Genomic DNA, 57,671 nt, shown 5'->3' with positions numbered 1-57,671 from the left:
TTCGCGACGCACGAGGCGGGCCAGGAGGTGGCCGCGACCCGTGCGAGGCGCGGCGCGTACGAGGCGCCGGTGACCGCGCACACCTCGGCCACGTACCGCGCGTACCAGGCGGTCTCTGCCGCCGGGTCCGGGGCGGGCTCCTCGTCCTCGTCGAAGAGGATCGCGTACACCCTGCGCCAGCGCGTCCGGCCGCTCCAGGCGGTCCGCAGCCGGGCGAAGAGCGGCGCGGCGCCCCAGGCCCAGGGGCACAACGGGTCGGTGTACTCGGTGACTTCGACCTCCGGGGGCAGGGCTGCGCTCACACCCTGCTCCCCTCCGCGAGCAGCGGAACGGCGGGGACGGAGCCGGTACGGGCCGCCGGCGCCTCCCGCGCGAGCGAGGCGAGACTCACCTCGCCGAGGAGGTCGCGGGCCCGCTCCTCCAGCGTGCGCCACAGTCCGGGAAGGCCGGCGGCGGGGCCGGGGTAGGCGAGGTGACCGGGGGCGGCGCCGCGCACGGTGAGGACCTCGCCGTCCACGGCGCGCACCACGTCGAGGAGGCTGATCTCCTCGGCGGGCCTGCCGAGCCAGTAACCGCCCTCGCAGCCGCGCTGGCTGCGGACGAGCCCGGCCCGGCGCAACTCGCCGACGACCGACTTGAGGAAGCGGAACGGAATGCCTTGCGAGGAGGCCATCGCCTCGCAGGTCAGCGGGTGTTCGGGGTGGGAGGCGAGTTCGACGAGGGCTCGCGCGGCGTAGTCCGCCTTCGCGGAGATATGCATGACCCCATAATGCACGGCCGCGGTGCTCCCCGGTCCCTGCCGGACCCGCCACCGGGCCGCCGCGGCGATTGTTGCCGCAGGTGAACAGCATTGGACACCTCTTGACATCTTTTCTCGCGCGGCTCTAGCTTCCGGGCCATGAGCGAGCAGTCGACCAGCCCCGGCGAGACCGTTCCCGGCGAGACGCTTCCGGGCGGGACCACCCCGTGCGAGACGAGCAGTCCGGGCGGGGCGCTTCCGGGCGAGACGATCGCGGGCGAGGGCTTCCACCCGCACCTGCACGAGCAACCACCCGGCCCCGTCGCGCCCTTGCGCGCCCGCCTGCACCACATCCGTGCCGACGCGCTCGACGGCGACACCGCGCAGACCGGCGGGATGCGGCGGTTCGCCGCGGTGAGCGGCAGGACCGTCGGCTCCGAGAAGCTGTGGATGGGCCAGACCCACGTGGCCCCCTCCACCGCGAGTTCCGACCACCACCACGGCGCCTCGGAGACCGCGATCTACGTGGTGTCCGGGCACCCGGAGTTCGTGTTCGTCGACGACTCGGGCGAGACCCCCGATGAGGTGCGGCTGCGCACCTCGCCCGGCGACTACGTCTTCGTGCCGCCCTACGTGCCCCACCGCGAGGAGAACCCCGATCCCGAGGCGGAGGCCGTCGTCGTCATCGCGCGCAGTACGCAGGAGGCGGTCGTCGTCAACCTCCCCGGCCTGTACGCGCTTGCGGCGACGCCCGAGTGAGCCCGCCCGGCCCGCGCGCGGCCGCCCCCTACGCCGAACGACCGCGCGGCGCGCGGGCGCGGGCCGCAGGCGGCCGGGAGGCCGCGCCGGGCCGGGGCGCTCAAGCCGCCCCGCGCCGCGCCAACGCGCTCTCGCCGAGCTTCGCGAAGAGTTCGGCCGTGTCCGCGTAGACCTCCTCCGCGCCCGCCCCGACGAGGTCCGCGCGGCACACTCCCCCGCTCAGGACGCCGATCGGGTGGAGTCCCGCGGCCCGCGCGGCGCGCATGTCCCAGACCGAGTCGCCGACGAAGACGGACCCCTCCGGTTCCGCGTCGACCTGTGCGAGTGCGTGGAGCACGGGGTCGGGCGCGGGCTTCCCCTCGGCCACGTCGTCGGCGCTCGCGGTCGCGTCGATCGCGTCGTCGGCGTCGATCGCCGCGCGGAGGGCCGCGAGTTCGGGGCCGCCCGCCGAGGTCGCCAGGACGACGGGCCGGCCCTCGACGTGGAGTTCGCGCAGGAGGTCGGCGGCGCGGTCGAAGGGCGCGAGCCGGTCGTAGTACGTACCGTACAGCGCCTTGTGCCCGGCGCTGATGGCCGCGTCCTCGTCCCGGTCGCGGTCCTCGCCGAGCACGTGCGCGATGAGGTCGGTCGAGCCGAGCCCGATCGCGCCGAGGATCGTGGTGAACGGCACCCGGTGCCCGGCCTGCCGCAGCGCCTCCCACCAGCAGACGGTGTGGAGGTGGTTGGTGTCGACGAGGGTGCCGTCCACGTCGAAGACGGCTGCGCGCGTGCTCACGGGGACCTCCAGGGGGATCGAGGGACCGGGGCCCCTGTCAGTGACGCGTGGCGCTCGGCCGCCCGCGCGGCCCGCCCTCACGCCGCCACGCCCTGCCGAGGGCGGATGGCGGCCGCGCGGGGACCCGGGGCCGCGGGGGGCGGGGTACGCGGTCGCCACTGACCCGCCGCACGGCGCCGGGGACGGTGGCGGCGACGTGCAGGGGACGCACGAGCCCGGTGAGGTGGAAGACGCGCCGCGCCGCCGGGTACTCGGCCGCGACGCACAGCACGCCCCCCGGCACCGTACGGGTCGCCGTGCGGAGCAGGATGCGCAGCGCCTGCGGGGTCACCACCCGGGACCGCACCCTGACCACGACGATCCGGGCCGGGTGGCGCTCGACGGCCCTGCTCAGGGCCGCCTCGGCGGCCACCTCGTTGTCGAGGTCCACGAGCGTGTCGAAGGGCACGACGAGGAGGGCGGCAGGCGCGACGGGCAGTGGGGCGGACGTGGCGTGCGGTACGGCGGGCGTGTCGGTACGGCTCACGGAACCTCCTGACCTCACCTTCGAGTGTGCCCCGGGGCGCGGGGGACGTGCAAAGGGTGCGGTCCGTTCGCGGGCGGCCCCGCGATGGTTCCGCGAGCGCTCGCGGGAGAGGCCGGCGGCCGCCTCACCCCTGCTCCGCACCATCACCGTCACCCTCCGCGACGCCCCGCTCGCGCCGTGCCGCGTGCCGCGCCCAGGCGGGGAAGGCGAACCAGCACAGCGCGAACCACGCGGCGATCCCCGCGACGAGCCACAGCGCGGTGTCGTCCGGCGAGACGACGACCCGCAGGATGAGCAGCATCGACGAGGCCATCGTGGCGAGGAGCCCCACGAGCCCGACGAGCGTGAGCCGCCCCGCCCAGCGGACCGTCTCCGGCTTGAGGCGCTGCCCGGAGAGCAGGCGGTGGAAGGAGACCGGCGCGACGAGCGCCCCCGTGGTGGCGGCACCGAGCACGACGGTGACGACGTAGATCGTGCGGTCCGTGGCCGAGAGCGTGGTGAAGCGCTGCTGGAAGACGACGGTGAGGAGGAAGCCGAAGAGGATCTGCACGCCTGTCTGCGCGACGCGCAGCTCCTGGAGCAGGTCTGCCCACTTGCGGTCGGCCCGCTCCTCACGGGTCTCGCGACGCCCGGCGTCGCGCGGCCGCTCGGCGGGCGGCTCGGCGGGGTGGCAGGGGGTGGCGGGCGGCTCGGCGGGGTGGCAGGGGGTGGCGTCGGCGCCGCCGGGTGCGCGCGGCTCGTCGGGGCCGTCGGGTCCTGGTACGGGCGGGGTCATGGCGGTCGTCCTCTCCTCGGGCGGCTCCTCGGGGGCCCGCCCAGGTTCGGGGGCGGGCGGGGGCCGCGTGCGGTGGCGCGCCGGGACGGGCGTGCGGGAGAACAGGGACCGCCGTGTCCGCCGCTCGGCTCAGCGTCTGGTTCCCCCGGACGGACCCGGGGAACAGGTGGCACATGCCCGAGCGACCCGATCACCGGCAGGCCCCCGTACTCGACGCACTCGCCGCCTACCAGGCGCGCGGCGAGCTGTCCTTCACACCGCCGGGCCACAAGCAGGCCAGAGGCGCGGACCCCGAGGTGCGGCGGGTGCTCGGCGACGCCGCCTTCCACAGCGACCTGCTCGCCTCGGGCGGGCTCGACGAGCGGCGCACGCGGGGGCGGGTACTCGAACGGGCCGAGGAGCTGATGGCGGACGCGGTGCACGCCGCGCACACCTTCTTCTCGACGTGCGGGAGTTCCCTCTCGGTCAAGGCGGCGATCCTGTCCGTCGCGGGCCCGCACGAGAAGCTCCTCATCGGCCGCGACGCGCACAAGTCGGTGGTCTCCGGGCTCATCATCTCGGGGGTACGGCCCGTGTGGGTCGAGCCGGAGTGGGATCGTGCGCGCCACCTCGCGCACCCGCCCGCGCCCGCCGCGTACGAGGCCGCCTTCGCCGCGCACCCCGACGCGAAGGGCGCGCTCGTCACGAGCCCGACGCCGTACGGCACGACGGCGGACCTGCGGGCGCTCGCGGAGATCTGCCACGCGCGCGGCAGGCCACTCCTCGTGGACGAGGCGTGGGGCGCGCACCTGCCCTTCCACCCGGACCTGCCGACGTGGGCGATGGACGCGGGCGCGGACGTGTGCGTGACGAGCATCCACAAGATGGGCGGCGGCCTCGAACAGGGCTCGGTCTTCCACCTCGGCGGGGACCTGGTCGACCCTGCGGTGCTCGCCTCGCGCGCCGACCTGCTCGGGACGACGAGCCCGTCCGTCCTGCTGTACGCGGGCATGGACGGCTGGCGCCGCCACATGGTGCTGCGCGGGCGGGAGTTGCTGGGCGCGGCGCTCGGCAAGGCGGCGAAGGTACGGGCCGCGATCGAGGCGATCGACGGGCTCCACGTGCACGGGCGCGCCGATTTCTGCGGCCCCGGACTCGGCCACGACCTGGACCCGCTCCCCGTGGTCATCGACGTGTCGGGGCTCGGGACGAGCGGGTACCGCGCCGCCGACCGGCTGCGCGAACGGTACGGCATCGACGCGCACCTGGCCGATCACCGCCGGATCAGCACCCAGCTCACGCACGCCGACGACGAGTCCACGACCGCGCCACTGCTCGCCGCCCTGCGCGCCCTCGCCGCCGAGGCCCGGCAGCTCGGCGCCGGGCCCGAGGTCGCGGTCCCCGCTCCGGAACAACTCCGCCTGGAGCAGGTCATGTTGCCCAGGGACGCGTACTTCGGGCCGGTCGAGGACGTCCCCGTCGCGGAGGCGGCGGGCCGCGTGACCGCCGAAATGCTCACGCCCTACCCGCCGGGCATCCCCGCGGCGCTCCCCGGCGAACGCCTCACCGAAGCCCTCCTCCACTACCTCCGCACGGGCATCGCGGCCGGGATGAACCTCCCGGACGCGGTGGACACTTCGCTGGCGACGGTGCGGGTGGTGGCGCAGTAGGAGGACTCCGCACGGGTCTCCGGCCCGTCACGCCGTCCTCTTGCGGGCCCAACTCCAGGTTCCGCCCGCCCCACCAGCACCTCCGTGTGCGGTGACTCGGTGCGCACCCGGTCACAGGGGCGAGCACGCGAAAGGCGCGCAGGGAACGTGCGGAAAAGGCTGGCGCTCTCCTCCGTCAGTCGCCTACGCTCTCCCCGATGACTTCACACTTCTCTCTCCGAGGGGAGGCCCCACGCCCGCAAGGTGAGTGCTGATGCTCACTGACGAGGCGTTCGGGGACCACCACCCCCTGCACCGCCCGGCCGATGCCGGGCACTCTCCGGCCGACGGCCCTGACCCCGCCGACACCGGCCCCGACCCGGCCGATTCCGGGCCTCACTCACCACGGCTTCTCTTCTGGCGGCGTGTGCGCGCGTGTGCCGTGTCGCCCCGCGTGATCGAGACCGCGACGCGGCGGCGTGCCGCCGGGGACTGGGCGGGGGCCTGTGCCGCTGCCGATGTCGACGTCGCCTTCGCCCTCCGCGCCGTCCGGCACCGCTGGGGCGAGGCGCTCGCCTCCCGCCTCAGGGCCGATCTGCGGTCCCTGGCACCGGACTTGCTGCGCTGGCACTTTCCCCGTACGGGCCCCGACGGGCTCTTGCGCGCGGGCACGGCGGTGACCCTCGCGCGGTACGAGGCGGGGACCGGCAGGCCCGTGCACCTGCTCGCCGGTACGCCGCCCGCTTCGGCACGGGCCGGGCAGCGGCTCACGCTGTGGCTCGGCGACCGTCCGGGGCCCGACCGTCCTTCCCCCGACCGACGTTTCCGGCTCGACCTGCACCGGCACCTGTGGGACGCGGGGCGCAGCGGCGAACTGCGCGAGCGCGCCGGGGCGCCCCTCACCGGTCAACCACCTCCGTGGCACACCTTGTTGGGCTCGGGCTCGGGCTCGTACGCCTACGGGCGCTGGGGCGCGGAGGCGGCGCTGCTGCTGCGCGCCGAGGGACACGGGGGGACGGGGCACGTGCTCGTGCGGCTCGCCCGCGCGCGGCGGCTGCTTCTGCGCCTACGGGACGGGACCGTCACCGCCGCCGCCGAGGTGCGCGCCCGCTCCCGCCCGGGCGTCCCCGTACTGCCCGACGCGGCGGTACGGGTACCGCCCGACGTGGAGTTGCTGCGCGCCGGGCTCCTGACACCGGACGCGCTGCACCCGCTCGTCGCCGAGGCCCTCGCCCCGGGCTCGCCCCGCCACGTACCGCGAGAGCCCCGGGAGCCAGGGGTGTTGCGGATCGCCTGCCGGGGCGAGACGCATCGCCTCCAACGCTCGTGCGCAGGCGGGCCGTTCGTCGCGCTCGATCACTCGCGGGAGGAGCTGGCGCGCGAGGAACTGCTCACGATGCTCGGCGGCCCGCCACTGCCGTGCCTCGCCGCGCTCCGCGAGGCCCGGCGCTCGCTCGACGTCCACCCCGAGGTGCGCGCACTGCTGCGGTACGGGGACACGGCGGGCGCGACCGCGCTCGTCACCGACCGCGTCGGCCCGCAACACGAGTTGCCCGACGGGGAGTTGCGCACGGCGCTGGAGGAGGCGGGCCGCGAGCGGCTCCGCCACGCCCTGCATCGCGCGGGACTGACCCCCGCACAGCGCGTCCCGCTTCCCCCGGCCCCGCGCCGCCCGCGATCCACCCGCTGAGCGCCTCCACCGAACCGTTCACAAAACGGAACGCCGCACCACACCCCACGCCCCTCCTCCCACCCTCAGGTGATGCCTCATGCCCCGCACCGCTGCCCCCACCCACCCCCGGACGCCCGAAACATCCCCTTCGCCCACCCATGACCCCTCCCCCGCCGCGCTCGACACCGCGACCACGCTCCTCGGCCTCCTCGCCGACACCACCACCGAGCCCCGCCCGCACGACGACCTGGACGCCCTGGCCCTCGCCGTGGCCGCCGACCTCCCCGTCCTGCTGTGGGGCGAGCCCGGCATCGGCAAGACCGCCGCGCTCACCCAGCTGGCGGCGAGCCTCGACCTCCCGCTGACCACGGTCATCGCGAGCGTCCACGAGCCCTCCGACTTCTCGGGGCTGCCCGTCATCGGGCCCGAACCGGCGACCGAGGGCATCCCGATGGCGCCGCCGGACTGGGCGGTGCGGCTCGTGCGCGCGGGCCGCGGGCTGCTCTTCCTCGACGAGCTGTCCACCGCTCCCCCCGCCGTGCAGGCCGCGCTCCTGCGCCTCGTGCTGGAACGGCGCGTCGGCGCGCTGCGCCTGCCCCCGGCCGTCCGTATCGTGGCGGCCGCGAATCCGCCCGCTTCGGCCGCCGACGGCTGGGAGCTGAGCCCCCCGCTCGCCAACCGCTTCGTCCACCTGACGTGGCGCCACGACCCGGAGGTGGTGGTGCGGGGACTCGGCGGTACGTGGCCGGTGGCCGCGCTGCCGACGCTCGACGCCGGGCGCCTCACCGAGGCGGTCGCGTCCGCGCGGCGCGCCGTGTGCGGCTTCCTGACGGCCCGCCCCGCCCTCGTCCACCAGCTCCCTTCGACCGAGACGGTACGGGGCAACGCGTGGCCGTCGCCGCGCAGTTGGGACATGGCGCTGCGGCTCACCGCCTTCGCGTCGGCCGCGGGTGCCGGGCGTGAGGTCCTCGCGCTCCTGGTGCGCGGCACGGTCGGGGACGGTCCCGGGTACGAGTTCCTCGCCCACCTCGACAGGATGGACCTCCCCGATCCCGAGGACCTGCTCGCCGACCCGGCACACGCGGTGCTTCCTGAGCGCGGCGACCGCAGGCAGGCGACGCTGGACGGCGTGGTCGCCGCGGTCAGGGCCCGTCCGGACCGGGAGAGATGGGAAGCGGCCTGGGAACTCCTCGCCCACGCGGCCCGCACCGGCGCCCCGGATCTGCTCGTCGTCCCCGCGAGCGGCCTCGCGGCGCTGCGCCGCCCCGAGTGGCCGGCCCCACCGGCGATCGAGGGCCTGTCGGGCGTCGTGGCGCTCTCGCACCGCGTGGCACGGGCGGGCGCCGAAGCGGACGCGCGGACGCGGCGCCGGGCGGAGCGGGAACGGGCGGAGTCGTGGCGATGACACGGAAGGAAGTCCCCGCCGCCCCCGTACCCACCCCCGCCCCCGTGTCCCCCGCTGCCGTCACCCTCGACACCGACAAGCTCTACGCCGCCAGGCTGCTGGCCGTCCGCCACCGCCCCTACCTCGCGACCGCGCTGTTCGCCCTGTCCCCCGTCCCCTCGGTGCTCGTGCCGACGATGGCGGTGGACCCGTACTGGCGGCTGTACGTGAACGCCGTCTTCGTCGCGCGCACGCCGCTCGCCGAGCTGGCCGGGGTGTGGGTGCACGAGGTCGCGCACCTGCTGCGCGAGCACCACGAGCGCGGCGAGCGGTACGCGCAGCGGCACGGCGAGGACGGCCCGGCCGAGCGGCTGCGGATCAACATCGCGGCCGACTGCGAGATCAACGACGACGTCTACGGGGACGGGCTCACCGCGCCCCGTGACGCCGTGCGCCCCTCGCACCTCGCCCTGCCGGCGGGCAAGCTGATGGAGGACTACCTGCACAGGTTCCGTCTCGGCCCGCACACCACGCACCTCGCGTGGCTGGAGTGCGGGAGCGGGGCCGACGGGCTGCCACGCCGCTGGGACCTGGGCCCGCAGGGGGCGGACGCGCTGGGCCGCGGGGACAGGGACGCGGTGCGATTCCGCGTGGCCCGCGGGCTCACGGGAGCGCCGGGGAGCGCGCCCGCGGGCTGGCAGCGCTGGGCGGAGCGGGTCGTCCACCCGCCGCAGGCGTGGCAACGGCTGCTCGGCGCGGCCGTGCGCTCCGCGGCCACCGCGGCGGGACGGGGCACCGACCACCGCTACGGCCGCCCGCCCCGCAGGGCGGCCGCGCTCCCGGACGCGGTCCTGCCGAGCCTGCGCCGCACACCCCCGCGCGTCACGGTGGTGATCGACACCTCGGGCTCGGTGAGCGACGCCGAACTCGGCTCGGCGCTCCTCGAACTCGCCGCGATCTCACGAGCGTTGGGCGACCGCCGCGAGCTGGTCAAGGTCATCTCCTGCGACGCGGCCGCTTCCCGCGCCACCACACTGTGCGCGGCGGCCGACCTCCCCCTCACGGGCGGCGGCGGCACCGATCTGCGCACCGCCTTCCCGCGCGCCCTCGCCACCCGGCCCGACACCCTCGTCCTCCTCACCGACGGCCAGACCCCCTGGCCCAGCACCCGCCCGCCCTGCCGCACCGTCGTCGGCCTCTTCCCGCGCCGGCACGGAACCCGCTACGACGAGAGCAGGACCACCTACACCCCGGCCGGCCCCCCGCCCTGGGCCCGGGTGGTGGAGATCGGGTGAGGACTCACACCAGGTCCCGGCCCACCCGCTCGCTCCAGTTCCGTGAGAACACCCGTTCCCCGTCCTCGTAGGCGTCCAGCGTCGCGTGGACGTGGAAGGAGTCCGCGTCGCAGGTGAGCGTCGTCGTGGTCTCGGTACGGGTGTCCCAGGCGCCGCGCGAGAAGCGCATCGTCCAGGCGGAGCGGCCGCGCGGCGAGGTGAAGTCGTCGGCGGTCCAGTCGTAGCGCTCGACGGCGCGGCGGCCGACGTCCAGGTCGATGGCGGCGTAGTGCGTGGTGCCGCTGTCCTTCACGATGTCGAGCGCCGCGTGGTAGTCGACGAGGTCGCGCGAGACGCGCCAGGACTGCTCGGGCGGGACGCGCTGTTCCGTCGCGAGGGGCCTGGCCGCCTCGGGCGGGCCGAAGGCGAGCGCGTCGTCGGGGGCGTCGAGGGGGCGTACCGGGAGCGTCAGGGTGCTCGCGTGCGTCCGCACCGCGAGCATGACCGGCTCGGGCGGGGGCCAGGCGAGGGGCCAGTAGGAGGTGGAGAGGGACAGACGCAGGCGGTGCCCGGCGGGGAAGGCCTGCGCCGTTCCGTTGAGCTGGACCGTGGCGCGGTACGTACGGCCCGGTTCAAGGGGCTCGGGGGCGTCGCTCCCTTCGCGGCGCGTGAGGTTGAGGATTCCGTACGAGACCCGCGTCGACGCCCCACCCGGGGCGATGTCCGAGAGCCGCGCCGCGACCTGCGCGACGGGCCTGTCCACCGTGAACTCCAGCTCCACGGTCGGCGCTCCCAGGATCTCCAGGCGCTCCGCGAGGACACCGCTGTCGAAGACGAGCGAGCCGCCGTCCTCCTCGCGCTGGTCGTAGGGGAGGTCGGGGGGAGCGTTGTACGAGGCCCACTTGCCCGCGTACTGGCCGACCGAGAGCGGCGAGGAGACCGTGAGCCAGTCGCCCGGGGCCGTGTCGGCGGTCCCCGGCTCCGCTATGCGGTGTGCCGTCAACGGGTGGACGCGTGGCTCGACTCGGGGCGAGGGCAGGCACGGCTCACCGACCCAGCGGCCGGGGCGTTCCTCGTACGCCGTCGACGGCGGGGCGCTCTCCTGCATCCAGGACGTGAGCATGGGCCCGTCCATGACGCCGTTCTCCTCGCCCTTGAGCCAGTGGTCCCACCAGCGCACCACCTCCTGGAGGTAGCCGATCGCAGGGCCGGGCTCGCCGAGGTGCGGGAACTTGTGCGACCACGGGCCGATGAGGCCCTTGCGCGGCACGTCGAGGTGTTCGAGCAGCCGTGTCACGGCGTTCGAGTAGCCGTCCGCCCAGCCGCTCGAAGCGAGCACGGGCACCCGTACGGCACCGTAGTCCTCGCACACCGACGCGTGCCTCCAGTACGCGTCGCGACGCTGGTGACGCAGCCACTCGACGACCCACGGACCGCTCGCGGCGAGGCGCTCGTGCCACATGTCGCGCCACCGCTCCCCCACCACCGCCGGGTCGGGCGGGCACGTCGCGTAGGCGAACATCGTGCCCGCCTCGGCGAGGTTGTCCGAGAGCATCGCGCCGCCCATGTAGTGCATGTCGTCGTCGTAGCGGTCGTCGGTGAAGGAGGCCAGGACGACGGCGCGCAGGCTCGGCGGGCGGCGCGCGGCGGTCTGGAGCGCGGCGAAGGCGCCCCAGGAGATGCCCATCATGCCGGTGGCGCCGTCGCACCACGGCCGCGCGGCCAGCCAGGCGAGCACCTCCTCGGCGTCGCGCTGCTCCACCTCCAGGTATTCGTCGCGGAGCACGCCCTCGGATTCGCCCGTACCGCGCAGGTCGAGCCGCACGCAGGCGTAGCCGTGCCCGGCGAGGTAGGGGTGGTGCATCGAGTCGCGTACCGCACTCAAGTCCCTTTTGCGGTACGGGATCGCCTCAAGGACGGCGGGCACGGGCTCCGTGTCGGACGAGACGGGCCGCCAGATGTGCGCGGAGAGGCGGACACCGTCCCGCATCGGGATGAGGACGTGCTCCTCCTCCCGCACGGCGTGGGGGAGTTGGCTGACGTAACGCATAAGTCCTTCCCAGTACGAGGCCCTTCGCCCGCAGCACCGCGGGCGCGCCTCAGACGTCCTCGATCTCGAAGCGCAGCCCCCGCACCGCGCGGTCGTACTTGGCCTCCAGCTCCTTGTCGCTGTCTGCCCCGACATACAGGTGCGCGAGTTCGGCGGAGTAGCTGTCCTGCCCCGGCATCTCGGAGAGCCGTACGCCCTCGTCCGGCACGACGACGACCTTGACGCCCGGCACCTCGCGCTCGATCCCCGCGATCTCCGCCGCGCTCGGCACCCGGCGCACGATCCCGTCGCGGAAACGGCGGTAGTACCACTTCGCACCGTACTCGTACCGCCCGCGCCCCTGTCGCACGCGCGGGTCGCGGCCGAGCGCGAGGCTCAGCATGCGGTGGTGGTTGGGGACCCCGTCCACGTGCGCGAACATCTCGGCGTGCGACTGCGAGTGGCGCGGGTTGATCTCCAGGATCTTCACGTCGCCCGTCTCGGGGTCGTAGAAGAACTCGATGCTGAACGTCGCCGCGTCGAGCCCGGTCCGTTCCATGACGCGCCGCGAGATGTCCTCGACGCGCCGCAGCGTCTCCTCCGGCAGGTCCGCCGGGTACTGATGGCGCAGGAAGCAGGCACTGTTGGGGTACGTGTGCGAGTCGAGCACCCCGTAGACGACGACCTCGCCGTCGTGCACGTAGCCCTCGGCCGCGACCTGCACCCCCGTCAGCGCCTCCTCGGCGAGACACGCGGCCCCGCCCGCCTCCGCGATCTCGCGCGGCAGGTCGATGCCTTCCATGAGCCGCGTGAAGGGGCCGCCCACCCGCCCGATCCCGGCCCGTATCTCCGCCACGGCCTTGCGGAACCCCGCCTCGTCCTTCACGCCGAAGGCCAGTTCCGACGAGTACGACTTGACGGGTTTGAGCCACATCGGGAAGGAGACGCCCTCGGGCGGGCGGGGCTCCGCCTCGTCGAGATCGACGAGCCCGAACCCCGGCACGGCCTCCGGCGCGGCCTCGCGCTGGATGAGGCGGCTCCAGTACTTGTGCTCGCAGCGCACGATCGAATCGACGCTCGTCGCCCGCAGCCCGCGCTCGGCGCACAGCAGCGGTACGAGCGCGCTCACCGGGAAGTCCCAGTACCCCACGACCGCGTCCACGCTCCCGTCGAACGCGTCGAGCGCGGCCCGCGCCTCGTCCAGGAGCCCGTCGAAGTCGATGTCCCCCTCCTGGAGCCGGGCCACCGGCAGCAGGGGATGGAAGGTCAGCCCCTCCGCACCGGGGACCTCGCGGAGCGTGTCGAGATTGTCGTCGTCGAGCCCGACGACGAAGACATCGAGCTGCTCCTTTTCCCGCGTTTCGCTCATGAATTCTCCTGTATCGATCGATTGCCGGGGTTCGGCGCGCGTACCCGGCGCCCGGGGAGGCAAACGAGAGCGCGGCCGGTCGCCCGCGTCGCACGGGCAGGCGGTGAACTGCTCCCCGGCCCTCGCGGCGGTTACCATGACTCGCGCCGTTCGCGCAGGTGGCGGGGAGGTTCGTCAGTGGCAACGATCAGGGATGTGGCCCAGTACGCGGGGGTGGCACCGAGCACCGTCTCGTACGTCCTCAGCGGCTCGCGCTCCATCTCGGAGGAGACCAGGACCCGCGTGCGCGAGGCGATCGACGCGCTCGGCTACCACCCGCACGCCTCCGCCCGGACGTTGCGGGCCGGGCGGACGCGGGTCATCGCGCTCGCCGTGCCGCGGGCGGCGGGCCTCCAGCGCTCGGTCGACGGCCGTTTCGCGATCGACGTGAGCGACGCGGCCAACCTGCTCGGCTACGACCTGCTCCTGAGCACCTCGCAGGACAAGGCGGAGGGCGTGCGCAGGGTCGCGCTCAGCGGGCTCGCGGACGCCGCCGTACTCATGGCGGTCGACATGGACGACAGCCGCATCGACGTCGTCCGCGAACTCGGCTTCCCCGCCGCGCTCATCGGCCGCCCGGCCGACGAGGCCGCGCTGCCGTGGACGGACCTCGACTGGGAAGCCGCCGCCGCCCTCGCTGTCCGCTCCCTCGCCGCCGCCGGGCACCGCGCCCTCGTCTACCTCGGCCCCACCGGGAACGAGTACGCCGCGCGCCGCAGTTACGCCCTGCGCGGCAGGTCGGGCGCCCGGGCGGCGGCCGCCGAGGTACGCGTGCCGGTACGGTTCCTGGAGACCCCGAGCGGCATCTCGCCCGAGCGGCACACCCCGAACGAGGCCCCGCGCCTGGTCCACGCGCTCCGCGAGGCACTCGGCACGGGCCGGGACCGCGCCACCGCCCTGATCGTCCAGCACCCCTCCGCCGACCACGCCCTCAGCGCCCTCACGACCCTCGGCCTGCGCACCCCCGAGGACATCACCGTCCTCGTCCTCGGCTCCCTCCCCGACGACCCCACCGCCCGCCGCCTCCCCCGCGTCGACCTCCCCGTCCACACCCTCGCCACCGAGGTCATCCGCCTGGCCGCCCAGGCCACCACCCACCCCACCCCGCCCCCCGCCCCCCACCTCCTGATCCCCCCACAGCTGAGCGGCACGGAGGGGCTGGGAGGCGGAGGGGGAGAGTGAGGGGGCTACGGCCTGCGGGGCGACGGCGGACGGGCCGAGGTGGGGCGCGACGGGCTGAGGCGCGGAAGGGCGGGGCGAGGCGCGGCGAGCTGAGGCACGGCCGGGTGGACGGGGCGAGGCGCGGCAAGACGGGACGAGCTGAGGCGCGGGGGGACGCGGCGAGCTGAGGCCCGGCGGGACGGACCGGACGAGGCGCGGCAAACTGAGGCGCGGCCGCGTGGACGAGCCGAGGCGCGGCGGGGCGCGACGGACTGCGGCGCGGAAGGGCGCGACGGACTAAGGAAGGGCGGGTGGCGGCCGGCCGGGTGCGGTGGCGGCTGCCGAGCGGGGTGGGGCGGTGCGGCGCCGGGCGGCACTGGGTTGTTGACCGGACCAGCGGGGGACACGCCGGGAGTCTGCACATCCCCCGCACGGCCTGGTCGGTAGACGTTGCGCATCCGAACGATGAAGGAACGCAACCGAGTTGGACGCAGCATCTCGTGACATCCGGTTGATCACCTTGCCGCGCTGGGGGCGGGTGGCCGAGGGCGTAGGGGCGGTGCCCTGGCTGGTCCTTGATGAAAAGGCACAAGCAGTGGAGCCGATCCGGAGGTTTCTGATCGACTTCGCCGCTCGTGACAACCGGCCCGGCAGCGTCCGCAGCTACGCCTTCGACCTGCTGCGCTGGTGGCGACGGCTGCGGGTGGTCCAGGTCGAGTGGGATCGCGCAGCCTCGGCAGTGGTCCGCGACTTCGTGCTGTGGCTGCGCATCGCGACGAAGCCGCGGACGTCGGCGCGTACGCAGTCGAGTTCCTGGCCCACTGCGAACTCCGCAAGGCCGCCCTGGGGACCTGCGGCCGCGACTACGCGACCCCGTGCCAGCATGAAAACGCCTGTGTCAGATGTCCCCTGCTACTCGTGGACCCGGCCCAGATGCCACGCCTCCAGGAGATCCACGCCAACCTCGTCGACCGCCTCCAGGAGGCCAGGGACCAGGGCTGGCTTGGCGAGGTCGCCGCCATCGGGACCACCCGGGCCACCGCCCAGAAGCTGGAGGCCATGCGCGACCGTGCAGCGCAACCGTCTACCGTCCACCTCGGCATGCCCGGCTTCCGCCGCGATTCCGGGCGAAGCGGCACCGAGCTTGAAGGCGGAGGCCGGCTGGTCGTCGGCCGGTGAAATTCGGGCGGCTCATGCGGCGGGACTGGCAGGATGCCCGGATGGAGATCTTGGAAGAAATCGCGCCGTTGCTGAGTTCACTGGCCGCATCGAGTCATGTCTACGCCAAGTGGGGCGGGATATCTGACGCCGGCATCGCCGAGCAGGTCTTCGAGCTCGTTGCGGTCGCCCAGGGCGACTGGGCGCATCAGGCCGTCGCGGGAGCGGTAGGCCCCGCGTCGGTCCGCGAGATCGAGTCAGCGCTTGAGCCCGTCGATGAGGCCGGAGCAATCGAGCTGATGACCAACCTGTCGGCCTTCGATCTCGTCTCCTCGCGCCCTCTCCGGGATCCCGATCACGCCAGGCGGGCAGCCACGAGGGTGGCGAAACTGCTCGGGCGGGGCACGAACTGGGTCACGAACACAGAGGGCATGGTCAACGGTCGAGCGTGGACGCCCGTCACCCGGCACGGCATCGACATCGTCATTGCCGGAACCACTGCCGAGTTCTTCGTGATCCTGCTCGCCCTCGGCGACGACTAGGTTCGTTCCGGCAGGTCAAAGCGTCATAGGCTCCACAGCATGCACAGCACCCTGACGGAGCACGCCCGGTGCCTCTACGGAGACGAGTACCGACCGACGCCTGAGTGCGACCCTCGACCACCGGGAGCACTACTTCGTCGAGGAACTGACATTCGCTGACGCGGATTCGATCCCGCCATGCTCCGTGAGCGCAGCCCGCACGTGGTCGATGGCCGTCTCCCGGTCTGGGTGCACACCCTCTCCTATCGGTTGGTGCTACTGCAGCGACCTGATGAGCCATCGCTGATGCGCGAGGCTGCCGAGGACTTGTGGTTGCACGGACCAGACCGGGATGACATCGCAGCGGACCTGACGAAGCGGGCAGACACCCTGGAGGCCGACTGATTTCGGTTGGCCCTGAGCCTGGCGGCGGCTGGCTGGCTGACTGGCTGGCTGGCTGACTGGCTGGCTGGCTGGCTGGCTGGCTGGCTGGCTGGCTGGCTGGCTGCCGATGGCGGGGCATTGGGGGCGACGTGGGGGGGCTCAGGCGCGCGGCGGCAGTACCTCGATCACGGTGGCCGTTCCGGCAACAGGTCTGGCTTCGTGCATGGTGATCACATCGCCGCACTTCAAGTGCCTCCACTGCTCGGGGCTCAGGGGAGCCAGCCGAACGTCGGCAGTCTCTCCCGGGCCGAGCTCTTGCGCATACTCCACCCACAACCTGGCGATGTTCAGCTCTCGCTCCCCGCCAGCGGTGCAGTTGCCGATGTCCCACATCGGCCGGAGCCGTCCGTCTGCGGCGAAGGCCGTCCGGCGTCGGCCCTCCTCGGCACCCACCAGGCTCAGGGTCGCCCGGAGGGTTCCGTGCCGGACCTCCCAGCCCCGCCACTCGCACCAACGACGGCTACGGTCGAGCATCATCTGCCGAGCAGCCTCGGCAAGGAGGTCCCAGAAGCCGACGGAAACGGGGTGGAGATCCCCGATCTCGATGAGAACGCCGAGCACCATTTCCCACTCCTGGCGCCCGATGTCCTCGCGCACATCCCCGACCGTCTGCCCGTTCTCTGCCGCTGCCTCCTCCGGCAGCAGATCGACGGCCCGGCGAAGAAGTGTGAACGCGTCATCCATGTGCCGCGTTCTCCCCCGTCCCGGACACGCGTTGAAGAGCGACCAGGCCAGCCGGAGTCGGCAACGCGACACGGCCGAATGCTTCCCGGCTCCGTGATTGTCGCTGACTACTTTGAGCAACTCGACTGCGAGCAGACCCCGCCAGGCCGTCTCGGCTAGTTCGGACAAGCCTGCATCCGCTGCCCGGTTCTCCGGGATGGCCCCCCGCCAGAAGCCCCGCCTCATCGAGATCATCCAGAACCTCCGTGAGCGCATCCGCGAGGCTCGCGCCAACGGCCGGCTCGGCGAGGTCGAGGGACTTCAGGTCAGCTTCGACGCCGCGATGGCCAAGTTCGAGAGCCTCAAGGACGTCCCCACCGGCGGACGCCCTCAACTGGTTGACCTCGGTAGGCCGTGTTCACTGACGACGCACCACCGCCTCAGCCAGATGAGTAGGGGGTTCTTCTTCCTAGCGCGTTGAAGCACGGCTCTCCGAGATCCAGATGGTCAGCAGATCGAGCTTGCTCATCGCGCCGGATCGTCGTTGCGGAGGGCTGCTGCCCGGGGTCACAATGCGTGGAGGTGCCGGGGGGTCATCCCGGCGAAGTGTTGGAGGCGCTGCTTGTGAACACCGCACCGCGGTGCGCCTCGCCATGCGCGCCAGACGCTGACCACTTCGCTTCGCCCGCCGGCTGACCTGCTTCATTCACGGTGGGCGCTTCCCCTTATGGGAGACCGCCGTAGTGTTCGAAGACTTCCGGACGGTTGATCGCCGTCCTCTGGCAACGGTTCTTGCCGCCAACCTCGTTTCGATCGCCGGGAATTGCCTTACGTACATGGGCGTGCCGTGGTTCGTGCTACAGAGTACGGGCAGTGCCGCCGAAGCTGGGATCGTGGCGTTCTGCACGCTGCTGCCCGCAGTGCTCGCTGCGCTCGTCAGCGGTCCGGTCATCGACCGGATCGGGCGACGGCGGGTGAGTGTCGCCTCGGATCTCGCTTGCGGGGTCGCCGTTGCGGCGATCCCGCTGTTGCAGTTCGCCGGCATCCTGCAGTTCTGGATGCTGTGTGGGCTGATGGCGATGACAGGGCTGTTCCGTGCGCCGGGTGAAACCGCTCGCGGCGTGCTGTTGCCCACGCTCGCCGAACGGGCCGGAATGCCGCTGACCAGGGCTGCCGGGCTGTACGACGGTGCGGCACGCTGCGCGGCGCTGACGGCATCCGCTCTCGGAGGCGTGCTGATCGCCGTACTCGGATCCGAGAATGTCCTGTTGGTGGATGCCGCGACCTTCGCCGTGGCCGCGCCTCTGTTCGCGTTCGGTGTGCGCGGCCTGCCCGAGGTACAGCCCCAACGATGGGCCGAGCCGGCGTCGCTGCGGGCCTACCGACGTGAACTCGCGGAAGGCTGTCGCTTCCTGGCGGCTACGCCGCTGCTGCTCGGCCTGTGCCTGATGACGCTGGTCACCAGGGGGCTCGACCAAGGGTGGAGCGCCGTGCTCTTGCCCGTGCATGCCCGTGAGGAGCTTGACGGTGCCGTCGATCTCGGTCTGCTGAACGCGGCGTTCGGGGTGTGTGCACTCGCGGGGGCGCTGGTCTATGGGGCGGTGGGCAGCGGCTTCCGGCGGTGGCCCGTGTTCGCGATCGCTTTTCTCATCGGGGGCATGCCGCGCTTCGTAGTGGCCGCCTTCACCGACACCTTCACCCCGCTGGCCCTGATCATGGCGGTAGAGGGTCTCGCCTTCGGCGTACTCAACCCCATCATGGCCACCGTGACGTATGAGACGGTGCCTGAGGACCTGCGCAGCCGCGTGCTGAGTGCGACAACGGCCTCGGTCCAGCTGGTCACTCCGCTGGGCGGACTGGCCGCGGGCTTCCTCGTGGATTCGGCCGGCCTGCCCTTCTCGCTGTTGGCGGTGGGCGGTGTGTATCTGCTCGCCACGCTGTGCCCGGTGATCTTCCCGGCCTGGAGAAGGATGGACAGCACCAGCTCTCCCCACGACAGGACGGAGGACTCGCTGCCGCACGGTGCGGGGGCGAAAGGGATGTAGTCACGGGACAGCTGCTTCAGCGCTGCTCACGAACATCTGACGTCGGCGCTCCCCGTCGTGCTCAAGCGGGGGGCTCGGCCTTCTTAGTCCGGAAAAGGGCCGAGATGTTCGCGCACGTGGACCGGGTCCCCAACCACCACCGCATGCTGAGCCTCGCGCTCGGCCGCGACCCGCGCGTGCGACAGGGACGCGGGCGGTACGAGTACGGCGCGAAGTAGCACTACCGCCGCTTCCGCGACGGGATCGTGCGCCGGGTGCCGAGCGCGGCGGAGATCGCGGGGATCGAGCACGAGGTGCCGGGCGTCAAGGTCGTCGTCGCGGCTCGGCAGCGGATGGCGCCAGGCGGGACAGCGCTGGGCTCGGCGGGGGCGCTGGGCCGAGCGAGGATGAGGCGCGAGGGCCGGGCGAGAGGGAAGAGGGGCAGGGCTGGACAGGGCCAGGCTGGACAGGCCGACGGCAAGGCAGGAAAGGGCAGGTCAGGGGGCGCGGCCAGGTGGCCGGGCAGGCCGGAACGGTCCAGCCAGGGGGCCGGGCAGGCCGGAACGGTCCAGCCAGGGGGCCGGACAGAGCGGGACCAGGCAGGGGCGGCTGGGTCGGACAGGGCAGGACCAGGCACGGACGGCTGGACCGGGCGGGGGCGCTGGCGGACCGAGGCGGGGCGGACCCGCCGGATGGGGTGGGATGGGACGGCGCCAGGCGGGACAGCGCCGGACTCGGCGAGGAACTGCGCCGGGGCAAGGACGAGACCCAAGGGCCGGGCGAGGGCAAAACGCACCAAAACATCACGAATCCAGGCAGTACAGAGCTGACGGCCGGGCGGAGCAAGACCGGAAAGCGCAGGTCGGGGAACGCGGCCGGGCGGCCGGACAGGGCAGGACCAGACACGGGCGGCTGGACCAGGCAGGGGGCGGGGCTGGCGGGCCGAGGCGGGGCGGACCCGCCGGATGGGGTGGGATGGGACGGCGCCAGGCGGGACAGCGCCGGGCTCAGCAAGGAACTGCGCCGGGGCGAGGACGAGACCCGAAGGCTGAGCGAGGACAAAAAGCATCAAAGCATCACGAATCCAGGCAGCGCAAAGCTGACGGCCGGGCGGAGCAAGACCGGAAAGCGCAGGTCGGGGAGCGCGGCCGGGCGGCCGGACAGGGCAGGACCAGACACGGGCGGCTGGACCAGGCAGACGGCCGCACAAGGCGGGCCCAGACACGGGCGGCTGGACCAGGCAGGGGACGGGCCGAGGCCGGGCGGGGCTGGCGGACCGAGGCGGGGCGGGCCCGGCAAGGAGCCGCACAGAGGGCCGGACAGGACATGAGCCGGACCAGGCAGGGGTCGCACAGAGGGCCGGACAGGACAGGACATGGGCCGGACCGGGCAGGGGCCACGCTGGGCAGCCGGGCAGGGTCGGGCAGCCGGCGTCCCCGCGTTGGTCAGGCCCGTAAACGGGTGAGGACGGTCAGCACCTTGCGGTGGGTCTCGCCCGCCGGGGGCAGGTCCAGCTTGCTGAGGATGCCGCTGACGTGCTTGCCGATCGCGGCCTCGGACGCCATCAGCTCCCTCACGATGGCCCGGCAGCACCTGCCCTCCGCGATCAGCGCCAGCGCCTCCCGCTCGCACGGAGTCACCCGCTCCAGCGGATCGCGGCCAAGTCCGCCGCCTTGGCGTCCGGCTCGCCCCGCGGGAGGCGACCAGCAGCCGTCGCAGCGCGGCGCGGGCGCCCACCACGACGCCGAGCGTCCAAGCCGTGTCTTCAATTGATCTTGAGTGGTGGATCATGGTCGGGTGATTCGTCGCCATGAACTGTCCGATGAGGAGTGGGAGTTCGTCCGGCCATTGCTGCCTGCGTCCTTGCGGGGGCGGAAGCGGTTGGACGATCGAAGGGCGCTCAACGGGATCGTGGGGAAGTTCCGCACCGGCACGGCCTGGCGGGACGTGCCTGAGCGGTATGGGCAGTGGCAGACGCTGCACCCCCGCTTTCGCCGGTGGGCCCTGGACGGCACCTTCGAGCGGATGCTCCGGGCCGCGCAGGCCCAGGCGGACGCGGCCGGGGACATCGAGTGGCTGGTGTCGGTCGACTCCACCGTCGTACGTGCCCACCAGCATGCCGCCGGGGCCCGAAAAGGGGGCGCCGCAGCCCATGCCTCGGACGCTCGCGGGGTGGCCTGACCAGCAAGATTCACTTGGCCTGCGACGCTTTCGGGCGTCCGCTCGCCTTCACCCTCACGGGCGGGAACACCAACGACTGCACGCAGTTCACCGCCGTGATGGAGGCGATCCGGGTGCCCCGCCCCGGGCCGGGGCGGCCCCGAGTGCGGCCCGCTCACGTGCTGGGCGACAAGGGCTACAGCTCTCGTGCGATACGAACGTGGCTGCGGCGTCGCGGCATCGGCCCTACCATCCCCGAGCGGGCCGACCAGGTCCGCAACCGGCTCCGGCGCGGCAGCCGCGGCGGGCGTCCGCCAAGCTTCGACAAGCAGCTCTACACGCGGCGCGACATCGTGGAACGGTGCTTCAACCGGCTCAAGCAGTGGCGCGGCATCGCGACCCGCTACGACAAGACCGCCGAGTCCTACGAGGCAGCCGTCACCCTCGCCTCGCTCCTGATGTGGGCGTGACATGTGAAGACAGCACCAAGCACCAAGCACCAAGCAGCACAGGCCCATGAGGAGCGGACCGAGCACGACCCCCACGGACATCCGCGAAACGGGGCCCCACCGGCTCCGCCTCGCCGGGGTTCCGCTGAACACTCTGTTCGGGGGCAGAGGTCCCCCGTGTCCGGGCTGTTGCGGCGGCTGTCGCCGAGTGCGCGACCGTCCGCGGTTCCCGCCTCCCGCGAGAAGACATTCTCTCGCGGGCGTGCGCCACTTGAGGTCCGGGACGACGCCGCCGAGGCGGGCGAGTGACCCGGCAAGGGATACGCGCGCTCCGCGCCAGGCGCCCAGGGTCCTTTCAGGCCCGCGCCTCGTCGTAGGGCCGCTTCGGTCGCGGGTGTGCCGTTCGGCGGCCGTTCGTCACCGCGCGTACCGTGCCGGTTCTGCCGCGCCCTCGCGCTCGGCCGCCCAGTCGCCGCAGCCCGGGGGCCCGTCCCGCCCCTTGTCGGAAGACCCTCCGCGTCCTACGATCACCGCGTCGCGTTGTCGAATCGATTCGACGATGTGGTCGGCGCACCTCACCAGCCACCCACATCACACCGACTCGCCCGACCCCGCTCCGACGTGCCCCGCCCTTCCTGCCCCGCACCCCTCGCCCCGCCCCCTCGATCATCCGCCCGCCTCCCCCGCTGTCGAATCGATTCGACACACGGGCCACCCGGCACCCCCTCCCCCGACACCCCTCCGCCCTACACCGCCGTAGACCGAACGGAGCCCACTCGCCGTGCCACCCCTTCGCCGACGCAGTCGAAGCAGCCGGAACAGCCGCAGCAGCCGGAGCCGGCCACGGGGCACCGCCGTGGTCCTCGCGACCGCGACCGCGCTCCTCGCCCCCGCCGCCCTCGCCGGGTGCTCGACCGGCCCGGACGACGACACCCTCACCGTGCTCAACTCCGCGACCGACAGCCACGAGCACGCCCAGAACCAGCGCTTCTTCGACCGGTGTGCCAAGCCGCTCGGCGTCAAGGTCCAGCAGACCAGCGTCCCCGCCGACCAGGTCAGCTCGAAGGCGCTGCGCATGGCCTCCTCGCACTCGCTCACCGACATCCTGGAGCTGGACGGTTCCGAGGTGCCGCAGTTCGCCGACACCGGTGGGCTGCTCCCGCTCGCGAAGGCCGGGGTGGCGACGGACGGACTCTCGAAGTCCGCCGTCACGATGGGAAGTTTCCAGGGCACCCAGTACGGCATCGCCCGCTCGGTCAACTCGCTCGCCCTGATCTACAACGTGGACCTCCTCAAGAAGGCGGGCGTCGAGCCGCCCCGCACCTGGGAGGAACTGAAGGCCACGGCGAAACGGCTCACCGGCGGCAAGACCTACGGCATGGCGTTCAGCGCCACCCCGGACGCGGACGGCGTCTACCAGTTCCTCCCCTTCTTCTGGACCACGGGTGGGGACGAGGCGCACCTCGACGACGGCAAGGGCGCCCCGGCGCTCCAGCTATGGAAGGACCTCGTGAGCGCGAAGTCCGCCTCCAGCGCCGTCGTCACGTGGAACCAGCAGGACGTCAATGACCAGTTCCTCGCGGGCCGCGCCGCCATGATGATCAACGGCCCCTGGCAGGTACCCGTGCTCAATGCGCACAAGGACCTGCACTGGGCGGTCGCCCAGATACCCGTGCCCGAGGCCGGGCAGTCCGCGCAGCCGCCCATCGGAGGCACTGTCATGACCCTTCCGAAGACCGGCCACCCGGACCGGCAGCGGACCGCTGCCAAGATCCTCAACTGCCTCAACGAGCAGCGGAACCAGATCGACTGGGGCGAGTCCGTCAACAACGTGCCGACGATGCGCGCGGCAGCCCAGCAGTACAAGAAGCAGAACCCGAAGCTCGCCGCCTTCGCCGACGAGGTCGCCACGGCCCGCTCGCGCACCACCCGGGTCGGCGCCTCCTGGCCCGTCGTCTCGGACGCGCTCTCCGGCGCCTTCCAGTCCGTACTGACCGGCAAGTCGAGCCCGGCGGCCGCCCTCAAGCAAGCCCAGTCCCGGGCCACGTCGGGGAAGTGAGCCCGCCATGACCCTGACCGCTGCCCCCGGCACCTCCCTCTCGCACACCCCCGTGACAGGCGGCCCCAGCCACCGGCGCGGCGGCCGGGCCGCCCTGCTGCGCTGGTGCTTCGTCCTCCCCGCCGTGCTCTACATGCTGGCCTTCTTCGGCTACCCGCTCGTCCGCAACGTCGTGATGAGCTTCCAGCACTACACGCCGCGCACCTTCTTCACCGGCGAAGCCCCGTTCAACGGCTTCGACAACTGGCGCAAGGTCTTCGCCAACCCGCTCTTCACCGACTCGCTCGGCCACACCCTCCTCTTCGTCCTCGGCTCGCTCCTCGGGCAGTTCGCGCTCGGCCTCGCACTCGCGGTCTTCTTCTCGCGCCGCTTCCGCCTCGCGGGGCCCGTACGCGCCCTGCTGCTCCTGCCGTGGCTCGTCCCGATGGTCGTCTCGGCCGTCGTATGGCGCAAACTGCTCGACCAGGACACCGGCGTCGTCAACACCCTCCTGACGAACCTGCACCTCATCGACTCGCCCGTGCACTGGCTCAGCAGTCCGGGAGTGGCCCTCACCTCCGCCGTCCTCGTGAACATCTGGATCGGCATCCCCTTCAACATGGTGATCCTCTACGGGGGACTCCAGGAGATCCCGCGCGAGCTGTACGAGGCCGCCGCGCTCGACGGAGCGGGCGCCTGGCGCACGTTCCGCTCCGTGACGCTGCCGATGCTGCGGCCCGTCGTGACCGTCGTGCTCGTCCTCGGATTCATGTCGACGGTCAAGATCCTCGACCTGATCCTCGCCCTCACCGGCGGCGGCCCGGCCGACTCCACGCAGACGCTCGGCACCGTGACGTACCAGCTCTCCTTCCAGCAACTCGACTTCGGGCAGGGAGCCGTCGTGGGCAACGTCCTCATCCTGGTGAGCGCCGTCTTCGCCGTCCTCTACCTGCGCGCCAACCGTTCCGACTTCGGACAGGAGAAGTGAGCCGCATGACCCCACCCGCCACGCCACAGACCGGTCCCGCCGCCCAGCGAGCGGCCCGGCGAACAGGCCCGCACGCCTCCCCCGCGCCCACCCGGCAGCCCCCTCACCCCCTCCACGGCACCGAGCCCATGAGCCGCCGCCTGCGCCGTGCGGGCAATACCCTTCTCGCGCTCCTCATCCTCGTGGTGCTGCTCTTTCCCCTCTACTGGATGGTCAACATCGCCCTTCAGCCCGGTGAGGGACTCGCCTCGACGAGTTGGCTGCCCACCTCGCCCGGCTGGGGCAACTTCAGCCGCGCGCTGGGCAGTCAGGGCGACTCGCTCGTGACGAGCCTCCTCGTCGCGCTCGGCGCCGTCGTGGTGTGCCTGGCCCTCGCCGCGCCCGCCGCGTACGGGCTCGCGCAGCTCGGCCTGCGCGGCGCGCGCACCGTCGTCTTCGGGACGCTCATCACGCAGATGGTCCCCGGCATCGTCATCGCGAACGCCCTCTACAGCGCGTACGTCGATCTCGGTCTCACCAACTCCCTCCCCGGCCTGATCCTCGCGGACGCCTCGCTCGGCCTGCCCTTCTCGATCGTGCTCCTGCGTTCCTTCATGGTCTCGGTGCCGCGCGAGGTCGTCGAAGCCGCGATGGTCGACGGCGCGAACCGCTTCACCGCCTTCGTCCGTGTCGTCCTGCCCATGAGCCGCAACGCCCTGATCACCGCCGGTCTTTTCACCTTCCTCTTCGCCTGGTCCGACTTCATGTTCGCGCTCACGCTCAACACGACGGACGCCGTCAAACCCATCACGCTGAGCATGTACGAGTACATCGGCGCCCATGTCAGCGACTGGGGCGCGGTCATGGCGACCGCCGTCGTCTCCGCCGTACCCGCCGCTGTCCTCCTCGTCCTCGCACAGAAGTACGTTGCCGCCGGGATCACCGGCGGTTCGGTGAAGTAAGTCCCCTCACCCGAAAGGGTGAGCCCCGACCCCGGCGCCCCGGGGCCCGACCCCGGCGCCCCGACCTCGGCGCCCCGACCCCGGCGCCCCGGCCTTCCCGCACACCTCAGGGCCCCCACCCCACGCCACTCCCGCCCACCCCACACCCCCGAAAGGCCCGCATGAGCACCACCCCCTCCACCCCCACCACCCCCACCACAGCCACCACTCGCCCCACCCCCTACCCCACCTTTCCCCCCGGCTTCCGCTTCGGCGCCGCCACCGCCAGTTACCAGATCGAGGGCGCCCATGACGAGGACGGCCGTGGCCCCTCGATCTGGGACACCTTCAGCCACACCCCGGGCCGTACCGAGGACGGCGCGACCGGTGACATCGCCTGCGACCACTACCACCGCTGGCGCGAGGACGTCGCGCTGCTCGCGGCACTCGGCGTCGACGCCTACCGCTTCTCGGTGGCCTGGCCACGCGTCCTGCCGCAGGGCACGGGGGCCGTCAACGCGAAGGGCCTCGACTTCTACGACAGGCTGACCGACGCGCTGCTCGCCGCCGGGATCTCGCCGACCGTGACGCTCTACCACTGGGACCTTCCGCAGGCCCTGGAGGACCGGGGCGGCTGGCGGGAGCGCGCGACCGCCGAGCACTTCGCCGCGTACGCCGCCGTCGTGGCCGAGCGGCTCGGGGACCGCGTCGGAAGCTGGATCACCCTCAACGAGCCGTACTGCGCCGCCTTCAACGGGTACGCGGAGGGCCGCCACGCGCCCGGCGCGCGCGAGGGCGCCGGTGCCCTCGCCGCCGCGCACCACCTGCTCCTCGCCCACGGCCTCGGCACCGGGGCGCTGCGCGCGGCCGGTGCGCGCGAGGTCGGCATCACCCTCAACCTCGACCGCGTCGAGGCCGCGAGCGAGCACCCCGAGGACCTGGCCGCGCTGCGCCGCGCCAGGACCCTGCACAACGACGTGTGGACGGACCCGCTCTTCGCCGGCCGCTATCCCGAGGCCGAGCACGAGACCTGGGGCCCGCTCGCCGACGGCCTCGCCGCGCTCCGCCACGAGGACGACCTGCGGGTCATCGGCGCCCCGCTCGACTTCCTCGGCCTCAACTACTACCGGCCCCTCACCGTCCGCGCGGCCCCGCACCGCGAGGACGAGGCCCGCCTGCGCACGGCCGTCGACATCGGCGTGGCGGAGACGGACCCGTACGGCACCAGGCACACGACGATGGGCTGGCCGGTCGTCCCGGCGGCGCTGCCCGCCCTGTTGCGCGAACTCGCCGCGCGCCACCCGGATCTGCCGCCGCTCCGGATCACCGAGAACGGCTCGGCCGAGGCCGACACCGTCGCGCCGGACGGCGCGGTGCACGACACGGACCGTATCCAGTACCTCGACGCGCACCTGACCGCGCTCGCGGAGGCCGTCGCCGAGGGCGCGGACGTGCGCGCGTACTACGCGTGGTCCCTGCTCGACAACTTCGAGTGGGCGCGCGGCTACGAACAGCGCTTCGGCCTCGTCCGCGTCGACTACGCGAGCGGTGCACGACTGCCCAAGGACAGCTACCACTGGTACGCGGGCCTCCTCGCCCACCACCGCGCCACGACCACCACGGGCGACACCACCACGAGCGACACCACCACAGCCGACACCCCCGCAAGCACCCCCACCACGAGCGACACCACCGCAAGCACCCCCAGTACGAGCACCACTGCCACAAGCACCCCCAGTACGAGCACCACCGGCACGAGCACCCACACCACCAGCACCACCGGCACCACCTCCCAGGAGCGCCCCGCATGAAGTTCACCGACGGCTACTGGCAGGTGCGCCCCGGCGTGACCCTGCGGCATGCCACCACCGTCGCGGAGGTCCAGGCCGGTCCCGAGCGGCTGACCGCGTACGCGGCGGTCCGCAAGGAGTCGACGCGCGGAGCGACCCTCAACAGCCCGTTGCTGACTGTGGAGTTGTGGGCCCCCGCCGAGGGCGTGATCGGTGTGCGGCTCACCCACCACGCGGGTCGCCGCCACCGCGGCCCCGATTTCGCGCTCGCCGCACCGGTCCCGGGCGCGGGCCGCACGCGCACCCACCAGGACGGAGCCGTCAGCGAACTGGTCACCGGCCCCCTCACGGCACGTCTCTCCTCAACGCCCGGCGCCGACTGGGGAATCGCGTTCCTGGACGCCGAGGGGAACACCCTCACCTCGCTCGGCCCGCGCGGGCTCGGCTTCGCGACGGACGCCGAGGGCCGGCACTACACGCTCGCCCGGCTCGCGCTCGGCGTCGGTGAGCAGATCTACGGGCTCGGGGAGCGCTTCACCCCTTTCACGCGCAACGGCCAGACCGTGGACCTGTGGCAGGCGGACGGTGGCACAAGCAGTGAACAGGCGTACAAAAACGTCCCGTTCCACCTGAGCAGCAAGGGCTACGGGGTCTTCGTCAACCACCCGGGGCTCGTCTCGTACGAGATCGGCTCGGAGGCCGTGGGGCAGACGCAGTTCAGCGTCGAGGGCCAGAGCCTGGAGTTCTTCGTGCTCGCGGGTCCGGCGCCCAAACAAGCCGTCGGCCGGTACACGGCGCTCACCGGACGCCCCGCGCTGCCGCCCGCCTGGTCGTTCGGGCTGTGGCTCTCGACGTCGTTCACGACCTCGTACGACGAAGAGACCGTGACCGGCTTCGTGGAGGGCATGGCCGAACGGGGCATCCCGCTCTCGGTGTTCCACTTCGACTGCTTCTGGATGCGCGGCTACCAGTGGTGCGACTTCACGTGGGACCCCGCCGTCTTCCCCGAGCCCGAGGCGATGCTGCGGCGGCTCAAGGAACGGCACGGGCTGCGGATCTGCGTATGGATCAACCCGTACATCGCGCAGAAGTCGCCGCTGTTCGCCGAGGGCATGGAGCGCGGTTACCTGCTGCGCACGACGGACGGCGACGTGTGGCAGTGGGACCAGTGGCAGGCGGGGATGGGGCTCGTCGACTTCACGAACCCCGAGGCACGCGCGTGGTACCAGGGGCACTTGAAGGTCCTGCTCGACCAGGGCGTGGACTGCTTCAAGACGGACTTCGGCGAGCGTGTGCCGACCGAGGGCGTCGCCTGGCACGACGGCGGCGATCCCGCCAGGACGCACAACTTGTACACGCAGTTCTACAACGAGACCGTCTTCGACCTCCTGCGCGCGGAGCGCGGCGAGCACGAGGCCGTGCTCTTCGCCCGTTCGGCGACGACGGGAGGGCAGCGCCTGCCCGTGCACTGGGGCGGCGACTGCGAGTCGACGTTCGAGGCGATGGCGGAGTCGCTGCGCGGCGGCCTCTCGCTCGGCCTGTCGGGTTTCGGTTTCTGGAGCCACGACATCGGCGGCTTCGAGGGCAGGCCATCGCCCGAACTCTTCACGCGCTGGGTGCAGTTCGGGCTGCTCTCCTCGCACAGCCGCCTGCACGGCTCGACGTCGTACCGGGTGCCGTGGGACTACGGTACGGAGGCGGTCGAGGTGACGCGCACGTACACGCGGCTCAAGCACCGCCTCATGCCGTACCTCTACCGCGCGGCGCTCCAGGCGCACGAGGAGGGCGTCCCCGTCATGCGGGCGATGCTCCTCGAATTCCCCGGCGATCCCGCCTGCCGCACCCTCGACCGGCAGTACCTCCTCGGCGACGACCTGCTCGTCGCGCCCGTCCTCAGCGCGGACGGGGCCGTCGAGTACTACGTGCCCGAGGGCACCTGGACGCACCTCCTGACGGGCGAGCAGGTCACGGGCCCCGGCTGGCGCCTTGAGCGCCACGCCCTGGACACCCTCCCGCTCCTGGCCCGGCCCGGTTCCGTGCTCCCGCTCGCCGCGTACGAGGAGGGCCCGGTGTCGGACTGGGCCGACGACGTGACGCTGCGGGTCCACCCGGGCACCGCTGGGAAGGTCGTGGCGATCCCTCACCCTGACGGCACGGGCACAGCGGCGACGTTCACCGTCCGTCCCACGGCGGGTGCCTTGGAGATCACCACGGACAGTGCACGGCCGTGGCGCGTCGAGGTGCCCGGCCACCGGGTACGCGCCGAGGTGCCCGGCGTGGAGCGCGCGGCGGACGACACGGTGCGCTGCGCCGCTGGGACGCGGCGGGTGCGCGTGGAGCTGGACCGGAGCTGAGCGGGCTCGGCGCCGGGACGGGCCCCCACCTGCTCCGTTCCGGCGCCCCCCGGCGATGCCCCCTCACGCCCGTTCCGGCCCCCGGGCAAAGGCCCCCGGCGACGCCCCTCCTTCCGGCACCTCCTCCGAGTGCCGCCTTCCCGCCCTTCCCTCCCCCTGCGGCACCTCCCCCGAGTGCCGCCTTCCCGCCCGTCCCCGGGCGATGCCCCGTCACCTTCCCCGCGCGAGCCCCGACGTCATGAATCGATTCATAGACACGCGCGGCCTCGCACCTCCCGGCGGAAACGTGCCCGCACCCCTCGCACCCGCCCGTGAATCCCGCGTTACCCAATCGTGCCCCGCGCGACAAGGCCCGTGGCACACCCCCTGTGTCCTGTCATACAAGGACAAAAGCAGGCCACAGCGCGAAGCCGACGAAAGTCTCCGCACCGACAGTCCGTGTCCCACCCCTTGACCACCCCTCCGCGAGCGGGCTAGCTTCCCGGCAACTTCGCTGAAACATTTCACACGATGCCTGTCGGCGATCCGGTCCCTTCTGCTCCCGTGCGTCGCCACCGCGTTCCGTACGGCCGCTCCACCCTTCGCACTTCTCACGGAGACACGTCATGTCGCATCCCGAACCGGAGTCCGTTCCGGTCCTCGCGCTGGAGGAGGTGACCAAATCCTTCGGCGCGGTCCGTGCGCTGCGCGGCGTCTCCTTGCGGCTGTACGCGGGCGAGGCGCACGCGCTCGCCGGTGAGAACGGCGCGGGCAAGTCGACGCTCATCAAGACGCTCGCCGGTGTGCACCGGGCGGACAGCGGGCGCGTCCTGCTCGACGGCGTCCCCGTCGAGTTCCACGGCCCCGCCGACGCGCGGGACGCGGGAGTCGCGGTCATCTACCAGGAGCCCACACTCTTCCCCGATCTGTCGATCGCCGAGAACATCTTCATGGGCCGCCAGCCGCGCCGCGCCTTCGGCCGCGTCGACCACCGCGCCGTCAAGGAGGCGACGGCCGCGCTGTTCCGGCGGCTCGGTGTCCCGCTCGACCCCGACCAGCCCGCGCGCGGGCTCTCGATCGCCGATCAGCAGCTCGTCGAGATCGCCAAGGCGCTCTCCTTCGACGCGCGCGTCCTGATCATGGACGAGCCGACCGCCGCCCTCACGGGCAGCGAGGTCGCACGCCTCTTCGGCGTCGTCGAGACGCTGCGCGCTCAGGGGACGGCGGTCCTGTTCATCTCGCACCGCCTGGAGGAGATCTTCGAGCTGTGCCAGCGCGTCACGACCCTGCGCGACGGTGCCCTCGTCTCCAGCGGCCCGCTCGACGGGCTGTCCGAGGACGACCTCGTACGGGCGATGGTCGGCCGCGACCTCGACGAGCTGTACCCGAAGCAGAAGGCAGAGATCGGCGATGCCGCGCTCAGTGTGCGAAGGCTGACCCGTGAGGGCGTCTTCACCGACGTGTCGTTCGAGGTGCGGCGCGGTGAGATCGTCGGTCTCGCCGGGCTCGTGGGCGCGGGCCGCAGCGAGGTGGCGCGTGCCGTCTTCGGCGTCGACCGCTTCGACGGCGGCGAGGTCGACGTACTCGGGCAGCGGCTCAGGCCGGGCGCCCCGAGCCTCGCGATGCGCGCCGGGCTCGCCCTCGTACCCGAGGACCGGCGCGCCCAGGGCCTCGTGATGGACATGTCCATCGAGCGCAACATCGGCCTGACGGGCTTCGCCGACACGAGCCGTGCGGGCCTCATGAACCGCTCGGCGGAGCGCAGTCGCGCGCTCGACTGGGCCGTCAGGCTCCAGGTGAAGTACGCGCGCCTCGCGGACGTCGTCGGCACCCTCTCGGGCGGGAACCAGCAGAAGGTCGTGCTCGCCAAATGGCTCGCGACCGGGCCCCGCGTGCTCATCGTCGACGAGCCGACACGCGGCATCGACGTCGGCACGAAGGCCGAGGTGCACCGGCTGCTGTCGTCGCTCGCCGCCGAAGGCGTCGCCGTCCTGATGATCTCCTCGGACCTCCCGGAGATCCTCGGCATGGCCGACCGCGTCCTCGTGATGCATGAGGGCCGGCTCACGGCCGAGCTGAACCGTACCGAGGCGACGGAGGAGTCCGTGATGGCCGCCGCGACAGGGAGGGCGGCATGAGCACCACCACCGTCACCGCCCCCACCCGGGAGACCGCGCCCGGGCGCCGCCTGCTCGACCGGGTCCTCAAGGCGCGCGAACTCGCCGTCGCCGCCGTGCTCGTGGTCATGGTCCTGGCGACCCAGGTCTCCCACACGCAGTTCCTCTCGCAGCAGGGGATCAAGGACCTCCTGCTCAACGCGACGATCCTGGTCCTCGTCGCGACCGGGCAGGCCGTCGTCGTCCTCACCCGCAACGTGGACCTGTCGGTCGGCTCCGTGCTCGGCATCTCCGCCTTCGCCGCGGGCGACTACCTGCACGGCGGGGGCAACGCCTGGGTCGCGGTGCTGTACGCGGTCGCCGTCGGCGCCGTCTTCGGGCTGCTCAACGGCGCCCTGGTGAGTCTCGGCAAGGTCCCCGCCCTCGTCGTCACGCTCGGGACGCTCTACATCGTGCGCGGCATCGACTCCATCTGGGTCGGCTCGCGGCAGATCGTCGCCGCCGATCTCCCTGACGGTTTCGTCGACTTCGGGCACGACGGCGTGTGGGCGATCCCGTACCTGGCGGTCCTCGCCCTCGTGGTGCTGCTCGCCGTCGGCTCCTACCTGCGCTCCTTCCGCAGCGGCCGTGAGCTGTACGCGCTCGGGTCGAGCCCCGAGGCAGCGAGACTCGCCGGGGTCGCCGTGCGCAAGCGCGTCCTGACCGCGTACGTGCTGTGCGGTGTCCTCGCCGGACTCGCGGGCGCCTTGTACCTCGCGCGCTTCGGGAACGTCGACTCGGCGACCGGCAACGGGTACGAACTCACCGTCGTGAGCGCCGTCGTCGTCGGCGGCGTCGCCTTCACGGGCGGTTCGGGGACCGTCTACGGGGCCGCGCTCGGGGCCCTGCTGCTGACCTCGATCAACAGCGTGCTCCCGGCCATCGGCGTCAGCTCCGTGTGGGTCACCGCCATCAACGGGGTCCTGCTGCTGCTCGCCATCGCCGTGGACCGCGTCCTGGCCCTGCGCGTCGCCGCCGTGCTGCGCAAGCAGGCCGCGCAGAAGAGGAGTGCCCGTCATGCCTGAGCCGACCAAGACCTCGCGGCTCGCCGAGGGGACCGCACGCGCGGAGGCCGCGCGGCCTGCGGGGGCCGCACGCCGGGACACCTCGCGCCTCGCGGAGGCCGTGCGCTGGGACACCGCCGTCGGGGCGCTCCTCGTCGTCCTGCTCCTGTGCTCCTTCTCCTTCGTCGACAACTTCGGGAACGCGCTCAACCTGTCGTTCCTCATCGGCAACACGCTGCCGATCGCGCTCATCGCGCTGCCGATGACGATGCTCGTCGTCTCCGGCGAGGTCGACCTCTCGGTCGGCTCGACGGTCGGCCTGTCGGGTGCCGTCATGGGCGCGCTGTGGAACCACGGCATGGCCATCGAGACGATCATCCCGCTGTGCGTGCTCCTCGGCGTCGTCTGCGGGCTGGTCAACGGGCTCCTCGTGACCCGCCTCGGGCTGCCCTCGCTCGCCGTGACCATCGGCACGATGGCCGCCTACCGGGGCATCGCGCAGATCGTCCTCGGCTCCGACTCGGTCACCGACTTCCCCACCCCGTACCTGGACTTCGGCGCCGGCCGCTTCGGCGAGACCTTCCTCCCCTACGCCGCCGTGCCCTTCCTCGTCCTGCTCGTACTCGCCGTCGTCGTGCTCCACCAGACACGTCTGGGCCGCTCGCTCTTCGCGATCGGCGCGAGCGAGGAGGCGGCGCGCTTCGCCGGGGTACGGGTCAAGCGGCTGCGCCTGTCGATGTTCGTGACGACCGGCGTGCTCTCCGCGCTGACCGGTGTCTTCTGGGCCCTGCACTACGCGAGCGCCCGCTACGACAACGCGACCGGGCTCGAACTCTCCGTCATCGCGGCCGTGTTGCTCGGCGGCATCGACTTCGACGGCGGCAGGGGCACGCTCGGCGGCGCGATCGCCGGGGTGTTCCTGCTCGGGACGCTCCAGAACGTCATGAGCCTGCTCAACGTCTCCTCGCAGTCGCAGATCGTCGTGACCGGCGTCCTGCTCGTCGTCTCCGTCCTCGCGCCGCGCCTCGGACGCCGCCTCGCCCAGGCCAGGGCCCGCGCCCGCACGCAGGCCGCCCCGGCCACCGGCTGAGCTTCGCCGGACCGCCCGCCCCTCCCGTACGTACCCCTAAGGAACCCTCATGTCCATGACCGCCCGCACCCGCAGGCTCACCGCGGCGCTCGCCGTGACGACTGCCCTCGTCGCCGGTGCCACCGCCTGCGGCGGCACCACGAAGAACGACGCGGGGAAGGAGGACTCCTCCTCCGGCTCGGCCGCGAAGGCCGACCCGGGCGCCGCCACGAAGAAGGGCCTCACGGTCGCCTTCCTGCCCAAGCAGGTCAACAACCCGTACTTCACGACCTCGGACAACGGCGGCAAGAAGGCCCTCGCCTCGCTCGGCTCGACGTACAAGGAGGTCGGTACGAGCAGCGGCACCGACACCTCCGGCCAGGTCAGCTACGTCAACACGCTGACCCAGCAGCAGGTCGACGGCATCGCCGTCTCGGCGCAGGACCCCGGTGCCCTGTGCACCGCGCTCAAGCAGGCCATGAAGAACGGCGTCAGCGTCGTCACGTACGACTCCGACACCAAGACCGACTGCCGCGACGTCTTCGTCTCGCAGGCGAGCGCCGAGGACCTCGGCCGCACGCAGGTGCAGCAGATGGCGAAGCAGATCGGCGGCAAGGGCGAGATCGCGATCCTCTCGGCGGCCCAGACGGCCACCAACCAGAACACGTGGATCGACTTCATGAAGGACGAGCTGAAGAAGCCGGAGTACGAGGACATCAAGCTCGTCAAGATCGCGTACGGCGACGACGACGCGCAGAAGTCCTTCCAGCAGACGCAGGGCCTCCTCCAGGAGCACCCCAAGCTCAAGGGGATCATCTCCCCGACCACGGTCGGCATCAAGGCGGCGGCGCAGTACCTCTCCGGCTCGAAGTACAAGGGCAAGGTCAAGCTCACCGGGCTCGGCACCCCCAACGACATGCGTGCCTACGTCAAGAACGGCACCGTCGACGCCTTCGAGCTGTGGGACCCGGCCAAGCTCGGCGCGCTCGCCGCGCACACCGCCATCGCCCTGGAGTCCGGGCAGATCACGGGCAAGGAGGGCGAGACCTACAAGGCCGGTGACCTCGGCTCGTTCACGATCGGCAAGGACGGCGTCGTGAGCCTCGGCAAGCCGACCGTCTTCGACGCGAAGAACATCGGCGACTACCACTTCTGACAGCTGCGGGTACGGGAGCGCCGGTACGGGGACGGGGGCGACGAGCGATGACACGCCACCCGTCCCCCGGCCCCCCGGGGCGGCCGCTCGGCATCGTGGACGTCGCGCGCGCCGCCGGGGTGTCGACCGGCACGGTCTCGTACGTGCTCAACCAGCCCGACCGCGTCGCCGCGCGGACCCGGCGCCACGTCCTCGCGGTCATCGAGCGGCTCGGCTACGTACGCCGCGACTCCGCACGGCAGTTGCGCGCGGGCCACAGCCGCATCCTCGCCCTGCTCGTCCACGACATGGGCAACCCCTTCTACGCGGCGCTCGCGCGCGGCGCCGAACGCGCGGCCCGCGCCGCCGGGCTCGGTGTGATGGTGTGCAACAGCGCGCAGAGCCCCGCCGAGGAGGCCCACTACCTCGCGCTCTTCGCCGAGCAACGCGTGCGCGGCGTCCTCGTCACCCCCTCGGGGCCGGGGCGCGAGGCACTGCGCGCCTTCCGGCGGCACGGCATCCCCTACGTCGTCGTCGACAGCGTCACGGCGGGCGACGAGGGCTGCGCGGTGGGCGTGGACGACGTCGCGGGCGGCGCGCTCGCCGTACGGCACCTCCTCGCGGGCGGGCACGGCGACCTCGCGTACGTCAGCGGGCCCCCGCACCTGCGGCAGGTGCGCGACCGCAGGGCGGGTGCCCACCAGGCGCTCGCCGAGGCGGGCCTGCCCCCGTCGGCGCTGCGGGAACTGGCCACCGAGCGGCTCGACGTGGCGGGCGGCCGCGACGCGGGCGCCCGCCTCCTGGGCCTCGCCCGGCGCCCCACCGCCGTCTTCTGCGCCAATGACCTCCTCGCCCTCGGCGTCCTCCAGGCCCTCTACACGGCGGGCGTCAAGGTGCCCGACGACATCCGCATCGTGGGTTACGACGACATCGAGTTCGCCGCGGCCGCGACCGTCCCCCTCACCTCCGTCCACCAGCCGGCCCGCACCCTCGGCAGCCTCGCGGCGAACCTCCTCCTGAACGAGGGCGATCCGTCCCACGAGCACCAACACCTCAGCCTGGCGCCACGATTGGCCGTACGGGAGTCGAGCAGCCCCACCCGCGTGCGGTGACGGCCACCCGAGCAGCGAGGTGCCCCGATGCCACTCACCCCCGCCACCGTCCGCCCGGTCCCCGACGCCCGCCTCGGCGGCCGCCCCGAGGGCCGCGCCCTCCTCTCCGGCCTCCCCGCCCTCCTGTCCTGGCGCGGATCTCCCCTCCGCACACGACACGCCGAGCCCACGGACGCGAGCCCTCCCGGCGTCGCCGTACGCGAGGTGTGCGAGGAGACGGGGCCGCGGCCCGAGTGGCCGTGTCTGACGCCGTACGCGCTCGACGCGCCCTTCGCCATCGGGGTGCGGGCGATCGGCGCACGCCCCGGGAAGGGCGAACCGGCCCACGCGCCCGGCGACTTCCGGTTCCTCTTGTGCCCCGCCGAGGAGAGCGCGCCGACGCTCGCGCTCCAGGAGGAAGAGGTCACGGGTGCGACCCGGCTCCCGTTCCCGGAGGCCCGCTCCCCCGCCCATCACGCCGAACCCCTCGTGGCGGCCGACGCCTTGGACCTGGACCGCCGGCGGCTCAGCCCAGGGCCGGCCGGGCTGAGCCGCCGGCACGCCGATCCGGCCCGTCGGGGCGCCCGCCCGTGAGGTGCCGCCACAGGAACGTGTACACGAGCGCGCTGTTGAAGGCCGCCTGCCCGTTGTCGCTCCCTCCGCTGTGTCCGCCGCCCGGGCTCTCGTACAGCAGGACCGAGTGCCCGAGTTCCCGCATGCGGGCGGCGAACTTGCGGGCGTGGCCCGGGTGGACGCGGTCGTCACGCGTGGAGGTGCGCAGGAGCAGGGGCGGGTAGGCGCGGTCGGCGGTGAGCCGGTGGTAGGGCGACAGCTCGCGCAGGTGCGGGCGGTCGGCCGCGTCGTCGGGGTCCCCGTACTCGGCCATCCACGAGGCTCCCGCGAGGAGTCGGTGGTAGCGGAGCATGTCGAGCAGCGGGATCTCGGCGACTATCGCGCCGAAGAGTTCGGGGTACCGCGTGAGCATCGCGCCCATGAGGAGACCGCCGTTGCTGCCGCCCGTCGCGCCGAGCATGGCGTGCGTGGTGATGCCCCGGGCGACGAGATCTTCGGCGACGGCCGCGAAGTCCTCGAACGCGCGGGGCCGTTCGGCCTTGAGCGCGGCACGGTGCCAGCCGGGCCCGTACTCGCCGCCGCCCCGGATGTTCGCGACGACGCGCGTGCCGCCCCGCTCCAGCCACGCGCGCCCGCTCACGGCCCCGTACGCCGGGGTGCGCGAGACCTGGAAGCCGCCGTAGCCGTACAGGAGCGTCGGCCCGGGGCCGTGTGCCTCGTGGTCGGGGCCCGTCACGAAGTACGGGACGCGCGTGCCGTCCCGCGAGGTCGCGAAGTACTGCCGTACCGCGAGCCCTTCGGTGTCGAAGCGGGCGGGGGCGCGCTTGAGCACTCCGGCGGAGGCTCCGACGGCGCCGTGACAGAGCGTGGACGGCTGGAGGAAGCCCTCGACGTCGAGGTCGTAGGCGTCGTCGGTGTCGGGGTCGGTGTTCATGACGGCGGCGTCGGAGAGCGGCGGTACGGCCGCGAGCGGCTCGCGCTTCCAGGGGCCTGCGGGCGTCGGCGTGAGCACGTCGACGTGGCTGCTCACGTCGCGCAAGGTCGTCAGGAGGAGGTGGTGACGGGTCCACGCCTGCCCGACGAGGGCCGTGTGCGCGTCCGGCGCGAAGAGGACGCGCGCCGTGCGGTCCCCCGCGAGGAAGGCGTCGAAGCCGAAGGCGAGGAGCGCCCCCGCCGGGTGCCCGAGCCACTCGGTCCGCAGGGTCACGAGCAGGTGCTCGCGGTGCACGTACGCCCGGGCGTCGTCGGGCACGTCGATCCTGACGCGCGTGTCACCGGCTTCGAGGAGGTACAGCTCACCGGTGAAGAAGTCCTTCATCCGCCCGACGAAGTCCCGTTCGAAGCCCGGCGTGTGGTCGTGCAGGCCCCAGGCCGCGACGTCGCCCCGTTCCGCCTCGTACACGACGGGGGCTTCGGCGAGCGGCGTCCCGCGCCGCCAGCGCCGCACCGTGCGCGGGTACCCGGAGTCGGTGAGCGAGCCGCCGGAGAGCCCGGTGGCGATGAGGACGGTGTCCGGGTCTGCCCATCCGATGCGGGTCTTGTCCTCGCCGACCCGGAATCCGTCCTCGACGAACTCCCGCCGCGTCAGGTCGAATTCCCGCACCTCGACCGCGTCGCTCCCGCCTCGCGACAACAGCACGAGTGCCCGTTCCCTGTCGGGCTCGCGCACGGAGGCCCCGCTCCACACCCAGTCGACGCCCTCGGTGTCGGCGAGCGCGTCGAGGTCGAGCAGGACCTCCCACGCGGGCACGTCCTCGCGGTACTCCTCGGTGCCCGTGCGCCGCCACACCCCGCGCACGTGCTCCGCGTCGCGCCAGAAGTTGTACCGGTAAGGCCCTCGTCGCGTCGTGTACGGGATGCGGTCACCCGCGTCGAGCACCTCGCGCAAGCGCTGTCGCAGCCTGTCGAACCCGGCGTCCCCCGCCAGCTCCGCCACCGCATCGGCGTTCCGCTCCCGCACCCAGGCGAGCGCGTCCTCACCGTCGATGTCCTCCAGCCACAGGTGCGGGTCGTCGTCCAGATTCGCGTCGTCGTCAGTCACAGCCCGCATTCTCCCTCCCCCTGACCTTGTGACACTGCTGTGACCGGAACTATGGCCTCCGTCACACGCGCGGGATGCGGGTGCTGATCGGATGACCTGATGGACAGACCCATGCCGCTCCGCCCCGCCGCCGCCCGCGCCCTGCCCTTCGTGGCGGCTCTCGCCGCGAGCGCCCTGCTGCTCACCGCCTGCGGGACGGAGGGGACGACACGTCCCGGGACGGCCCAGAGTTCCGCGAAGGCGGACTCCCGTACGGCCATCGACGACCCCGGCAAGGACGGCGTACGCGTCACCTCGCTGACCCGCCCGCTCAGCTCCCCCTCGCCGGCTCCCGCCCGCAGCTACTCCGCCACTGCCGAGGGCCTCGACCTCGGCAGTGCCCCGGGCATCAGCGCCGCGTACGAGATCACCAACGACGGCCCCGAGGCGCTGACCTACATGGTCACCATCATGTTCACGGACAGCGCCGGGCGTGCGATGAGCAGCCAGTCGACGACCGTGAAGAACGTCGGCCCGGGGACGACCGTACGGGGCAGGGTCGGGGCGGACGCGGCGCCGTCCGGCGCGCCGCCGATCACGGGAGCGAAGGTGACCGAGGTCGCGGCGATCCCCGTGGCGGAGGCCCCCGGCACGTGTGCGCCCGGCGGTATCCGGGTGAACGCCGACAAGGGCGACGCGGCGATGGGCCTGCGCGTCGTGGGCCTGCACCTCACCAATTGCGGCTCCCGTGACTACGAGGTCCGGGGCTACCCCGTCCTGGAACTCCTCGACGACTCCCTCGCCCCGGTCGAGGGCGTCAGCGTCCTCCACGGCAGTCACGGGATCACCACGGGCATCGGGGTCGACGAGACACCCCGCCCCCTCACCCTCAAGCCCGGCGAATCGGCGACGGCCCGCCTGGTCTGGCGCAACACCACCGACCTCGCCACGCCCGTCACCGTCCCTTACGTCCGCGTCCGCGCGAGGACGGGCGCGGCCCCCGTGACGGTCCCCCAACACCTCGACCTGGGAACGACCGGCAAGCTCGGGGTCACGCCCTGGGCGAGGCCGACGCCCTGAGCCGCACGGCCGCCCGGCCCCCGGACGCCCTGCCGCCCGGCCCCCGGACGCCCTGCCGCCCGGTCCCCGGACGCCCTGCCGCCCGGGGACCGGGCGGAACCGTCGCGGTGGGCGCGAGCGGCCCTCCCGGCGGCCCGGGCGACCCGGGCGACCCGGGCCGCCGCCCGGTCTCAGCGGGTCCAGACCTGTTTCCCGTCCGCGTCGTACAGCCGCAGCGAGCCGTCGTCCCCGAGCACGAGCCAGCCGGGCCGCTTCCCCTTCGTCCCTGTCGACCAGACGGCGTGCCCGCCGTCGTCGTACGCGACGAGGTTGCCGTCCGCCTGGAGGGTGAGCTGCACCGTGCCCTTCCCCTTGGTGCCGGTGGCCCAGACCGCCTTCCCGCTCCGGTACTCGACGACGTTGCCGTCCGCCTGCGACTCCAGCGTGTAATCCCCTGCCTTCAGGTACGCGCCCTTCTCCAGCGAGCCCTGCGCGCCGATGCGGTCGGCGCCACAGGTGGCCCACACGTCGGTGAGGTCGGGGAGCTTGTCGAGGGTGTCGCTGGAGACGGAGCGCGAGTCGCCCTCGCCCGCGTCGTGCAGGCACTTGAAGGTGTCCCAGTCGTGGATGACACGGCGTTTGCCGTCGTGACCGACCTGCCAGGACGTCTTCTGCTCCGCCGTGTCACCGTCCCACTGCACGATCTGTCCCCGGTAGGCGGCGGCGTCCACGGGGCTCGTCCACACCGTGTCGTCGGCCTTCGTGGAGAGGATGAAGGTGCCGTCGTCGCGGAGCGAGAGCCAGGCGGCACCCTTGCCGTCGGTGCCGGTCGCCCAGCGGGCGGACGCGCCTTCGTAGAGGACGAGGTTGCCGTCCTCCTGGAGGATGAGCCGGTCACCGGTGGCCGGCGCGGTCCAGCGCACGATCCCGGAGGCGTCCTTCGCGACGAGCTTGCCGTCCTTGCCGAGCGTCAGGCGCGCACCTCCCGCGGATTTCAGGTACGTTCCCGTCTCCAGCTCGCTGTCGGTCCCCATGACGCTCGCGCCGCACACGGCCCACACGTCCTTGAGGTTGATGTACTTGTCGAGTGTCCCGCCGGGCTGCCCGCCCGCGTCCGGCTTCCCCGCCTCGTCCTTGAGGCAGCCGTACGTGTCGAGATCGCTCACCCAGCGGCGGTAGCCGTCGGCCCCCACGAGCCAGGAGGTCTTCTGCGCGTTGCCGTCGTCCTCGTACTGCACGATCCTGCCCCGGTAGTCGGCCTCGCTGGAGCCGGCCGCGCCACCGTCCGCGTGGGTGGGCGAGTTGAGGACGACGAGGGTCGTGGTGTCACCGTCGCGGAAGGCGACCGTGGAGAGGTCGCCGGTGTTCGTGGAGTCGACGCGTACGGCGCCGGGACGGACGAACTTCCCGAACTGCCCCCAGAACCAGAGGTCTTGCGAGGGCGTGTAGCTGCCGTCGCCTTCGACGGTCATCATGCCCCGGCAGGTGTGGCAGGCCTCGGGCGTGGAGAGTGCGGGCCCGCCCTCGCTGTCCTGGGCCAGGGACCAGTAGACGGAGCCGGTGGAGCCGTTGCGCAGCGGCCCGATGAGGAGGTTGGCCACCTCCCAGCCCATGTTGCCCGCGACGTCGGAGGACTGGTCGACGAAGCCGGAGCACTCGGTCATGAGCGTCTTGACGCTCTGCGTCTGGGCCCCGTAGTGCGTGCCGTCGTAGCAGTGGTAGCCGATGGCGTCGACCTGGCCCCGGTCGGTGAGGGTGCGGACGTAGTCGGGGTCGTTCCAGTTGTGATCGAAGCCGAGGACCCCGACGTCACCGGGCAGCCGGCTCCTGAGCGCCTTGGAGAGGGCGACCTCGTCGTCCGGGTTGAGCAGGGTCGTGGGCATCTCGGTCTTGCAGTTCTCGGGCTCGTTCTGCATCGAGACCATCCAGGGCCTGATGCCGGCCTTGTCGTAGGCGGCGACGTACTTGGCGAAGTAGTCGGCGTAGTCGCCCGCCTTGGTGCGGTCCAGCTCGTTCTGTTCGGTGCCGCACTCGGCACCGACGAGCTTGCCGCCTCGCTTGGCCCAGCCGGGGGCCGTCCAGGGGGTGCCGAGGAGCCTGAAGTCGCCGCCCGCCTCGCGTTTGGCGGCCTGGAGCATGGCGATCTGCCGCTTGTCGGCGGGCGTGGCGTCGGCGGAGAAGCTGCCCTTGGTGTCCTCGTAGGTGTGCACGTCGGTGCCCTCCGCCATGAGGTCGCTGGAGCCCATCGGCGAGCGCACGACGGTGAGCCCGGCCTGCTTGGCACCGGTGCCGAAGAGCTGCGAGAGGATCGCGTCCTGGTGCGGCGAAGCGGCGATGAGCGACGCGGCCGAGTCCGTCATGGCACCGCCGAAGCCGTCGATCGTCTGATGCGTCTTCGCGGTGTCCACGGTGACGGTGGCCGATGGCTGCCGCCCCTGGGCGCTCACGTCGAAGTCGTCCATCGTGTACGTCAGCTTCGCGCCGTCCGCCGCGCTGAGCGTCATCCTCGGTTCCTGGCCGTCCTTGAGGACGTACGTGGCGAGCGAGTCGGCGGGCTGCGCGACGTCGAAGGACGTACCGCCCGAGCGGACCGTGAACGTCGTCGGGCGGGAGCCGAGTTCGGGCACCCGGGGGTCCTGGCCGCCGTCACCGGGCGGCGCCGAGAAGGACACGTACCCGTCCTGGCCCTCCGGGCGCTCGAACCGCCCGGAGAAGGCCCAGTTGGCGTAGCCGCCGTCGCCGGTGTTGAGCACGTCGCCGGAGCGGAGCACGAAGGCGTCGAAGTCGGTGTGCCCGTCGTTGCCCTCCCACACGTGCCGCAGGCCCTCGGCGCGGGCGAACTGCATGGCGTTGAGGCTCTTGACGACGAGGATGTTGGTGCCGGGGTAGCAGAGGGCGAGCTGCGCGGCGGCGCGCTGCGCGAAGGTGCCCTCACCGGCGGGCGGGGGCCCGGCGCACACGTAGTGCGCGGGGTCGGGGAGCGCGAGGTCGGTCGTCGCGCTCGTCCAGGGGCCCGAGGGGTTGAGGTCGGCCTCGGCGGGCCGGGCGAAGTCGACGGTCACGTCCCCGTTCTTCTCGGTGCGCTGGTAGTGGCCGCCGTAGCCCCAGTTGAGCCAGCCGCCGTCGCCGGTGGACGTCACCTTGCCCGTGTCCGTCACGTACAGCCAGAAGGTCCGGTTGCCGATGTCGAACCGCTTCTTGTACGCGGGCTCGCCGTCCGCCATCCTCAGCGAGTCCGTGCCGGTGAACTTCGCGGCCCCGCCGTCGTGCAGGAGCAGGATGTTGTGGCTCGGCCAGCAGTGCATGGCCTGGGCGAGGAGCTTCTCGTCGGCCCGCGCGCGGTTCTCGTCGCTGCCGTCGCCCACGGCGAGCTGGAGGTCGGCGTCGGGCGCGGTGATGCCGTTCACCTCGCAGGACATCGGCGTCTGTTCGCCCACCGAGTCGGCGTACCAGTCGCTGTCGCGCGTGACGGGCGGAGGCGCGGTGAAGGTGACCGTGTGGTTCTCGTCCGTGCGGGAGAAGTACCCGCTGTATCCCCAGTTCTTGTAGCCGAGGTCGCCGTCCTTGTGGAAGGCGCCCTCCTTGAAGACGAGGACGCGGTACGAGGTGCTGGAGATCGACACCGTCTTCGCGAGCAGCATGCCCTTCATGTGCTGCGTCGTGAGGCCCTTGGGCTGCGTGACCATGACGTTGTAGCCGGGGAAGCAGTCCTGGACGTCACCGACGAACGTCTCGACGCGCTCCGCCTTCTGCGCCTCGTCCACGATCATCGCGCCGATCACGGCGCCGATGTCCCAGGCGAGCGCGGCGCCGATGTTGGCGAGGTCGATGATGCGGTCGCTCGCGCCGTACGACGGGTCCTTCGTCGTCACGCTCGTGTTCCCCACGGGCACGGCGCCGGGGCACTGCCCGGTGAGCAGGTCGCCGTCTCCCTCGGCCGCCGCCGACGCCGTCCCGCCCAGCGGCAGGAAGGCGGCGAGCAGGGCGAGGAGGAGGACGGCCGCCGCTGCGGGGCGCGTGCGGTCTCTTCGGGTACGGGTCACGGTGCGGTGTCTCCCGGATGGTGTGGGGGCGGGGCGGCGGTTCGGGTGGGGGTACGGGGCCGGGCGCCGCGAGAGGGATGCGGCCGGGTGCGGCTCGCATGGCCCGGCTCAGTCGTCCTCGGCCGCGTTGAGCAGGTCGAGGGCGCTGTGCTGGCAGCCGTTGCCCGTGCCGGTCAGGGGTCCTGCCCAGTGGGGCCCGTACTGGTCGAAGCTGTTGCGGTCCTTGGCGTAGGCGGTGTCGGCCTGCTGCGCGATGTAGGCGCGGTAGGGGTGGTCGGGCAGCTCCCTGTCGAGGATGCCGAGGCCCCGCGCGTAGGCGCCCTTGAAGGAGTCGCCGTTGGACGTGCACCCGGTGCCGTCCGGCTCGTAGGGCTCGTGCAGGGTGCCGCCGGGGTTGAGGTAGCCGGACGAGGTGGAGGCGTCGGCGAGGGTACGGGCGCTGTCGAGCAGGCTCGCGTCACCGGTCGCGCGGTGCAGTTCGGCGAGCCCCGCGAGGACGACGCCCTGGTTGTACGTCCACGTCGTGTCGCCGTTGTTGGCGCAGTCGTCGCCGAGGCCGTCGTTGACGGTGTGGCCGGAGTTGATGAGGCCGCTCCCCCGGAACCAGGACCACTCGTCCCGCGCGCGTGCGAGGTAGGTCGTGTCACCCTCGACGCGGTTGTGCAGGGCCGCGTTGAGCTGGAGGTACAGCTCATTGGTGATGGCGTTCTTGTAGGGCTTGTCGGTGGCCCACTGGACGCCGCCGCCGCACGTGCCGGTCCAGTAGGCGGCCATGTGGTCGGCGTCCTTGCGGGCGGTGTCGAGGTAGCGCTGCTCGTGGGTCTCGTCGTACGCGGCGACCCAGGCGAGGCCCCACCAGCCGGTGTCGTCGAGGTAGCTGTTGGTGAAGTCGCCCCCTTCGGCGCCGCGTTGCTTCTCCCACGTGGTGGAGATGGCGTACTTGTAGCTGGGCATCCCGCTGACGCGGATGTTGTCGATGACGGAGGTGAGCGCGGTCGCCGATGTCCACCAGCCGGCGAACTTCCCGTTGTCCCTGTCGTAGTTCGCCATGAGGGCGGTCGCCGCCGCCGTGCTGCGGCTCCAGGCGTTCCAGTCCGTACGCGCCCAGCCGGTGCAGGCGATCTCGGCGCGGTCGCCCGCCTTGCCGCAGGCGCGCAGGGCCCCGATGGCTCCGGTGTTCCACTCGTCCACGTTGTACATGAGGGTGCGCCAGCTCTCGCGCCCCTCGGGCACGGCGGTCGCGCCGAGCTTGCTGCCCGATGACCAGCTCCGCCCGCCGTCGAAGGAGCGGTCGAGCCACACCTGGTCGCCCGGGCTGCCCTTCTCGATGGAGCCCCAGCCCATGACATCGTTGTCAGACAGGTGAAGGGTGATCGTCCTTCCGTAGAGCGAGGCGCTCACCGGAGTGCGCTCACCGTTCGCGGCGGCAGGGTCGCGCGCGTCGCAGTACTTGTCGCACACCTGCCCGGCCGCGTGCGCGGCGGTCGCGGGCACCGTCAGCCCGGTGGTGACGAGCAGACACCCGAGCAGCGCCGCCCTCGCGGAGCGTACGGACTTTCTCACCTTCGCCACACCTTCCCTCTCGGTCGCCTTCACGTTCCTGGGTCAGGGAACGGCCTGCCCGGGACGCTGTCAAGGCCCCCGCGAGACCCCAACGTGCGCCACGGGAGCACGAGTTGCCACCGCGCAGGCCGGATGTCACCGCTCCGGCGAGCGGTGTCACCGGCCCTTTCGCACCGATCGGCCGGCCACCGGGAGGAACACGGGTACGGGAACTTTCCTCGCGCGGCGCCGGGAATTCGCGTACCGGCCCCTCCCTCGTTCGCCGCGCGCGGGGTACGGTCGCCCTGCCTCGACATGACAACGTTGTCCGAGGGCCGGAGCCCGGTCTTCCCCCGCTCCCGTCCCGGGCACCGCCGAAAGGGAAAGCGCCATGCGCACGCCCCGTACTTCCGCCCGCGAACCTGCGCCCCCCGCCCGGCGCAGGGGCGCGGGTCTCCTCATCGCCGCCGTGACCTCGCTCGGCCTCCTCACCGCGAGCGTCCCCGCCGCCCAGGCCCACACCGGCCGCCCCGCGCCCGGCCGCGCGGCGAGCGCCTACGACTCCGTCGATCCCTTCATCGGGACGAAGCTCGACACCACGCAGAACAAGGGCAACAGCGCCTACGGCAACACGTGGCCGGGGGCCGCGCTGCCCTTCGGCATGGTCCAGTCGAGCCCGACGACGTACCGCACATCGGACGGCGACCAGAAGGGCGGCTACGAGTACACGGCCGACAAGCTGCGCGGCTTCGGCATGACGCGCCTGTCGGGCACGGGCTGCGAAGGCCGCTTCAGCGCCTTCGACTTCCCCGTCCTGCCGTACGCGGGCGCCCTCCCCGACGGCGGCCTGCCGCGGAGCCCCGCCGCCGACATCACCTCGTACTACCTCGACTACGACCACGACGCCGAGGAGGCGGCGCCCGGCTACTACCGCGCGGCGCTGGGCAACGGCGTGACCGCCGAGCTGACGGCGACGACGCGCTCGGCCGTGAGCAGGTACGCCTTCCCGCGCGACGGCGGCAGCGCGACGCTGCTGCTCGACGTGGCCGGGTCCAACAACGCGGTCTACGACAGCCATGTCAGCGTCTCCGGACGGACCGTGAGCGGCTGGGTGGAGGCCGCTTCGGTGTGCGAGGGCGGCGGTCACTACCGCGCGTACTTCTCCACGACCTTCGACAAGCCCTTCACCGCGCACGGCACCTGGCAGGGCGACGACGTCACACCCGGAGCGAACAGCGCGGACGGCGGCGACCGCAAGCACGGCGCGGGCGCCTGGCTCACCTTCCCGCGCGGCGCGAAGGTCACCTCGCACACCGGCCTGAGCTACGTGGACGTCGACGGCGCCGCGCGCAACGTACGGGCCGAGAGCGCCGGGCACTCCTTCGACGCGGTACGCGCCGAGGCCCGCCGTGCCTGGGAGCGCAACCTCGGGACCGTCAAGGTCGAGGGCGGTACGGCGGCCGAGCGGACGAAGTTCTACACGGCGCTGTACCACGCCCAGTTGCACCCCAACGTGACCGACGACGTGTCCGGCCGCTACCCGGGGTACGACGGCAAGGTGCGCACGGTCGCGCGCGGCCACCACGTCTACACGACGTACTCGGGCTGGGACACCTACCGCGGACAGGCGCAGCTGCTCGCGCTGCTCTTCCCGAAGATCGGCGACGACGTCAACCAGTCGCTCGTGGACATGGTCGAGCAGACCGGCACCTGGCCCAACTGGCCGCACCTGAACCAGGCGCAGCAGAAGATGACCGGCGACTCGCTCCAGGCGGTGCTCTCCGCGATCGACGCCTTCGGCAGCACGCACTACGACCGCGCGGGCGCGCTGCGCTCGATGGTCGAGACGCAGTCGCTCCCGGCGACGAACACGCGGCGCACGGCGGCGCTCCAGTACTTCGGCGCCGGTTTCGTGGAGAACGCGAAGGGCGACTCGGCGACGTCGAAGACGCTGGAGTACGCCATCGACGACTTCGCGATCGCCCAACTGGCCGGGCGGCTGGGCCAGAAGGAGACCGAGAACCGCTTCATGGCGCGCGCGCAGAACTGGCGCAACGTCTTCGACCCGGTCACCCAGGAGATCCGGCCGCGCTCGCGCAACGGCTTCGACCGGGACTTCGACCTCGGGCAGCGCGGCGACCAGTTCGACCAGGCGACCGGCTACCAGTACGGCTGGATGGTCCCGCAGAACATCGGCGGACTCATCGCCGCACGCGGCGGCGAGGCGAAGGTGAGCGCCGAACTCGACGAGCACCTGAGCCAGCTGGACGCGGGCGTGTACGGCACGAAGGGCGCCTACCTCTCCAACCAGCCGAGCTTCTCCGCCCCGTACGTCTACAACTGGCTGCGGCAGCCCGCGAAGACGGGCGAGACACTGCGGCGCGCGACGAGCGAGCTGTACGGCACGGGCCCCGACGGGCTGCCGGGCAACGACGACCTCGGCGCGCTCTCCGCCTGGTACGTGTGGGCGAACCTTGGCCTCAGCCCGACGATCTACGGCACGGCGAACCTGGTCCTGAGCGCCCCGCTCTTCGACAAGGTCACGATCCGCAGCCAGGACAGCACCCGCACACTGCGCCTCAACGCCCCGGGCACGACGGGCGACCGCCCCTACGTGCGCTCCCTCAAGGTCAACGGCCGTACGAGCACCGCGAGCTGGGTCGGCGAGGACTTCGCACGGCGCGGCGGGACGCTCGACTTCACGATGGCGGCGAAGCCGGGCGCCTGGGGCACACGGGCCGGTGACGTACCGCCCTCGTACGACGCGGGCTCGGACGCGCGCAACGACGTCGGGACGACGGCGGACGGCGCGAAGTCGGCGGGCTCGCTCGACCTGAGCGACAACTCCCTCTCGCGCGAGCGCCTCGCGGAAGCGGGCGCGGCTCCCGGGGCGAAGATCCCGCTGGGCGACACGGGCGTGACCTTCACGTGGCCGCGCACGGCCCCGGGGGAGCCCGACAACTGGATTCCGCACGGCCAGCGCATCGCCGTCGGCGGCCGCACGGGCACGGCGGCGACCGGGATCTCCTTCCTCGGCCTCGCCACGAACGGCCCGGCCCAGGGCACGGCGCGCGTCGAGTACACGGACGGCACCACGCAGGACGTCCCCGTGGCTCTCACCGACTGGACCCCGGGCACCGACTACCGCTTCGGCAACGTCCCGCTCGTCGAAACGACCGGCCGCAACCGCGCCGACGGTACGGCGGACACCACCCGCACCGTGGTCTTCGGTACGGCTCCCGAGGCCCTGGACCCGGCGAAGCGGGTGAAGTCCGTGGTCCTGCCGCAGTCCAGCGACAAGGGCGTCCTGCACCTCTTCGACGTCTCGCTCACCACCAAACCGCTGCCCACTACGGGCGACTGACCTCACCAGCCCCGGCCCGGCCCCGCACTCCGCGGGGCCGGGTTGACCCTCCCCCTACGTCAGGCTCAAGGCTGTACACCGACGAAAGGGCAGGTGGATGAGCTATTCCGTGGGTCAGGTGTCGGCATTCGCCGGGGTGACGGTGCGGACCCTGCATCACTACGACAAGGCGGGCTTGCTCTCGCCCAGCGGGCGCAGCCCGGCCGGATACCGCCTCTACAGCGACGCGGACCTGGCCCGCCTCCAGCAGATTCTCTTCTACCGCGAACTCGGCTTCTCGCTCGACGAGATCGCCGCGATCCTCAGCGATCCGCAGGTGAACGCGCTGGAGTATCTCCAGGCCAGACAGCGGCGGTTGAGTGAGGAGATCGCCAGGCTCCAGCAGCTGGCGGAGGCCGCGGAACGGGCCATCGAGGTCCATCGGACCGGGGTGTCCCTGAGCCCCCGGGAACGCTTCGAGGTCTTCGGCGAGATCACCTTCGACCTGAGCTACGCCACCCAGGCGGAGCAGAAGTGGGCGCACTCGGAGGGACAGCGCGAGGCGATGGCCCGCGCCGCCGCCCACACCAAGGAGGACTGGCGGCGGCTCATGGGCGAGGCCACCGCCTGGCGTGCGGAGCTGCTCGCTGCCTTCGACGAGGGGGAGCCGAGCGACGGCGAGCGGGCAAGGGACCTCGCCGAGGAGCACCGCCTGCACATCTCGCGCTGGTTCACCTCCTGCCCGCCGGACATGCACCGGCGCATCGCGGACGACTTCGTCGCCGACCCGCGCGCTTTCGCCCTGGTCGTTCCGCCGTCGCAGCAACGGCCGGGCCTCGCCGCCTACCTGGGCAGAGCGGTCCACGCCAACGCGGGCCGTCGTTCCGCACCGGGGGAAGCCCGATGAAGATCCTCGTCGCCGCCGCCGGCTCGCGCGGTGATGTCGCGCCGTACACGGGCCTGGGCGCCGAGCTGCGCCGGGCCGGACACGACGTGGTCCTCGCCACCACGGACGCCTTCGCGCCCCTCGTACGCGACGCGGGACTCGACTTCCGCGGCCTCCCCGCCGACGCCCGGGCGTCCGGAGGTGCCCAGGGCAGACGTGAACTGATGCGCACCGCCGCGGCGTTCATCTCGGACCTGGGGCAGGGCTTCGCCGACGTGATGGCCGAGGGCACGGACCTGCTCCTCCTTTCGACCACGACGGCTCCGCTCGGCTGGCACCTCGCCGAGGCCACGGGCACACCGAGCCTCGGCGTGTACCTCCAGCCCACCGAGCCGACCGGCGACTTCCCGCCGGTCGTCACCGGCGCCCGCTCGCTGGGCCGCCTCGCCAACCGCGTGGCCGGACGCTTCGCGCTCCGTATGACCGACCGCGTCTACGAGCAGGCGGTCGCCGGGCTGCGCCGGCGGCTCGGGTTGCCGCCGGACTCCGCCTCCGCGACGCGCCGTCGGCAGGAGCGCGCGAACTGGCCGCTCCTGTACGGCTTCAGCACGGCGCTCGTGCCCCGCCCCACCGACTGGCGGCCGGGTGTGGAGGTCGTCGGCAACTGGTGGCCTCCTCACGAGGCGAACGAACAGCTGCCCGAGGTCGTGGAGGACTTCCTCCAAGCCGGGCCTCGGCCCGTCCTCATCGGCTTCGGGAGCATGGCGGCGGGCGAGGGGGAACGGCTGAGCGAGATCGCCGTACGAGCCCTGCGCGACGCCGGTCTGCGCGGCATTCTCCAGGCGGGCAGCGCGGGGCTGGCCGCCGAGGGCGACGACGTACTCACCCTCGGCGACGTACCGCATGCCCCGCTGTTCCCGCGGCTGGCCGGGGTGGTCCACCACGCGGGGGCCGGAACCTCGGCCGCCGCCCTGCGCGCCGGGGTGCCTGCCGTCACCGTACCGGTGGCCGCGGACCAGCCGTTCTGGGCGGCACGCCTCGCCGCACTCGGCGCGGCCACCGAGCCGATCCCCTTCCGCTCTCTCACCTCGGAGCGCCTCGCCGACGCACTCGGCCGGGCGACGCGCCACCCGGCGTACGCACGAGCCGCCACGAGAGCGGCGCGGCACATGGCCACGGAGGACGGGGCGGGGCGGGTCGCCGAAGCCGTGCGGCGACTGGCCGAGGCCTGACCGACGGCCGCGGCAGCATCCGCGGCGCGGTCGACGACCGCCCACCGCGTTCGTCGACCGCTGCCGGTCGCTGGTTCGGCGCGTGTGGGCTGATCCGGGCGCTTGTGGGGGGGCGCCCGGGTCCTTGCGTCCGGGGATCGGGCAAGAAGTTGACCGTCTCAGGCAAGGCCGGACGTGGTCCGCGTAAGGAACATGGAGACATGCCTGTTCCGACCCGGCCGGCAGCGGGGCGAACGATATTCACCGTTCTCGGTGGGACATCATTCACCGTTCTCGGTGGGACATCTCCGCGGTGAGGGGGCGGCGCACCACTCCTGAGCGGGCCCTTCGCGGCCGACGCGGAGGAAGCGCCGCCTCCGTGGCGGCCGGCCGCCGGTCCTGGAACGCGCACTCCAACGCCCAGCGGACATGCAAGGAACGCACCTGATGAGCACCCAGCACCCCCTCACCCCCAACCGTCCCGCTCCGGCCTTTCTCGACCAGTCGCACGGCCATTTCATCGACGGCCGGGACCAGCCGCCCGCCGGCGGTGTCCACGTACCCAGCATCGACCCGATGACGGAGCGGACACTCACGAACATCGCGGTCGGCGACCAGCAGGACGTCGACCTGGCGGTTGCCGCGGCCCGGCGTGCGTTCGGGTCCGCGGACTGGGCCGGTATCACTCCTGAGCGGCGCAGCCGTGTGCTGCACCAGATCGCGGACGTGATGGAGGCGAACGCCGAAGAGCTGGCCACTCTCGACTCGCTGGAGATGGGCGGGCCGTTCGTCGGCACCCGGTGGATGGTCCACCACACCGTTGAGGTGTTCCGGCACGCGGCCGGGTGGCCCACGCGGATCTACGGCACGACCGCCCCCTCAGCGCCGACACAGCTGAAGTACACCACCCGGCGTCCTCTGGGTGTGGTGGTGGCCATCGCCAGCTGGAACGGCCCGATGCTGCAAATGGGATACAAGGTCGCACCCGCCCTGGCGACAGGGAACACGGTGGTGGCGAAACCTTCGGAGCAGTCCTCGCTCAGCTGGCTGCGCCTGACCCAGCTCATCCACGAGCACACGGACCTCCCGGACGGCGTGCTCAACGTCGTCACCGGCCCCGGGCCCACCACCGGTGAACTGCTCATCACCCACCCGGACGTGGACAAGGTCAGCTTCACGGGGTCCACCGCGGTCGGCAAGCACGTGCTGGAAGCCTCCAAGGACAGCCTCAAGCGCGTCACGCTGGAGCTGGGCGGCAAGTCGCCGGTCATCGTCCTCGACGACGCCGACCTGAACGAGGCCGCCGCCTCCGCCGCTCTGGGGTACCTGGCAGGCAGTGGGCAGGGCTGCGTCGCCGGGTCCCGCATCCTGGTGCAGGAGAGTGTGCGGGAGGAGTTCACCCGCCTGCTCACCGAACAGCTGGCCAACTGGTCCAAGGCTATGGGCGACCCGTTCGAGGCGACCACCGTCATGGGCCCCCTCGCCTCTCGCGCGCACTACGAGAAGGTGACGGGCTACATCGACCTCGCTCGCTCGCTCGGCGCCGAGGTCATCACCGCTGAGACCGATGAGAACGACCTGTTCGTCGGTCCGACCCTGGTCACCGGTCTGGACAATTCCTCGCGCGTCGCGCAGGAGGAGATCTTCGGCCCCGTCGCGGTGCTCCTGAGCTTCGACGACGCCGCCGAAGCCGTGCGCATCGCCAACGACACGCGATACGGTCTCGCCGCCACCGTGTACACCAACAACCTTGCGGAAGCGCACAGGATGGCCGAGCGGCTCCAGGCCGGAACGGTGTGGATCAACGGCGGGCACGACATGAGCACCGGACCGCTTCCCTTCGGTGGCATGAAGGAGTCGGGCATCGGCCGTGAACACGGGCCCGACGTCATCGACGCCTACACCGAGACCAAGGCCGTCGTCATCAACCTCTGACCGGACCGGACACACAGCCCTGCCGTCTCCTCACCAGGCTTCGTGAACCGCCTGTCGAGGTGAACCGCCTGGTGAGGAGACGGCAGACGTCTCGCAAGCGCCCGCAGGATGATGTTCCTTCACACCTTCGCCTCCTCTCGCACCGGCGCTCATGGCAGAGTTGGCCGATTGGCAAGCAACCGATCACACTGATTCCGCGGAGGCTTCATGCGCATTCGAAGGATCATGCTGGCGGGCATGCTGGTCTTCAGCGCCTCCGTCTCGGCGGGAGCCTGCTCGACCGCCGTGGACACCGGCCACGCCGACAGTTCGCCCGAGCCCGCCACGCTGGAGACTCGCGTCGGGCACGGCGGGATCGCCAGGAGCACGACCAAAGAACCGCACCTGGCGGCCCAGGCCCCCGGGACCGTGGTGGACACTCCGAAGAAGTGCGCCACCGTCGCCACCAAGATTCCCGAACAGTGTGCTGTACCCGGCCTTTCGTCCTCGACGATCACGATCGAGACTGCCAAGCCGACCAAGCACGCGCCGCACACATAGAGCCCGCACACGACCGACAGCAGGTGGCACGGGGCCGAAGCCGAACCAGGCTTCGGCCGCTTCCGTCTGCCGGCGCCTGTCCAGGATTCCGACGAGCGCGGGCGAACCGCTCGATCCAAGCAGCTGCAGAAACCCCTTTCATCGACCAAGAAGGTTCACTACCCTCACAACCCGTTCATGAATTTTCCGGAAGAGGCCCTCAAAACGGGGTCCAGGGGTGGGGTTTGCGCATGCCGCGGGAAAACCGGCGAGTGAAGCTGAGCGTGCTGGGCGGAGCCGCGGCGCTCGCGCTGTCCATAGCGGCCGCCGCTCCCGCGACGGCTGATGACGCCCCGTCGGGTCGGTGGCAGCGGGTCGAGCTGCCCGCCGGCACCATGATCGAGGACGCCGTCGCCACCCCCGCCGACGCCCCCGCCCCCGCCGACGCCCCCGCCCCCACGTCGGGCGGGCTCACGAAGGCGGCACCCCCGTCCGACACATGTCTGGGCATGACCGTGACCTATGGCTCCAGCGGGTGCTTCCAGCATTACGGCGACATCATCTGGGCCAAGGACACGGAGTCCGATGGCATGTCCGCCGCCGTGGTGGTCACGACCGACTACGGCCGCGCCCCCTTCGCCTGCGTCCACAAGGGAGGTGCGGGAACCTGGGGCACCTGCGACAAGGACTACCGCGAGGACGGCGATGTGAAGCTCCAGGTCCTGCGATACGACAGTGACACGGACTCCTTCTGGGAGCCCAGGGCCCACTCCGGCTGGATTCCGGTAAACGGGGCCTACTGACACACCACGGGACCCCTCCGCGAGCCGGGCACCCCGGCATCCTGCCTGACACCGGCCAACCTCACCGGCTCACCCCCCTCCCCCGCTTCCGCGGCCCGGCCTTTCGTCCGGGCCACGGTCGTCAGCGGGACCGAGTCGTCGGGCTGTTTCCAGGCCCCGCCCAGTAACCTCTCCCGGCATCCGCCCGTGAGGCGTTCGTCCGAGACGTTGTCCAGTCACTCGGCGGGCGGCCATGCGGCTCGGGCCCCCTTCGCCACCGGCTCCAGCATCGCCACGCACGCGAAGTGCTGCGTCATCGGAACCATGTCATGATGCGCCGAAGCGGAAGAACGCCCAGGTCACAGCATGTTTTTCGGTTCCGTCGGCGGGCTGCCGGGGCCGAGGGCGCCACATGGGCCCTCACGCAGGCTGAGGAATACGGCCGTACGGCGGACCGCCGGCCGCTCCGGTGCAGGACCGCAGTCCCCTCGCGGCGCTCGGCTTCATCGTCGGCCTGGAGCGCGCGGAGGTGCGGGGCCCGCCGCGGGAGCGATCGCGGGCCGGCCGGGAGTGGCGCGCGTCGGTTCCGGGTACTGCACGCCGGAGGGCGGCCCGTACCGGCTCGGGCACATCGGCGAGATCATGCACCTGTGGCTCCACGCGGCCGACGCGGGCGCCGCGGGCGCCGCGTGGACCGAGGGGCCGATCCGGCGCCTGGAGGGCGGGGAGTACACCTTCGCGGGTGAGGGCGAGCCGTTCTCGGGGATGCACGTGGTGCTCGCGGAGGGCGAGCGCAACCCGTACGCGACCGGGGAGCGGCATCCGGGAGACGAGCGCCGAGGTAGCGCCGCCCGGCCGGCGGACGGGGCACCGGCACGCGTCCATGTAGTCAAGTTTGACCAATCGCCAAGCGGGCATTAACGTGCGGCGAGCAGTAGTCAAGATTGACTACATGAGCGGAGGAGACGCATGGCCGACGCGATCGACGTCGAGGGCGTACGAAAGCGATACGGGGACAAGGCCGCTCTGGACGGTCTGGGCCTGCGGGTGGGAGGCGGCACCGTGCACGCCCTCCTCGGCCCGAACGGCGCGGGCAAGACGACGACGATCCGCGTCCTGACCACGCTGCTGCGGCCGGACTCGGGCCGGGTGACAGTCGCCGGGTACGACGTGGTGACGCAGGCCGACCGGGTGCGGGCCCGCATCGGACTGCTCGGCCAGCACGCGGCGCTCGACGAGGAGCTGGGCGGCCGGCAGAACCTGGAGATGTTCGGCCGGCTCTACCACCTCGGCGCCCGGCGGGCCCGCGCCCGCGCCGACGAGCTGCTGGAGCGGTTCGGCCTCACGGACACCGGTGCCAAGCAGGTCAAGCGGTACAGCGGCGGCATGCGGCGGCGGCTCGACCTCGCCGCGTCGCTGATCACGGAGCCGGAGGTGCTCTTCCTCGACGAGCCGACCACCGGGCTCGACCCGCGCAGCCGGGCCGAGGTCTGGGCGTCGGTGCGCTCGCTGGTCGGCGGCGGCACCACGGTGCTGCTGACCACCCAGTACCTGGAGGAGGCCGACCAGCTCGCCGACCAGATCTCGGTGGTCGACCAGGGGCGGGTCATCGCCGACGGCACCGCCGACGAGCTGAAGGCGCGTACCGGCGGCGACCGCATCGACGTCGTCCTGCGCGACGCGTCCCAGTTGGCCGCCGCGGTGGCCCTGATGCCGTTCGCCGCCGCCGACGTCACGGTGGACACCGACCGCCGGCGGTTCAGCGCGCCCGTGACCGACCGGATGAGCGCGCTCACCCAAGTGGTGCGGCTGCTGGAGTCGGCGGGCATCGAGGCGGAGGACATCGCTGTGCGCAGGCCCACCCTGGACGAGGTGTTCCTGCGGCTGACGGGGCGCTCCGAGGAGGCCCCGGCGTCGGACGAGACCCGGACCAGGGAGGCGGTGTGAGCGCGGTGGGCACGACGCACGCGGTGCGCGAGAACGGCGGTGGTCTCGCCTTCGCGCTGAGCGACTCCTGGACCATGACCCGGCGGGAACTCGCCCACTGGGGACGGCAGCCGGTACAGGTGGCCGTCGGCGTGGTCTTCCCCGTGATGATCCTGCTGATGTTCGGCTATCTGATCGGCGGCGGCCGGGACGTCGGCGGCGACTACATCGACTACCTGGTGCCCGGCATCCTCGCGCTGACCATGGCCTTCGGCCTGGAGAACACAGTGATCGCGGTCACCCAGGACATCAACAAGGGCGTGATCGACCGGTTCCGGTCCATGCCGATGGCCAACGGCGCGGTGCTGGTGGGCCGTTCGGCGGCGGACATGCTGCAGTCCACGGTGAGCCTCGCCGTGATGATCGGCGTCGGGTACGCCATCGGCTGGCGGGCGCACACGACGGCGGCCGGGTTCCTCGGCGCCGTGGGCCTCCTGCTGCTGTTCCGGTTCGCGATGCTGTGGATCGGCATCCACCTGGCCCTGGTGGCTGGGAAACCGGAACTGGTGCAGGCCGTGCAGATCCTGGTCTGGCCGGTGGGATTCCTGTCCAACGCCATCGCGACCCCCGCGTCCATGCCGGACTGGCTGGGCACGGTGGTGCAGTGGAACCCCATGTCCCAGACCGCGACGGCCGTACGGGACCTGTTCGGCAGCGTCGGCGGCGCGTCCGGGCACATCCTGGCGGCCGTGCTCTGGGCGGTGGGGCTGTTCGCCGTCTTCTTCCCGCTGGCCCTGCGCCGGTTCGCCCGGCTCAGCCACTGACCCCCCGTCGGCCGCACCGGCCGACGACCCGCTCCACCCCTGGATGCCGCCCGGGACCGGCCCCACGCCGGCCCCGGCGGTGACCGCCGGTGGCCGCGTCCCTGCCCCCCGTCAGCGGACGCGGCCACCGTCGTGTCCACGGCCGGGTCCGCGGCGCTCCTGCCATCGGCGGACGGGAATCGAGTGAGGCTCCAGCCTCGTGGGTGAGGCTCGGTGTCCGAGGACGCAACCGAGGCTCAGGACTGTGAGGAATCCGATGAAACGGGTCGTGATTACCGGCATGGGAGTGGTCGCCCCGGGCGGTGTGGGCGTCAAGTCGTTCTGGGAGCTGCTCACGGCGGGCCGTACGGCGACCCGGGCCATCACCCTGTTCGACGCGGCACCGTTCCGCTCCCGTATCGCCGCCGAGGCCGACTTCGACCCGGCCGAGCACGGATTCGGCCCCGCTGAGGCCGAACGGCTCGACCGGGCCGCCCAGTTCGCCCTCGTCGCCGCCCGCGAGGCCCTCACGGACAGCGGAGTCGACGAGACGCCGGACCCCCTGCGCACCGGGGTGAGCCTCGGCAGCGCGGTCGGCTGCACCACCGGCCTGGACACCGAGTACGCGGTCGTCAGCGACCACGGACGGGACTGGACCGTGGACCACACCCGGGCCGTGGCCCACCTCTTCGACTACTTCGTGCCCAGCTCGCTGGCGGCCGAAGTGGCCCGGACCGCCGGCGCCCAGGGCCCTGTGTCCCTGGTGTCCAACGGCTGCACCTCCGGCCTGGACGCGATCGGGTACGCCGCCGAGCTGATCCGCGAGGGCAGCGCCGACGTCATGCTGGCGGGTGCCACCGACGCGCCGATCTCCCCCATCACGGTCGCCTGCTTCGACGCCATCAAGGCGACCAGCCCGCGCAACGACGACCCGACGACCGCCTCGCGGCCCTTCG

43 protein-coding genes and 2 pseudogenes (2 of these 45 only partly in view) are annotated in these 57,671 nt (G+C 72.3%); 33 read left to right on the top strand and 12 right to left on the bottom strand.

From position 1 onward, the window contains the following. Both ACQYWQ_RS24360 and ACQYWQ_RS24355 read right to left on the bottom strand, forming a co-directional pair. Window positions 1–302, bottom strand: the start of a protein-coding gene (locus ACQYWQ_RS24360; RefSeq protein WP_431037465.1) for a DsbA family oxidoreductase. Its footprint begins 403 nt before the window's first position; 302 of the gene's 705 nt are visible here — the first part of the coding sequence; it begins with the start codon at window positions 300–302; its stop codon lies off the left edge, out of view. Beyond that, window positions 299–760, bottom strand: coding sequence for an RrF2 family transcriptional regulator (locus ACQYWQ_RS24355; protein ID WP_431037463.1), 462 nt, complete (start codon window positions 758–760; stop codon window positions 299–301). Before ACQYWQ_RS24355 ends, ACQYWQ_RS24360 begins: the two co-directional genes overlap by 4 nt. A gap of 138 nt (window positions 761–898) precedes the next feature. On the opposite strand from ACQYWQ_RS24355, the gene ACQYWQ_RS24350 reads away from it, so the two are divergent. Further along, window positions 899–1,498 (top strand): cupin domain-containing protein, encoded by a 600-nt coding sequence (locus ACQYWQ_RS24350; RefSeq protein ID WP_431037462.1) that lies wholly within the window; start codon window positions 899–901, stop codon window positions 1,496–1,498. Between the two features lie 100 nt (window positions 1,499–1,598). On the opposite strand, the gene ACQYWQ_RS24345 is transcribed toward ACQYWQ_RS24350, so the two are convergent. From ACQYWQ_RS24345 to ACQYWQ_RS24335, 3 genes are all read right to left on the bottom strand, one after another. After that, complete coding sequence (locus ACQYWQ_RS24345; protein WP_431037460.1) at window positions 1,599–2,273, bottom strand: HAD family hydrolase; 675 nt, start codon at window positions 2,271–2,273, stop codon at window positions 1,599–1,601. A gap of 37 nt (window positions 2,274–2,310) precedes the next feature. Further along, window positions 2,311–2,799: a hypothetical protein gene (locus tag ACQYWQ_RS24340; RefSeq protein WP_431037458.1), complete on the bottom strand. Its 489-nt coding sequence runs from the start codon at window positions 2,797–2,799 to the stop codon at window positions 2,311–2,313. A gap of 124 nt (window positions 2,800–2,923) precedes the next feature. Further along, window positions 2,924–3,574, bottom strand: coding sequence for a DUF6328 family protein (locus ACQYWQ_RS24335; RefSeq protein ID WP_431037456.1), 651 nt, complete (start codon window positions 3,572–3,574; stop codon window positions 2,924–2,926). Window positions 3,575–3,747: 173 nt separating this feature from the next. On the opposite strand from ACQYWQ_RS24335, the gene ACQYWQ_RS24330 reads away from it, so the two are divergent. From ACQYWQ_RS24330 to ACQYWQ_RS24315, 4 genes are all read left to right on the top strand, one after another. Beyond that, on the top strand, window positions 3,748–5,223 hold the full coding sequence (locus tag ACQYWQ_RS24330; protein WP_431037454.1) for an aminotransferase class I/II-fold pyridoxal phosphate-dependent enzyme: 1,476 nt from the start codon (window positions 3,748–3,750) through the stop codon (window positions 5,221–5,223). A 433-nt stretch (window positions 5,224–5,656) separates the two neighbouring features. Beyond that, complete coding sequence (locus ACQYWQ_RS24325) at window positions 5,657–6,892, top strand: hypothetical protein (protein ID WP_431037452.1); 1,236 nt, start codon at window positions 5,657–5,659, stop codon at window positions 6,890–6,892. A gap of 79 nt (window positions 6,893–6,971) precedes the next feature. Next, entirely contained in the window at window positions 6,972–8,279 is a 1,308-nt protein-coding gene (locus ACQYWQ_RS24320) for an AAA family ATPase (RefSeq protein WP_431037450.1), read from the top strand. Next, window positions 8,276–9,553: a vWA domain-containing protein gene (locus ACQYWQ_RS24315; protein WP_431037449.1), complete on the top strand. Its 1,278-nt coding sequence runs from the start codon at window positions 8,276–8,278 to the stop codon at window positions 9,551–9,553. The genes ACQYWQ_RS24320 and ACQYWQ_RS24315 overlap by 4 nt, the downstream gene beginning before the upstream one ends. Window positions 9,554–9,557: 4 nt before the next feature. On the opposite strand, the gene ACQYWQ_RS24310 is transcribed toward ACQYWQ_RS24315, so the two are convergent. Both ACQYWQ_RS24310 and ACQYWQ_RS24305 read right to left on the bottom strand, forming a co-directional pair. Beyond that, a complete protein-coding gene (locus ACQYWQ_RS24310; protein WP_431037447.1) occupies window positions 9,558–11,582 on the bottom strand; it encodes a CocE/NonD family hydrolase in 2,025 nt (674 codons plus the stop codon). 49 nt (window positions 11,583–11,631) lie between these two features. After that, window positions 11,632–12,930 (bottom strand): ATP-grasp domain-containing protein, encoded by a 1,299-nt coding sequence (locus tag ACQYWQ_RS24305; RefSeq protein WP_431037445.1) that lies wholly within the window; start codon window positions 12,928–12,930, stop codon window positions 11,632–11,634. Window positions 12,931–13,107: 177 nt separating this feature from the next. Between ACQYWQ_RS24305 and ACQYWQ_RS24300 the strand changes: the two genes are divergently transcribed. The 3 genes from ACQYWQ_RS24300 to ACQYWQ_RS24290 all read left to right on the top strand — a co-directional run bounded on the left by ACQYWQ_RS24300 (window position 13,108) and on the right by ACQYWQ_RS24290 (window position 15,830). After that, window positions 13,108–14,151 (top strand): LacI family DNA-binding transcriptional regulator, encoded by a 1,044-nt coding sequence (locus ACQYWQ_RS24300; RefSeq protein WP_431037443.1) that lies wholly within the window; start codon window positions 13,108–13,110, stop codon window positions 14,149–14,151. Between the two features lie 738 nt (window positions 14,152–14,889). Next, the gene (locus ACQYWQ_RS24295) at window positions 14,890–15,309 is read left to right on the top strand and encodes a hypothetical protein (RefSeq protein ID WP_431037441.1); all 420 of its coding nucleotides are present in this window, start codon (window positions 14,890–14,892) and stop codon (window positions 15,307–15,309) included. 41 nt (window positions 15,310–15,350) lie between these two features. Then, window positions 15,351–15,830, top strand: coding sequence for a hypothetical protein (locus ACQYWQ_RS24290; protein ID WP_431037439.1), 480 nt, complete (start codon window positions 15,351–15,353; stop codon window positions 15,828–15,830). A 522-nt stretch (window positions 15,831–16,352) separates the two neighbouring features. Here ACQYWQ_RS24290 and ACQYWQ_RS24285 read toward each other — a convergent pair. Beyond that, window positions 16,353–16,937: a hypothetical protein gene (locus tag ACQYWQ_RS24285; RefSeq protein WP_431037437.1), complete on the bottom strand. Its 585-nt coding sequence runs from the start codon at window positions 16,935–16,937 to the stop codon at window positions 16,353–16,355. A gap of 112 nt (window positions 16,938–17,049) precedes the next feature. Between ACQYWQ_RS24285 and ACQYWQ_RS24280 the strand changes: the two genes are divergently transcribed. Then, window positions 17,050–17,397 (top strand): hypothetical protein, encoded by a 348-nt coding sequence (locus ACQYWQ_RS24280; protein ID WP_431037435.1) that lies wholly within the window; start codon window positions 17,050–17,052, stop codon window positions 17,395–17,397. Window positions 17,398–17,659: 262 nt separating this feature from the next. Next, window positions 17,660–18,961, top strand: coding sequence for an MFS transporter (locus tag ACQYWQ_RS24275; protein ID WP_431037433.1), 1,302 nt, complete (start codon window positions 17,660–17,662; stop codon window positions 18,959–18,961). A gap of 1,424 nt (window positions 18,962–20,385) precedes the next feature. Here the strand turns inward: ACQYWQ_RS24275 and ACQYWQ_RS24270 are convergent. Continuing rightward, window positions 20,386–20,598: pseudogene (locus ACQYWQ_RS24270) on the bottom strand (DNA-binding response regulator); the annotation flags it as partial. Window positions 20,599–20,740: 142 nt separating this feature from the next. Here ACQYWQ_RS24270 and ACQYWQ_RS24265 point away from each other — a divergent pair. The 12 genes from ACQYWQ_RS24265 to ACQYWQ_RS24210 all read left to right on the top strand — a co-directional run bounded on the left by ACQYWQ_RS24265 (window position 20,741) and on the right by ACQYWQ_RS24210 (window position 36,667). Continuing rightward, window positions 20,741–21,570, top strand: a protein-coding gene (locus ACQYWQ_RS24265; protein WP_431039326.1) for an IS5 family transposase whose coding sequence is annotated in 2 segments (ribosomal slippage) — window positions 20,741–21,077 and window positions 21,077–21,570 — 831 coding nt in all. Because the reading frame shifts where the segments join, the coding sequence is not laid out codon by codon here. An 835-nt stretch (window positions 21,571–22,405) separates the two neighbouring features. Then, window positions 22,406–23,608, top strand: a complete 1,203-nt coding sequence (locus ACQYWQ_RS24260) for an extracellular solute-binding protein (RefSeq protein ID WP_431037431.1) — start codon at window positions 22,406–22,408, stop codon at window positions 23,606–23,608. 7 nt (window positions 23,609–23,615) lie between these two features. Beyond that, the gene (locus ACQYWQ_RS24255; protein WP_431037429.1) at window positions 23,616–24,575 is read left to right on the top strand and encodes a carbohydrate ABC transporter permease; all 960 of its coding nucleotides are present in this window, start codon (window positions 23,616–23,618) and stop codon (window positions 24,573–24,575) included. Window positions 24,576–24,703: 128 nt separating this feature from the next. Then, window positions 24,704–25,516: a carbohydrate ABC transporter permease gene (locus tag ACQYWQ_RS24250; protein WP_431039325.1), complete on the top strand. Its 813-nt coding sequence runs from the start codon at window positions 24,704–24,706 to the stop codon at window positions 25,514–25,516. Between the two features lie 161 nt (window positions 25,517–25,677). Beyond that, window positions 25,678–27,306: a GH1 family beta-glucosidase gene (locus tag ACQYWQ_RS24245; RefSeq protein ID WP_431037428.1), complete on the top strand. Its 1,629-nt coding sequence runs from the start codon at window positions 25,678–25,680 to the stop codon at window positions 27,304–27,306. Continuing rightward, entirely contained in the window at window positions 27,303–29,639 is a 2,337-nt protein-coding gene (gene yicI, locus ACQYWQ_RS24240; protein WP_431037426.1) for an alpha-xylosidase, read from the top strand. Before ACQYWQ_RS24245 ends, yicI begins: the two co-directional genes overlap by 4 nt. 605 nt (window positions 29,640–30,244) lie before the next feature. Further along, the gene (locus ACQYWQ_RS24235; RefSeq protein ID WP_431037425.1) at window positions 30,245–31,756 is read left to right on the top strand and encodes a sugar ABC transporter ATP-binding protein; all 1,512 of its coding nucleotides are present in this window, start codon (window positions 30,245–30,247) and stop codon (window positions 31,754–31,756) included. Continuing rightward, the gene (locus ACQYWQ_RS24230) at window positions 31,753–32,799 is read left to right on the top strand and encodes an ABC transporter permease (RefSeq protein ID WP_431037424.1); all 1,047 of its coding nucleotides are present in this window, start codon (window positions 31,753–31,755) and stop codon (window positions 32,797–32,799) included. The genes ACQYWQ_RS24235 and ACQYWQ_RS24230 overlap by 4 nt, the downstream gene beginning before the upstream one ends. After that, window positions 32,792–33,868: an ABC transporter permease gene (locus ACQYWQ_RS24225; RefSeq protein WP_431037423.1), complete on the top strand. Its 1,077-nt coding sequence runs from the start codon at window positions 32,792–32,794 to the stop codon at window positions 33,866–33,868. The genes ACQYWQ_RS24230 and ACQYWQ_RS24225 overlap by 8 nt, the downstream gene beginning before the upstream one ends. A 55-nt stretch (window positions 33,869–33,923) precedes the next feature. After that, the gene (rhaS, locus tag ACQYWQ_RS24220; protein ID WP_431039324.1) at window positions 33,924–35,003 is read left to right on the top strand and encodes a rhamnose ABC transporter substrate-binding protein; all 1,080 of its coding nucleotides are present in this window, start codon (window positions 33,924–33,926) and stop codon (window positions 35,001–35,003) included. 47 nt (window positions 35,004–35,050) lie between these two features. After that, window positions 35,051–36,094 carry a LacI family DNA-binding transcriptional regulator gene (locus ACQYWQ_RS24215; protein WP_431037421.1) on the top strand — a complete coding sequence of 348 codons (1,044 nt, stop codon included), beginning with the start codon at window positions 35,051–35,053 and terminating at the stop codon, window positions 36,092–36,094. 27 nt (window positions 36,095–36,121) lie between these two features. After that, a complete protein-coding gene (locus tag ACQYWQ_RS24210) occupies window positions 36,122–36,667 on the top strand; it encodes a hypothetical protein (RefSeq protein ID WP_431037419.1) in 546 nt (181 codons plus the stop codon). Here the strand turns inward: ACQYWQ_RS24210 and ACQYWQ_RS24205 are convergent. Beyond that, window positions 36,600–38,696 carry a prolyl oligopeptidase family serine peptidase gene (locus tag ACQYWQ_RS24205; protein ID WP_431037417.1) on the bottom strand — a complete coding sequence of 699 codons (2,097 nt, stop codon included), beginning with the start codon at window positions 38,694–38,696 and terminating at the stop codon, window positions 36,600–36,602. The genes ACQYWQ_RS24210 and ACQYWQ_RS24205 overlap by 68 nt on opposite strands. A 90-nt stretch (window positions 38,697–38,786) precedes the next feature. On the opposite strand from ACQYWQ_RS24205, the gene ACQYWQ_RS24200 reads away from it, so the two are divergent. Then, window positions 38,787–39,746 (top strand): DUF4232 domain-containing protein, encoded by a 960-nt coding sequence (locus tag ACQYWQ_RS24200; RefSeq protein WP_431037415.1) that lies wholly within the window; start codon window positions 38,787–38,789, stop codon window positions 39,744–39,746. A 170-nt stretch (window positions 39,747–39,916) separates the two neighbouring features. On the opposite strand, the gene ACQYWQ_RS24195 is transcribed toward ACQYWQ_RS24200, so the two are convergent. Then, window positions 39,917–43,768, bottom strand: coding sequence for a hypothetical protein (locus tag ACQYWQ_RS24195; RefSeq protein WP_431037414.1), 3,852 nt, complete (start codon window positions 43,766–43,768; stop codon window positions 39,917–39,919). Between the two features lie 108 nt (window positions 43,769–43,876). Continuing rightward, window positions 43,877–45,331, bottom strand: coding sequence for a glycoside hydrolase family 76 protein (locus ACQYWQ_RS24190; protein ID WP_431037413.1), 1,455 nt, complete (start codon window positions 45,329–45,331; stop codon window positions 43,877–43,879). 370 nt (window positions 45,332–45,701) lie between these two features. Between ACQYWQ_RS24190 and ACQYWQ_RS24185 the strand changes: the two genes are divergently transcribed. The 10 genes and pseudogenes from ACQYWQ_RS24185 to ACQYWQ_RS24140 all read left to right on the top strand — a co-directional run. Then, window positions 45,702–48,674, top strand: a complete 2,973-nt coding sequence (locus ACQYWQ_RS24185) for a GH92 family glycosyl hydrolase (RefSeq protein WP_431037412.1) — start codon at window positions 45,702–45,704, stop codon at window positions 48,672–48,674. Between the two features lie 97 nt (window positions 48,675–48,771). Then, window positions 48,772–49,560 carry a MerR family transcriptional regulator gene (locus ACQYWQ_RS24180; RefSeq protein ID WP_431037411.1) on the top strand — a complete coding sequence of 263 codons (789 nt, stop codon included), beginning with the start codon at window positions 48,772–48,774 and terminating at the stop codon, window positions 49,558–49,560. Next, window positions 49,557–50,771 carry a glycosyltransferase gene (locus ACQYWQ_RS24175; protein WP_431037409.1) on the top strand — a complete coding sequence of 405 codons (1,215 nt, stop codon included), beginning with the start codon at window positions 49,557–49,559 and terminating at the stop codon, window positions 50,769–50,771. Before ACQYWQ_RS24180 ends, ACQYWQ_RS24175 begins: the two co-directional genes overlap by 4 nt. A 426-nt stretch (window positions 50,772–51,197) precedes the next feature. Further along, window positions 51,198–52,685, top strand: a complete 1,488-nt coding sequence (locus ACQYWQ_RS24170) for an aldehyde dehydrogenase family protein (protein ID WP_431037408.1) — start codon at window positions 51,198–51,200, stop codon at window positions 52,683–52,685. A 207-nt stretch (window positions 52,686–52,892) separates the two neighbouring features. Continuing rightward, window positions 52,893–53,225, top strand: a complete 333-nt coding sequence (locus ACQYWQ_RS24165; RefSeq protein WP_431037407.1) for a hypothetical protein — start codon at window positions 52,893–52,895, stop codon at window positions 53,223–53,225. Between the two features lie 230 nt (window positions 53,226–53,455). Beyond that, window positions 53,456–54,007, top strand: a complete 552-nt coding sequence (locus tag ACQYWQ_RS24160; protein WP_431037406.1) for a hypothetical protein — start codon at window positions 53,456–53,458, stop codon at window positions 54,005–54,007. A 469-nt stretch (window positions 54,008–54,476) separates the two neighbouring features. Next, a pseudogene (locus tag ACQYWQ_RS24155) lies at window positions 54,477–54,823 on the top strand (PadR family transcriptional regulator); the annotation flags it as partial. A 132-nt stretch (window positions 54,824–54,955) separates the two neighbouring features. Further along, window positions 54,956–55,933, top strand: a complete 978-nt coding sequence (locus tag ACQYWQ_RS24150; protein WP_431037405.1) for an ATP-binding cassette domain-containing protein — start codon at window positions 54,956–54,958, stop codon at window positions 55,931–55,933. A 74-nt stretch (window positions 55,934–56,007) separates the two neighbouring features. Next, window positions 56,008–56,736: an ABC transporter permease gene (locus ACQYWQ_RS24145; RefSeq protein ID WP_431039323.1), complete on the top strand. Its 729-nt coding sequence runs from the start codon at window positions 56,008–56,010 to the stop codon at window positions 56,734–56,736. A gap of 256 nt (window positions 56,737–56,992) precedes the next feature. After that, window positions 56,993–57,671: the 5' portion of a beta-ketoacyl-[acyl-carrier-protein] synthase family protein gene (locus ACQYWQ_RS24140; RefSeq protein WP_431037404.1), read on the top strand. It continues 587 nt past the right edge of the window; the window shows 679 of its 1,266 coding nt (coding positions 1–679); the start codon lies at window positions 56,993–56,995; the stop codon falls past the right edge of the window.

The organism is Streptomyces sp. P6-2-1, assembly GCF_050613165.1.
Lineage (GTDB): Bacteria > Actinomycetota > Actinomycetes > Streptomycetales > Streptomycetaceae > Streptomyces.
The sequence above is the reverse complement of the archived record's forward strand: the minus strand, read 5'-3'. Positions and strand labels throughout refer to the sequence as shown.

What these genes read in the sequence shown, in the direction of transcription:
- ACQYWQ_RS24355 (WP_431037463.1), bottom strand. Translation starts at nt 760, where the DNA reads ATGCATATCTCCGCGAAGGCGGACTACGCCGCGCGAGCCCTCGTCGAA.
- ACQYWQ_RS24350 (WP_431037462.1), top strand. Translation starts at nt 899, where the DNA reads ATGAGCGAGCAGTCGACCAGCCCCGGCGAGACCGTTCCCGGCGAGACG.
- ACQYWQ_RS24335 (WP_431037456.1), bottom strand. Translation starts at nt 3,574, where the DNA reads ATGACCCCGCCCGTACCAGGACCCGACGGCCCCGACGAGCCGCGCGCA.
- ACQYWQ_RS24330 (WP_431037454.1), top strand. Translation starts at nt 3,748, where the DNA reads ATGCCCGAGCGACCCGATCACCGGCAGGCCCCCGTACTCGACGCACTC.
- ACQYWQ_RS24320 (WP_431037450.1), top strand. Translation starts at nt 6,972, where the DNA reads ATGCCCCGCACCGCTGCCCCCACCCACCCCCGGACGCCCGAAACATCC.
- ACQYWQ_RS24315 (WP_431037449.1), top strand. Translation starts at nt 8,276, where the DNA reads ATGACACGGAAGGAAGTCCCCGCCGCCCCCGTACCCACCCCCGCCCCC.
- ACQYWQ_RS24310 (WP_431037447.1), bottom strand. Translation starts at nt 11,582, where the DNA reads ATGCGTTACGTCAGCCAACTCCCCCACGCCGTGCGGGAGGAGGAGCAC.
- ACQYWQ_RS24305 (WP_431037445.1), bottom strand. Translation starts at nt 12,930, where the DNA reads ATGAGCGAAACGCGGGAAAAGGAGCAGCTCGATGTCTTCGTCGTCGGG.
- ACQYWQ_RS24290 (WP_431037439.1), top strand. Translation starts at nt 15,351, where the DNA reads ATGGAGATCTTGGAAGAAATCGCGCCGTTGCTGAGTTCACTGGCCGCA.
- ACQYWQ_RS24285 (WP_431037437.1), bottom strand. Translation starts at nt 16,937, where the DNA reads ATGGATGACGCGTTCACACTTCTTCGCCGGGCCGTCGATCTGCTGCCG.
- ACQYWQ_RS24255 (WP_431037429.1), top strand. Translation starts at nt 23,616, where the DNA reads ATGACCCTGACCGCTGCCCCCGGCACCTCCCTCTCGCACACCCCCGTG.
- ACQYWQ_RS24250 (WP_431039325.1), top strand. Translation starts at nt 24,704, where the DNA reads ATGAGCCGCCGCCTGCGCCGTGCGGGCAATACCCTTCTCGCGCTCCTC.
- ACQYWQ_RS24245 (WP_431037428.1), top strand. Translation starts at nt 25,678, where the DNA reads ATGAGCACCACCCCCTCCACCCCCACCACCCCCACCACAGCCACCACT.
- yicI (WP_431037426.1), top strand. Translation starts at nt 27,303, where the DNA reads ATGAAGTTCACCGACGGCTACTGGCAGGTGCGCCCCGGCGTGACCCTG.
- ACQYWQ_RS24235 (WP_431037425.1), top strand. Translation starts at nt 30,245, where the DNA reads ATGTCGCATCCCGAACCGGAGTCCGTTCCGGTCCTCGCGCTGGAGGAG.
- ACQYWQ_RS24230 (WP_431037424.1), top strand. Translation starts at nt 31,753, where the DNA reads ATGAGCACCACCACCGTCACCGCCCCCACCCGGGAGACCGCGCCCGGG.
- ACQYWQ_RS24225 (WP_431037423.1), top strand. Translation starts at nt 32,792, where the DNA reads ATGCCTGAGCCGACCAAGACCTCGCGGCTCGCCGAGGGGACCGCACGC.
- rhaS (WP_431039324.1), top strand. Translation starts at nt 33,924, where the DNA reads ATGACCGCCCGCACCCGCAGGCTCACCGCGGCGCTCGCCGTGACGACT.
- ACQYWQ_RS24215 (WP_431037421.1), top strand. Translation starts at nt 35,051, where the DNA reads ATGACACGCCACCCGTCCCCCGGCCCCCCGGGGCGGCCGCTCGGCATC.
- ACQYWQ_RS24210 (WP_431037419.1), top strand. Translation starts at nt 36,122, where the DNA reads ATGCCACTCACCCCCGCCACCGTCCGCCCGGTCCCCGACGCCCGCCTC.
- ACQYWQ_RS24205 (WP_431037417.1), bottom strand. Translation starts at nt 38,696, where the DNA reads ATGCGGGCTGTGACTGACGACGACGCGAATCTGGACGACGACCCGCAC.
- ACQYWQ_RS24200 (WP_431037415.1), top strand. Translation starts at nt 38,787, where the DNA reads ATGGACAGACCCATGCCGCTCCGCCCCGCCGCCGCCCGCGCCCTGCCC.
- ACQYWQ_RS24185 (WP_431037412.1), top strand. Translation starts at nt 45,702, where the DNA reads ATGCGCACGCCCCGTACTTCCGCCCGCGAACCTGCGCCCCCCGCCCGG.
- ACQYWQ_RS24180 (WP_431037411.1), top strand. Translation starts at nt 48,772, where the DNA reads ATGAGCTATTCCGTGGGTCAGGTGTCGGCATTCGCCGGGGTGACGGTG.
- ACQYWQ_RS24175 (WP_431037409.1), top strand. Translation starts at nt 49,557, where the DNA reads ATGAAGATCCTCGTCGCCGCCGCCGGCTCGCGCGGTGATGTCGCGCCG.
- ACQYWQ_RS24170 (WP_431037408.1), top strand. Translation starts at nt 51,198, where the DNA reads ATGAGCACCCAGCACCCCCTCACCCCCAACCGTCCCGCTCCGGCCTTT.
- ACQYWQ_RS24165 (WP_431037407.1), top strand. Translation starts at nt 52,893, where the DNA reads ATGCGCATTCGAAGGATCATGCTGGCGGGCATGCTGGTCTTCAGCGCC.
- ACQYWQ_RS24160 (WP_431037406.1), top strand. Translation starts at nt 53,456, where the DNA reads ATGCCGCGGGAAAACCGGCGAGTGAAGCTGAGCGTGCTGGGCGGAGCC.
- ACQYWQ_RS24150 (WP_431037405.1), top strand. Translation starts at nt 54,956, where the DNA reads ATGGCCGACGCGATCGACGTCGAGGGCGTACGAAAGCGATACGGGGAC.
- ACQYWQ_RS24145 (WP_431039323.1), top strand. Translation starts at nt 56,008, where the DNA reads ATGACCCGGCGGGAACTCGCCCACTGGGGACGGCAGCCGGTACAGGTG.